The organism is Brevundimonas sp. UBA5866 (genome assembly GCF_002432125.1).
Lineage (GTDB): Bacteria > Pseudomonadota > Alphaproteobacteria > Caulobacterales > Caulobacteraceae > Brevundimonas.
In genome coordinates, this window is the sequence record NZ_DJFS01000070.1 from 111,943 (window position 1) to 165,663 (window position 53,721).

54 protein-coding genes (1 of these 54 only partly in view) are annotated in these 53,721 nt (G+C 62.0%); 33 read left to right on the forward strand and 21 right to left on the reverse strand.

The genetic code is table 11. The features are described from left to right. The 4 genes from B3H86_RS08290 to B3H86_RS08305 form a co-directional block, all read left to right on the forward strand. Positions 1-252, forward strand: partial view of a PhoH family protein gene (locus tag B3H86_RS08290; RefSeq protein ID WP_292052829.1) — the 3' portion only. Its footprint begins 741 nt before the window's first position; the window shows 252 of its 993 coding nt (coding positions 742-993); its start codon lies off the left edge, out of view; the stop codon is at positions 250-252. Next, entirely contained in the window at positions 252-701 is a 450-nt protein-coding gene (gene ybeY, locus B3H86_RS08295; protein ID WP_292052831.1) for an rRNA maturation RNase YbeY, read from the forward strand. The genes B3H86_RS08290 and ybeY overlap by 1 nt, the downstream gene beginning before the upstream one ends. An 11-nt stretch (positions 702-712) precedes the next feature. Further along, positions 713-2,308 (forward strand): apolipoprotein N-acyltransferase, encoded by a 1,596-nt coding sequence (gene lnt, locus B3H86_RS08300; RefSeq protein ID WP_292052833.1) that lies wholly within the window; start codon positions 713-715, stop codon positions 2,306-2,308. A 129-nt stretch (positions 2,309-2,437) separates the two neighbouring features. Further along, positions 2,438-2,872, forward strand: a complete 435-nt coding sequence (locus B3H86_RS08305; RefSeq protein ID WP_292052835.1) for a helix-turn-helix domain-containing protein — start codon at positions 2,438-2,440, stop codon at positions 2,870-2,872. Positions 2,873-2,943: 71 nt separating this feature from the next. Here B3H86_RS08305 and B3H86_RS08310 read toward each other — a convergent pair whose 3' ends face one another. Both B3H86_RS08310 and B3H86_RS08315 read right to left on the reverse strand, forming a co-directional pair. Further along, a complete protein-coding gene (locus tag B3H86_RS08310; protein ID WP_292052838.1) occupies positions 2,944-3,477 on the reverse strand; it encodes a carboxymuconolactone decarboxylase family protein in 534 nt (177 codons plus the stop codon). A gap of 185 nt (positions 3,478-3,662) precedes the next feature. Next, positions 3,663-4,217 carry a peroxiredoxin gene (locus B3H86_RS08315; protein WP_312820755.1) on the reverse strand — a complete coding sequence of 185 codons (555 nt, stop codon included), beginning with the start codon at positions 4,215-4,217 and terminating at the stop codon, positions 3,663-3,665. 313 nt (positions 4,218-4,530) lie between these two features. Between B3H86_RS08315 and katG the strand changes: the two genes are divergently transcribed. From katG to acnB, 3 genes are all read left to right on the forward strand, one after another. Further along, the gene (gene katG, locus B3H86_RS08320) at positions 4,531-6,729 is read left to right on the forward strand and encodes a catalase/peroxidase HPI (protein ID WP_292052843.1); all 2,199 of its coding nucleotides are present in this window, start codon (positions 4,531-4,533) and stop codon (positions 6,727-6,729) included. A 90-nt stretch (positions 6,730-6,819) separates the two neighbouring features. Next, the gene (locus B3H86_RS08325; protein WP_292052845.1) at positions 6,820-7,707 is read left to right on the forward strand and encodes a hydrogen peroxide-inducible genes activator; all 888 of its coding nucleotides are present in this window, start codon (positions 6,820-6,822) and stop codon (positions 7,705-7,707) included. A 165-nt stretch (positions 7,708-7,872) separates the two neighbouring features. Beyond that, positions 7,873-10,455, forward strand: coding sequence for a bifunctional aconitate hydratase 2/2-methylisocitrate dehydratase (gene acnB, locus B3H86_RS08330; RefSeq protein ID WP_292052848.1), 2,583 nt, complete (start codon positions 7,873-7,875; stop codon positions 10,453-10,455). Positions 10,456-10,533: 78 nt separating this feature from the next. Here acnB and B3H86_RS08335 read toward each other — a convergent pair whose 3' ends face one another. From B3H86_RS08335 to acnA, 3 genes are all read right to left on the reverse strand, one after another. Then, positions 10,534-11,256: a hypothetical protein gene (locus B3H86_RS08335; protein WP_292052850.1), complete on the reverse strand. Its 723-nt coding sequence runs from the start codon at positions 11,254-11,256 to the stop codon at positions 10,534-10,536. 5 nt (positions 11,257-11,261) lie between these two features. Continuing rightward, positions 11,262-11,813 (reverse strand): Panacea domain-containing protein, encoded by a 552-nt coding sequence (locus tag B3H86_RS08340; protein WP_292052852.1) that lies wholly within the window; start codon positions 11,811-11,813, stop codon positions 11,262-11,264. Positions 11,814-11,974: 161 nt separating this feature from the next. Further along, positions 11,975-14,674, reverse strand: a complete 2,700-nt coding sequence (gene acnA / locus B3H86_RS08345) for an aconitate hydratase AcnA (RefSeq protein ID WP_292052854.1) — start codon at positions 14,672-14,674, stop codon at positions 11,975-11,977. 184 nt (positions 14,675-14,858) lie between these two features. Here acnA and ccmA point away from each other — a divergent pair, with 184 nt between their 5' ends. Both ccmA and ccmB read left to right on the forward strand, forming a co-directional pair. Then, positions 14,859-15,479, forward strand: a complete 621-nt coding sequence (gene ccmA / locus B3H86_RS08350) for a heme ABC exporter ATP-binding protein CcmA (protein WP_292052855.1) — start codon at positions 14,859-14,861, stop codon at positions 15,477-15,479. Next, positions 15,476-16,141: a heme exporter protein CcmB gene (gene ccmB / locus B3H86_RS08355; protein ID WP_292052856.1), complete on the forward strand. Its 666-nt coding sequence runs from the start codon at positions 15,476-15,478 to the stop codon at positions 16,139-16,141. The genes ccmA and ccmB overlap by 4 nt, the downstream gene beginning before the upstream one ends. Position 16,142: 1 nt before the next feature. On the opposite strand, the gene B3H86_RS08360 is transcribed toward ccmB, so the two are convergent. The 3 genes from B3H86_RS08360 to B3H86_RS08370 are packed head-to-tail and all read right to left on the reverse strand — an operon-like array spanning position 16,143 to position 17,634. Beyond that, positions 16,143-16,775 (reverse strand): Smr/MutS family protein, encoded by a 633-nt coding sequence (locus tag B3H86_RS08360; protein WP_292052858.1) that lies wholly within the window; start codon positions 16,773-16,775, stop codon positions 16,143-16,145. Positions 16,776-16,780: 5 nt separating this feature from the next. After that, positions 16,781-17,011 carry a helix-turn-helix domain-containing protein gene (locus B3H86_RS08365; protein ID WP_292052859.1) on the reverse strand — a complete coding sequence of 77 codons (231 nt, stop codon included), beginning with the start codon at positions 17,009-17,011 and terminating at the stop codon, positions 16,781-16,783. A 26-nt stretch (positions 17,012-17,037) separates the two neighbouring features. Beyond that, positions 17,038-17,634, reverse strand: coding sequence for a DUF2975 domain-containing protein (locus tag B3H86_RS08370; protein WP_292052861.1), 597 nt, complete (start codon positions 17,632-17,634; stop codon positions 17,038-17,040). Between the two features lie 428 nt (positions 17,635-18,062). Here B3H86_RS08370 and rdgB point away from each other — a divergent pair, with 428 nt between their 5' ends. Together rdgB and hemW are read left to right on the forward strand one after the other, a co-directional pair. Beyond that, complete coding sequence (gene rdgB / locus B3H86_RS08375; RefSeq protein WP_292052863.1) at positions 18,063-18,665, forward strand: RdgB/HAM1 family non-canonical purine NTP pyrophosphatase; 603 nt, start codon at positions 18,063-18,065, stop codon at positions 18,663-18,665. Beyond that, entirely contained in the window at positions 18,658-19,821 is a 1,164-nt protein-coding gene (gene hemW, locus B3H86_RS08380; RefSeq protein ID WP_292052866.1) for a radical SAM family heme chaperone HemW, read from the forward strand. Before rdgB ends, hemW begins: the two co-directional genes overlap by 8 nt. A 1-nt stretch (position 19,822) precedes the next feature. Here the strand turns inward: hemW and B3H86_RS08385 are convergent, their stop codons facing one another. Together B3H86_RS08385 and B3H86_RS08390 are read right to left on the reverse strand one after the other, a co-directional pair. Then, positions 19,823-20,683 (reverse strand): metallophosphoesterase family protein, encoded by an 861-nt coding sequence (locus B3H86_RS08385; protein WP_292052867.1) that lies wholly within the window; start codon positions 20,681-20,683, stop codon positions 19,823-19,825. Continuing rightward, complete coding sequence (locus B3H86_RS08390; RefSeq protein WP_292052870.1) at positions 20,683-21,645, reverse strand: diacylglycerol/lipid kinase family protein; 963 nt, start codon at positions 21,643-21,645, stop codon at positions 20,683-20,685. The genes B3H86_RS08385 and B3H86_RS08390 overlap by 1 nt, the downstream gene beginning before the upstream one ends. Before the next feature lie 135 nt (positions 21,646-21,780). Here B3H86_RS08390 and B3H86_RS08395 point away from each other — a divergent pair, with 135 nt between their 5' ends. From B3H86_RS08395 to B3H86_RS08405, 3 genes are all read left to right on the forward strand, one after another. Beyond that, on the forward strand, positions 21,781-22,143 hold the full coding sequence (locus B3H86_RS08395; protein ID WP_292052872.1) for a glycine zipper domain-containing protein: 363 nt from the start codon (positions 21,781-21,783) through the stop codon (positions 22,141-22,143). A 115-nt stretch (positions 22,144-22,258) separates the two neighbouring features. Further along, on the forward strand, positions 22,259-22,732 hold the full coding sequence (locus B3H86_RS08400) for an OmpA family protein (protein ID WP_292052875.1): 474 nt from the start codon (positions 22,259-22,261) through the stop codon (positions 22,730-22,732). Between the two features lie 90 nt (positions 22,733-22,822). After that, the gene (locus tag B3H86_RS08405; RefSeq protein ID WP_292052878.1) at positions 22,823-24,964 is read left to right on the forward strand and encodes a protein-disulfide reductase DsbD family protein; all 2,142 of its coding nucleotides are present in this window, start codon (positions 22,823-22,825) and stop codon (positions 24,962-24,964) included. Here B3H86_RS08405 and B3H86_RS08410 read toward each other — a convergent pair. Beyond that, positions 24,961-25,428 carry a hypothetical protein gene (locus B3H86_RS08410; protein WP_292052880.1) on the reverse strand — a complete coding sequence of 156 codons (468 nt, stop codon included), beginning with the start codon at positions 25,426-25,428 and terminating at the stop codon, positions 24,961-24,963. The two genes, B3H86_RS08405 and B3H86_RS08410, sit on opposite strands and share 4 nt — an antisense overlap. A gap of 127 nt (positions 25,429-25,555) precedes the next feature. Between B3H86_RS08410 and pgi the strand changes: the two genes are divergently transcribed. Together pgi and B3H86_RS08420 are read left to right on the forward strand one after the other, a co-directional pair. After that, positions 25,556-27,160, forward strand: coding sequence for a glucose-6-phosphate isomerase (gene pgi / locus B3H86_RS08415; protein WP_292052951.1), 1,605 nt, complete (start codon positions 25,556-25,558; stop codon positions 27,158-27,160). After that, complete coding sequence (locus B3H86_RS08420) at positions 27,161-27,538, forward strand: DUF4260 domain-containing protein (protein ID WP_292052882.1); 378 nt, start codon at positions 27,161-27,163, stop codon at positions 27,536-27,538. It abuts the gene before it with no gap. A gap of 54 nt (positions 27,539-27,592) precedes the next feature. Here the strand turns inward: B3H86_RS08420 and B3H86_RS08425 are convergent, their stop codons facing one another. After that, on the reverse strand, positions 27,593-28,018 hold the full coding sequence (locus B3H86_RS08425) for a hypothetical protein (RefSeq protein ID WP_292052884.1): 426 nt from the start codon (positions 28,016-28,018) through the stop codon (positions 27,593-27,595). Between the two features lie 245 nt (positions 28,019-28,263). On the opposite strand from B3H86_RS08425, the gene groES reads away from it, so the two are divergent. Next, a complete protein-coding gene (groES, locus tag B3H86_RS08430) occupies positions 28,264-28,551 on the forward strand; it encodes a co-chaperone GroES (RefSeq protein WP_292052885.1) in 288 nt (95 codons plus the stop codon). A gap of 55 nt (positions 28,552-28,606) precedes the next feature. After that, positions 28,607-30,253: a chaperonin GroEL gene (groL, locus tag B3H86_RS08435; RefSeq protein ID WP_292052889.1), complete on the forward strand. Its 1,647-nt coding sequence runs from the start codon at positions 28,607-28,609 to the stop codon at positions 30,251-30,253. 62 nt (positions 30,254-30,315) lie between these two features. On the opposite strand, the gene B3H86_RS08440 is transcribed toward groL, so the two are convergent. Further along, complete coding sequence (locus tag B3H86_RS08440; protein WP_292052891.1) at positions 30,316-31,257, reverse strand: LysR substrate-binding domain-containing protein; 942 nt, start codon at positions 31,255-31,257, stop codon at positions 30,316-30,318. 290 nt (positions 31,258-31,547) lie between these two features. On the opposite strand from B3H86_RS08440, the gene B3H86_RS08445 reads away from it, so the two are divergent. Then, entirely contained in the window at positions 31,548-33,206 is a 1,659-nt protein-coding gene (locus tag B3H86_RS08445) for a leucyl aminopeptidase family protein (protein WP_292052894.1), read from the forward strand. A gap of 55 nt (positions 33,207-33,261) precedes the next feature. Here B3H86_RS08445 and greA read toward each other — a convergent pair whose 3' ends face one another. Next, positions 33,262-33,741: a transcription elongation factor GreA gene (gene greA / locus B3H86_RS08450; protein ID WP_292052897.1), complete on the reverse strand. Its 480-nt coding sequence runs from the start codon at positions 33,739-33,741 to the stop codon at positions 33,262-33,264. A gap of 46 nt (positions 33,742-33,787) precedes the next feature. Here greA and B3H86_RS08455 point away from each other — a divergent pair, with 46 nt between their 5' ends. From B3H86_RS08455 to B3H86_RS08465, 3 genes are all read left to right on the forward strand, one after another. Then, positions 33,788-35,014, forward strand: coding sequence for a TIGR03862 family flavoprotein (locus B3H86_RS08455; protein ID WP_292052900.1), 1,227 nt, complete (start codon positions 33,788-33,790; stop codon positions 35,012-35,014). A 64-nt stretch (positions 35,015-35,078) separates the two neighbouring features. After that, positions 35,079-36,713 carry a M20/M25/M40 family metallo-hydrolase gene (locus B3H86_RS08460; RefSeq protein ID WP_292052904.1) on the forward strand — a complete coding sequence of 545 codons (1,635 nt, stop codon included), beginning with the start codon at positions 35,079-35,081 and terminating at the stop codon, positions 36,711-36,713. 32 nt (positions 36,714-36,745) lie between these two features. Next, complete coding sequence (locus tag B3H86_RS08465) at positions 36,746-37,888, forward strand: serine hydrolase domain-containing protein (protein WP_292052907.1); 1,143 nt, start codon at positions 36,746-36,748, stop codon at positions 37,886-37,888. Positions 37,889-37,906: 18 nt separating this feature from the next. Here the strand turns inward: B3H86_RS08465 and B3H86_RS08470 are convergent, their stop codons facing one another. The 3 genes from B3H86_RS08470 to B3H86_RS08480 form a co-directional block, all read right to left on the reverse strand. Then, positions 37,907-38,452: a YybH family protein gene (locus B3H86_RS08470; protein WP_292052910.1), complete on the reverse strand. Its 546-nt coding sequence runs from the start codon at positions 38,450-38,452 to the stop codon at positions 37,907-37,909. Between the two features lie 31 nt (positions 38,453-38,483). After that, positions 38,484-39,449, reverse strand: coding sequence for an EamA family transporter RarD (gene rarD / locus B3H86_RS08475; RefSeq protein ID WP_292052913.1), 966 nt, complete (start codon positions 39,447-39,449; stop codon positions 38,484-38,486). Between the two features lie 81 nt (positions 39,450-39,530). Continuing rightward, a complete protein-coding gene (locus tag B3H86_RS08480; RefSeq protein ID WP_292052917.1) occupies positions 39,531-40,577 on the reverse strand; it encodes an aspartate-semialdehyde dehydrogenase in 1,047 nt (348 codons plus the stop codon). A gap of 151 nt (positions 40,578-40,728) precedes the next feature. On the opposite strand from B3H86_RS08480, the gene zapE reads away from it, so the two are divergent. Continuing rightward, positions 40,729-41,844 carry a cell division protein ZapE gene (gene zapE / locus B3H86_RS08485; protein WP_292052919.1) on the forward strand — a complete coding sequence of 372 codons (1,116 nt, stop codon included), beginning with the start codon at positions 40,729-40,731 and terminating at the stop codon, positions 41,842-41,844. A gap of 132 nt (positions 41,845-41,976) precedes the next feature. Here zapE and mdh read toward each other — a convergent pair whose 3' ends face one another. Further along, positions 41,977-42,939 (reverse strand): malate dehydrogenase, encoded by a 963-nt coding sequence (mdh, locus tag B3H86_RS08490; RefSeq protein ID WP_292052922.1) that lies wholly within the window; start codon positions 42,937-42,939, stop codon positions 41,977-41,979. Between the two features lie 141 nt (positions 42,940-43,080). On the opposite strand from mdh, the gene B3H86_RS08495 reads away from it, so the two are divergent. From B3H86_RS08495 to B3H86_RS08535, 9 genes are all read left to right on the forward strand, one after another. Then, positions 43,081-43,812 carry an EcsC family protein gene (locus B3H86_RS08495; protein ID WP_292052925.1) on the forward strand — a complete coding sequence of 244 codons (732 nt, stop codon included), beginning with the start codon at positions 43,081-43,083 and terminating at the stop codon, positions 43,810-43,812. A gap of 5 nt (positions 43,813-43,817) precedes the next feature. Further along, on the forward strand, positions 43,818-44,255 hold the full coding sequence (locus B3H86_RS08500; RefSeq protein ID WP_292052928.1) for an HIT domain-containing protein: 438 nt from the start codon (positions 43,818-43,820) through the stop codon (positions 44,253-44,255). A gap of 116 nt (positions 44,256-44,371) precedes the next feature. After that, complete coding sequence (gene sdhC, locus B3H86_RS08505; RefSeq protein WP_292052930.1) at positions 44,372-44,833, forward strand: succinate dehydrogenase, cytochrome b556 subunit; 462 nt, start codon at positions 44,372-44,374, stop codon at positions 44,831-44,833. Next, complete coding sequence (locus B3H86_RS08510) at positions 44,830-45,219, forward strand: succinate dehydrogenase (RefSeq protein WP_292052932.1); 390 nt, start codon at positions 44,830-44,832, stop codon at positions 45,217-45,219. The genes sdhC and B3H86_RS08510 overlap by 4 nt, the downstream gene beginning before the upstream one ends. A 6-nt stretch (positions 45,220-45,225) precedes the next feature. Then, a complete protein-coding gene (sdhA, locus tag B3H86_RS08515) occupies positions 45,226-47,010 on the forward strand; it encodes a succinate dehydrogenase flavoprotein subunit (RefSeq protein ID WP_292052933.1) in 1,785 nt (594 codons plus the stop codon). A 14-nt stretch (positions 47,011-47,024) separates the two neighbouring features. Next, positions 47,025-47,828 (forward strand): succinate dehydrogenase iron-sulfur subunit, encoded by an 804-nt coding sequence (locus B3H86_RS08520; protein WP_292052935.1) that lies wholly within the window; start codon positions 47,025-47,027, stop codon positions 47,826-47,828. Positions 47,829-47,847: 19 nt separating this feature from the next. Next, positions 47,848-48,168 (forward strand): 2Fe-2S iron-sulfur cluster-binding protein, encoded by a 321-nt coding sequence (locus B3H86_RS08525; RefSeq protein WP_292052937.1) that lies wholly within the window; start codon positions 47,848-47,850, stop codon positions 48,166-48,168. A 1-nt stretch (position 48,169) separates the two neighbouring features. Beyond that, on the forward strand, positions 48,170-48,973 hold the full coding sequence (locus B3H86_RS08530; protein WP_292052939.1) for a kinase: 804 nt from the start codon (positions 48,170-48,172) through the stop codon (positions 48,971-48,973). 135 nt (positions 48,974-49,108) lie between these two features. Then, on the forward strand, positions 49,109-49,351 hold the full coding sequence (locus tag B3H86_RS08535; RefSeq protein ID WP_292052941.1) for a PilZ domain-containing protein: 243 nt from the start codon (positions 49,109-49,111) through the stop codon (positions 49,349-49,351). On the opposite strand, the gene B3H86_RS08540 is transcribed toward B3H86_RS08535, so the two are convergent. Continuing rightward, positions 49,348-50,196: a haloacid dehalogenase-like hydrolase gene (locus B3H86_RS08540; protein ID WP_292052943.1), complete on the reverse strand. Its 849-nt coding sequence runs from the start codon at positions 50,194-50,196 to the stop codon at positions 49,348-49,350. The two genes, B3H86_RS08535 and B3H86_RS08540, sit on opposite strands and share 4 nt — an antisense overlap. Before the next feature lie 46 nt (positions 50,197-50,242). Further along, positions 50,243-52,594: a sensor histidine kinase gene (locus B3H86_RS08545; RefSeq protein ID WP_292052944.1), complete on the reverse strand. Its 2,352-nt coding sequence runs from the start codon at positions 52,592-52,594 to the stop codon at positions 50,243-50,245. Positions 52,595-52,708: 114 nt separating this feature from the next. Between B3H86_RS08545 and B3H86_RS08550 the strand changes: the two genes are divergently transcribed. Then, positions 52,709-53,119, forward strand: a complete 411-nt coding sequence (locus B3H86_RS08550; RefSeq protein ID WP_292052952.1) for a metallopeptidase family protein — start codon at positions 52,709-52,711, stop codon at positions 53,117-53,119. A 49-nt stretch (positions 53,120-53,168) separates the two neighbouring features. Here the strand turns inward: B3H86_RS08550 and B3H86_RS08555 are convergent. Then, positions 53,169-53,721 (reverse strand): RsmB/NOP family class I SAM-dependent RNA methyltransferase (locus B3H86_RS08555; RefSeq protein ID WP_292052946.1); only part of this gene is annotated, 553 nt, incomplete at its 5' end.

The window sequence follows — 53,721 nt, forward strand, 5'->3', positions numbered from 1 at the left end:
GTCCTGACCCGTCTGGGCGAAGGGGCCAAGATGGTGGTGACGGGCGACCCGACGCAGATCGACCTGATGAACCCGAGCGACAGCGGCCTTGCCCATGCGCTGCGTATCCTGAACGGCGTCGAGGGCGTGGGCATCCACCAGTTCAAATCCGATGACGTGGTGCGCCATGCCCTCGTCGAGCGCATCGTGCGCGCCTATGACAGTGACGCGGCCCGCAGCCGCCCGTTCAACGAGTTGGAAACCGAAGACTGATGATCGAAGTCGAGCTGGAAGCAGAGGCCTGGACCAAGGCCCTGCCCGACGTCGAGGCCATTGTGACCCGTGCCGCCACCGCGGCGCTGGGCAAGGCCGAGGGCGATGTGGTGATCCTGCTGGCCGACGATCCCACGGTTCAGGACCTGAACGCCCGTTTCCGCCAGAAGGACAAGCCCACCAATGTGCTGTCGTTTCCGGCGGCGGAGTCAGCCTTTCCGCATCTGGGCGATGTGATCCTCGGCTATGACTATTGCGCCGCCGAGGCGGTGGCCCAGAACAAGACCCTGGCCGATCACCTCAGCCATCTGGTCGTCCACGGGGTTCTGCACCTTCTCGGCTATGACCATATCGAGGACGACGAGGCCGAAGAAATGGAAGGCGAGGAACGGCTTATCCTCGCCGGAATGGGGATCGCCGATCCCTATGCCGCAGAACAACAGATCTAGGGGGCGAACAGATGGCACGGATTCCTGCTGGCCTATGGGATAGGGGCTGGGTCCGTATCCTTCTGGCCCTTTTGTTGGGGGTGGCGGCGGCGCTGGCTCATCCACCGTTCGGCATGGTTCCCGGCCTTCTGGCCTATCCGGCCCTGATGATCCTGAGTGAACGGTCGCGGCGGTTGCGCGGCGGGTTCGCGATGGGGTGGTGGTTCGGTTTCGGCTATTTCCTGCTGGGCTGCTGGTGGGTTGCCGAGGCCTTCTTCGTCAATCCTGAACAGGCGTGGATGGCACCGATTGCCGTCTCAGCCCTGCCTGCCGGTATCGGCCTGTTCACGGGCTTGGCTACACTCGCCTACCGCGCATTGAAACCGCGTGGACCGTGGCGTTTTCTGGCCTTTGTGCTAGCCTTCTCTGCGCTGGAGTGGGTGCGCGGCCATATCCTTACGGGCTTTCCCTGGAACCCTGTGGGGGCCAGCTGGCAGGCAGGCAGTGCCATGTCCCAGATGGCATCCGTGGTCGGCGTCTATGGTCTTGGCCTTTTGACCCTACTGGGTATCTCGGCGTTCGCGCCGATATTGACGCAGCCTAGAAATCGCACGGCGCAGTCTATAGCTCTGGGCGGCCTGGCCGTTCTTTTTGCCATGTTGGGTTTTGGTAACGGACGGCTGTCGAACGCCACGGTTGAGGACTCGCCCGTCTTGGCGCGGATCGTTCAGGCGGATGTTTCTCAGGAGAGCAAATGGTCTGCCGATGCCTATCAGCAGATCCTCAATCGGTATCTGATCCTGACGTCACAGCCTGCTGCGCGTACGCCCGATGTGGTTATCTGGCCCGAAAGTGCCCTGCCCGATCTGGCCAACAATATTCTCGCGGGATCGGATGCCGTACAGATTGCCGCTGCCCTGACCGAGGGCCAGACCCTTCTGACCGGGCTCAGCCGCGCTGAGCGGCAGCCGGATGGAAAGGTCACCTATTTCAACTCCCTGATCGAGTTGAACAGTCTGGGCGCGCGCGGCATGCAGGTCGGCCAGACTTACGATAAATATCGCCTCGTACCCTTTGGCGAATATCTGCCACTGGGAGATCTGATGGGAAGTCTGGGCATTCGTCGCATTGTGCAAATGCCCGAAGACCTGTCTGCGGGGCCAAAGCCGGAGCCGCTTGTTCTGGCAAGATTGCCCAAGGTGCAGCCGTTGATCTGCTACGAGAGCCTGTTTCCCGGCTTTACGGATGGCAGTGCTCGGGGACGTCCGGACTGGATTGTGAATGTTTCCAACGACGCATGGTTTGGCCGGACCTCTGGCCCGGTCCAACATTTGAATATGGCTTCATATCGCGCCATCGAGACAGGGTTGCCGATTGCCCGCGCCACTCCTACCGGTATCAGCGCCATGATCGATCCTCTGGGCCGGATTGTAGAGGGAAGCCGCATTGGACATGGCGAGGCAAAGGCCGTAGATGTCTTTGTTCCGAAACCTCTGTTACCCACGGTGTTCGGCCGCTTCGGGCACCTGCCTTATGGAGTCGGTCTTTTGTTTCTGGGTGTTATCGTTGCCATGCTGCAATGGCGTCCAAATATCCGCGGTTCGGAATTTGGGGCGCGAGCTGCGTAGTTCGTTCGCGTTTTGCTTGTACTGAGGCGGAAAAACGTCGCGCTAGGACAAAAAAAGTCAATTTTAGGGTGACTTTGGTCGCAAGGCACCTCATGGGTTCAGGCTTCACAGTATTGAGAGAGTTGCTGCATGGTCAGAGGCGCGGGGGAGAACGGGCCGCATCCGGTAGACCGCCATGTTGGGCGTAAGGTTTGCGAGAAGCGGATCGCTCTGGGATACAACCAAAGTGACTTGGGGCGGGCGCTGGGGCTCACGTTCCAGCAGATCCAGAAGTACGAGAAGGGCGCTAACCGTATTTCGGCGTCGAAGCTGTGGGATATCGCGCGCTTCTTCAGCGTGGACGTCAGCTATTTCTTCGAAGGTCTGGCTGCGCGTCCGGGTATGGCCGAGGGCGAGGGTGAGCCTTTTGTTCATGATTTCCCGATGACACGCCAGAGCATCGAGATCGGGCAACTGGCACCACGCCTGAATGCACGTCAGCAAAAGCTGGTTCTCGAAATGATGCGCGAAATGGTGGCATCCAGCGAGATGTCCGAAGCCTCCCAGCAGAATCTTCGCGGCTAACATCCGCAGAACCCTATAAAAAAGGGCGGTACCCGACGGTACCGCCCTTTTCGTATGGGTATAAGGCTGACTTATTCAGCGGCAGCCACTGCCGAGGCGATGACGCGGCTGGCCGCGTGAACTACTGCGCCGATACGCAGGGTTGCCTGAACCTGTACGTTCGAGACACCGTGCTTGCGCAGCTCGCCCTCGTGGGCGTCCAGGCAACCACCGCAGCCGTTGATGGCCGAAACAGCGGTGGCGTACATTTCGAAATCGATCTTATCGATGCCCGGATTGGCCAGACCGTTCATGCGCAGCTTGGCCGGCAGGGTGGTGTACTCATGGTTCTTCATGAGGTGCAGGGCGCGGTAGTAGATGTTGTTCATGCCCATGATGGCCGCGGCGGTCTTGGCCGCGTTCATGGCTTCCGGCGACAGGACGGTCGCGGCTTGGGCTTCGATCAGCTTGACCACCTGCGGCACGCCGATGGCATGGGCCGAGGCGAGGAAGCAGCCCCACTTTTGCTGGTCGTTCAGAATGGTTTCGTTCGCGAGCGAAGAAAGGTTCAGCGAGATGTCCTTGGCATAGGACGGGATCAGTTCGCGCAGGGCATCGATAGACATGGGATGAACTCCGAAAGGGAAAATGCTGTCGCGCGATCCGCGCGCCAAATCGGTTTCTGGCCCGAATACGGGCAGTGAAAAGGCGGCAACGGTCACCCGCCGCCGCCTTCTCGACTGTTCCGGACCATACGAACGCGTCCGGAACGCGCGGCCATACTCACGCGGCCGCAGTGTTCGGTACTGGCTTAGGCAGCCAGGGTCTCGCCGCCAACCGGGCGGTTGCAGGCGCACAGTTCGTCGGTCTGCAGGGCGTCAACAACGCGCAGGGTGTCTTCCGGCGAACGGCCGACGTTCAGGTTGGTGACGTAGACGTGTTGGACAACGTTGTGCGGGTCGACAACGAAGGTCGCGCGCAGGGCCACGCCGTTTTCTTCGTCCAGAACGCCCAGTTCACGGGCGAACTTGCCGCCGCAGTCAGCGAACTGCCACATCGGCAGCTTGTTCAGGTCGGCGTGGTCGCGGCGCCATGCCAGCTTGGTGAATTCGTTGTCGGTCGAACCGCCCAGAACCACGGTGTCGCGGTCTTCGAATTCTTTGTTCAGCTTGGCGAAAGCGGCGATTTCGGTCGGGCACACGAAGGTGAAGTCCTTCGGGTAGAAGAAGATGACCTTCCACTTACCTTCAAACGAGTCCTGGTTCAGGGCTTCGAAAGCCGAGACGCCGTTTTCTTCGTGGCTGTTGAAGCCCGGCTTCACGCCGGTGATTTTGAAATCAGGAAGTTTTTGACCGACGCCCAGCATGGGAATCTCCATGTAAAATTTGTGTGACCAGTGCGCGGAACGATCCTTGTTCGCGACACAGACAACGGTGTCGCCTTTCGCGCATGCGAAGTCAAATCGATGATTTTAGGGATTAGTATAAATATATATTATGGCTGGCCTTTTGCGCGCCTTAAGTGCGAAGGTGTACCGACTGCAACCCCCGGACGATGGGATGCTGTTCGCAATCGCGAAAATGATCATAAGTTTAGTTACTAGTGAGAACCAATTTTATCGATTTTTCTTTCGCGCCCGCATCACATAGCGTTCTCCCATCATTTTCGAGGAGGATCTTATGGACGGTAATCAAGGCGGTTGTCCGGTACACGGCGCAAACACCCCGCGCACCCTGACGGGTCGTACCAATCGCGACTGGTGGCCGAACCAGCTTTCGCTGGAAATTCTGGCCCAGCACAGCAGCAAGGTAGATCCCAACGAGGAGGGTTTCGACTATGCCGAAGCCTTCAAATCCCTCGACCTTGCCGCTGTTAAGGCCGATCTGAAGGCCTTGATGACCGACAGCCAGGACTGGTGGCCGGCTGACTATGGCCACTATGGTCCGTTCTTCATTCGTATGGCGTGGCACTCTGCGGGTTCTTACCGCACGGGCGACGGTCGCGGTGGTGCCAACACCGGACAGCAACGGTTTGCCCCGCTGAACTCGTGGCCGGACAACGCCAACCTCGACAAGGCCCGTCGCCTGCTGTGGCCGATCAAGCAGAAGTACGGCAAGAGCCTGTCGTGGGCCGACCTGATGATCCTCGCCGGCAATATGGCCATCGAGTCGATGGGTGGTCCGGTATTCGGTTTCGGCGGCGGTCGTGCGGATACCTGGGAACCGGCCCGTGACGTCTATTGGGGTGCCGAAGGCGAGTGGTTGGGCCAAACCCGTATCGACGCGGAGAAGGGTCTGGAACTGGAGCGCCCGCTGGCGGCCATCCAGATGGGCCTGATCTATGTGAACCCCGAAGGCCCGGGCGGTGTGCCCGATCCCCTGCTGTCGGCCCGCGACATCCGCGAGACCTTTGGCCGCATGGGTATGACGGACGAGGAAACCGTGGCCCTGACGGCGGGTGGTCACACCTTCGGTAAGTCGCACGGCAATGGCGATGCCGCTCTGGTGGGTGCCGATCCGGAAGGCGCGGACATCACCGCTCAAGGTCTGGGCTGGCTGTCCAAGCACGGCAGCGGCAAGGGCGATGACACTATCACCTCAGGTATCGAGGGCGCATGGACCCCGACCCCGCGCACGTGGGACGACAGCTTCTTCCACATGCTGCTGGACTATGACTACGAACTGGTCACCAGCCCGGCCGGTGCCAAGCAGTGGCAGCCGATCAATCCTGCACCGGAAGACATGGCCCCGCAGGCACACGATGCCAGCAAGCGCGTGCCGACCATGATGACCACTGCGGATATGGCCTTCAAGATGGACCCGGGTTTCCGCGCCATCTCGGAGAAGTTCCGCAATGACCAGGCCGCGTTCGAGGACGCCTTCGCCCGTGCGTGGTTCAAGCTGACCCACCGCGACATGGGGCCGAAGTCGCGCTACCTCGGCAGCGACGTTCCGGCTGAAGACCTGATCTGGCAGGACCCGATCCCGACGGCTGACTATCCGCAGATCGATGCGGCCGATGTGGCATCACTGAAGCAGCAGATCGCCGCTTCGGGGCTGACGGTTTCGGAACTGGTCTCGGTGGCGTGGGCTTCGGCTTCGACCTACCGTGGATCGGATTACCGGGGCGGTGCCAACGGCGGCCGTATCCGTCTGGAACCCCAGCGTAGCTGGGAAGTGAACGAACCCGCCAAGCTTGCCAAGGTTCTGGCGGTTTACGAAGGCATCAAGTCTGCCTTTGATGCCGCAGGGGCCAAGAAGGTTTCGATCGCCGATCTGGTTGTTCTGGGTGGTTCTGTCGGTATCGAGCAGGCTGCAAAGGCTGCGGGTCTGAGCATCGAAGTGCCGTTCACGCCGGGCCGCACCGATGCCTCCCAAGAGCAGACCGACGTCGATGGCTTTGAAGTGCTGGAACCCAAGGCCGACGGCTTCCGAAACTATCAGCCGACCCTGTACGACATTTCTCCGGAAGAGATGTTGATCGACCGTGCGCAGCTGCTGGGCCTTACAGCTCCGCAACTGACGGCACTGGTCGGGGGGCTGCGTGTTCTGAGTGCCAACTATGGCGCGTCCAAGGATGGCGTCTTCACCGACCGTGAAGGCCAACTGACGAACGACTTCTTCGTCAATATTCTGGACATGGGTGTGGTCTGGACCGCCGCAGAAGGTCAGCCGAACAAGTTTGTCGGTACGGCCCGCGACAGCGGAGAGACCCGCTGGACCGGCACACGCGTCGATCTGGTGTTCGGTTCGAACTCGGTGCTTCGCGCCCTGTGCGAGGTTTATGCCGAGGCCGGTGGCAACGAGAAGTTCGTCCGTGACTTCGTGGCTGCCTGGACCCAGGTCATGAACGCCGACCGCTTCGATCTGAAGCGGTAACGGCCAGAAGGGGTGCCTTGGACCAGTGGGCACCCCTTCTTTTTTACTGTGAACTTTGATCTCAAGCCGATGACCCCTTATGTCGGCTCTATGCTTCCCACCCTAAGACAGCTTCAGTACCTAAAGCTTCTGGCTGAGCACGGCTCTTTTAGCCGGGCTGCGGATGCGGCCCATGTGAGCCAGCCTGCCCTGTCCTCCGGTGTTCAGGAGCTGGAGCGTATTCTCGGAGCCCCCGTTGTCGAGCGTACCCGTGGCGCGGTCTTGCTGACGGCCGTGGGGGCAGAGGCCGTGCGTCGCGCCGAGGATGTACTGGCGCGTACAGAAGACCTTGTCGAGGCGGCCCGCAACGCAGGCAAGCCACTGTCCGGGCGTTTCCGTCTGGGCGTTATTCCGACGGTCGCGCCCTATCTGCTGCCGCAGAAACTGGGGCATCTGCGCGAGCAGTATCCGAACCTTCGCCTTTTCATCCGTGAGGATCTGACGCCGCGCCTGATTGCCGGGCTGAAGTCGGGTCAGCTGGACGCTGCGGTTATCGCCCTGCCCTATGACGCGCCGGGCATCGATCATGCGCACATCGCCGACGACGAGATTGTCGCCGCCGCGCCAGTCAACCACCCGCTGGCAGGCAAGGGACCTATCCCGCAGGGGGCCTTGAAATCGGAGGATCTGATCCTTCTGGAAGATGGCCACTGTCTGCGCGACCAGGCGCTGGCGGCGGTCAATATCGAGCCCCCCAAGGGCGAGGACGTCTTTGCCGCCACCACCTTGCCGACGCTGGTACAGATGGTGTCCTCGGGATTGGGTGTAAGCTTCCTGCCGCAGATGGCGGTCAATGCAGGACTGGCCGACAATCCGGGCGTCGTCGTACGCCCTCTTTCGGACGAAGGCCCCCACCGCGAGATCGTCGTCGCATGGCGTTCAGGTTCCAGCCGCGCCGCCGAGGCACGACTTCTTGCGGATGCACTGAAGATAGACTGACGGCTTCAGTCTCCGCATCTGGAGCCGTGCCCGTACGACGTACATCGAATACCGTTCCTGCGGCCTTCTATTGCGACCCTATTCTTTATATGGGAAAGGCCTCGCACGAATAATTTGGCGGCCTTTTGCGAGGCTGTCGGGGATACCACACACAGGTCAACGCTGATGCTGCAACACTATCGCGAACACGTTGCCGAACGTGCGGCTCTGGGCATTCCGCCCCTGCCGCTTTCGGCCCAGCAAACTGCTGAACTGATCGAACTGATCAAGGCTCCGACCGCCGAAGCGTCGTCGGAAGAACTGATCGAGCTGCTGGCTCACCGTGTACCGCCGGGCGTTGATGACGCCGCCAAGGTCAAGGCCTCCTTCCTGTCGGCTGTGGCCCACGGCGACTTCGAGGTTCCGAACCTGTCGCGCGAATATGCCACCCAACTGCTGGGCACCATGGTTGGTGGCTACAACGTCAAGCCGCTGATCGACCTGCTGTCGGACGAAGTGGTCGGCACCGTCGCTGCCGAGGGTCTGAAGAAGACCCTGCTGATGTTCGACTTCTTCCATGACGTGAACGAACTGGCCAAGGGCGGCAACGCCAACGCCAAGGCCGTGATCCAGTCGTGGGCAGACGCCGAATGGTTCACCTCGCGCGACAAGGTCGCCGAGAAGATCACCGTCACCGTCTTCAAGGTGACCGGCGAGACCAACACCGACGACCTGTCGCCGGCGCCGGATGCATGGTCGCGTCCGGACATCCCGCTGCACTATCTGGCCATGCTGAAGAACGCACGCCCGGGCATCACGCCTGAGCAGGACGGCGTCCGTGGCCCGATCCAGTTCATCGAAGACCTGAAGGCTAAGGGCCACCTCGTCGCCTACGTCGGTGACGTTGTCGGCACCGGCTCGTCGCGTAAGTCGGCCACCAACTCGGTGATCTGGGCCACCGGCCAGGACATCCCGTTCGTGCCGAACAAGCGCTTCGGCGGCGTGACCCTGGGCGGCAAGATCGCTCCTATCTTCTTCAACACCCAGGAAGACTCCGGCGCCCTGCCGATCGAAGTCGACGTGACCAGCCTGAACATGGGCGATGTCATCGACATCTACCCGTACGAAGGCAAGATCGTGAAGGACGGCGAGACCGTCGCCACCTTCGAGCTGAAGTCGCAGGTCTTGCTGGACGAAGTCCAAGCCGGTGGCCGTATCAACCTGATCATCGGCCGCTCGCTGACCGCCCGCGCCCGTGAGGCTCTGGGTCTGGCTCCGTCGACCGAGTTCCGTCTGCCGGTCGTTCCGGGTGACACGGGCAAGGGCTACACCCTCGCCCAGAAGATGGTCGGTCGTGCCTGCGGCCTGCCGGAAGGCCAAGGCATCCGTCCGGGTACCTATTGCGAACCGCGCATGACCACGGTCGGCTCGCAGGACACCACTGGCCCGATGACCCGCGACGAGCTGAAAGACCTCGCCTGCCTCGGCTTCTCGGCCGACATGGTGATGCAGTCGTTCTGCCACACCGCCGCCTATCCGAAGCCGGTCGACGTCAAGACCCACCGCGAACTGCCGCACTTCATCTCGGATCGTGGCGGCGTGGCCCTGCGTCCGGGCGACGGCGTGATCCACTCGTGGCTGAACCGCCTGCTGCTGCCGGACACCGTCGGCACCGGCGGTGACTCGCACACCCGCTTCCCGATCGGCATCTCCTTCCCGGCTGGCTCGGGTCTGGTCGCCTTCGGTGCGGCCACCGGCGTGATGCCGCTGGACATGCCGGAGTCGGTTCTGGTGCGCTTCAAGGGCGAAATGCAGCCGGGTATCACCCTGCGCGACCTCGTCCACGCCATCCCGTACTACGCCATCAAGCAAGGTCTGCTGACCGTCGCCAAGGCTGGCAAGATCAACGCCTTCTCGGGCCGCATCCTCGAAATCGAGGGCCTGCCGAACCTGAAGGTCGAGCAAGCCTTCGAGCTGACCGACGCCTCGGCTGAACGTTCGGCTGCGGGCTGCACCGTCAAGCTGAACAAAGAGCCGATCATCGAGTACATGACCTCGAACATCGTGCTCATGAAGAACATGATCGCCGACGGCTATCAGGATGCCCGCACCCTGCAGCGCCGTATCGACGCCATGGAAGCTTGGCTGGCCAACCCGAACCTGCTCGAAGCCGATGCCGACGCCGAATACGCGCACGTCATCGAAATCGACCTGAACGAGATCAAGGAGCCGATCCTGTGCGCTCCGAACGATCCGGACGATGCCCGCCTGCTGTCGGAAGTACAGAACACCCAGATCGATGAAGTCTTCATCGGTTCGTGCATGACCAACATCGGCCACTTCCGCGCCGCCTCGCTGCTGCTGAAGGGCAAGAAGGACATCCCGACCCGCCTGTGGGTCGCCCCGCCGACCAAGATGGACGCCTCGGAACTCACCAAGGAAGGTCACTACTCGACCCTCGGCGGTGCCGGTGCCCGTATGGAAATGCCGGGCTGCTCGCTGTGCATGGGTAACCAGGCTCAGGTGAAGGAAGGCGCGACCGTGGTTTCGACCTCGACCCGCAACTTCCCGAACCGTCTGGGCAAGGGCTCGAACGTCTTCCTGTCGTCGGCCGAACTGGCTGCCGTGGCCTCCAAGCTGGGCCGCCTGCCGACCGTGGAAGAGTACATGGCCGAAATGGGCGTCATCAACGAGAACGCCGCCGACGTGTACCGCTACATGAACTTCGACCAGATCGAAGAATACGCGGACCGCGTCGCTGCTGAGTAAGCCTCGGCCCAACGCCTAGCGATGAAATCAAGAAGCCCCCTCGGAGTGATCCGAGGGGGCTTTTTAGTATGATATTATCTACTTAGGCTCTGGAAAATCGAACAGATCGGGGCCGCGATCCTTGGGCTTACGCTCGCCCTTGTCGGCTGCCTTTCGTGCCGCTTTACGTTGAGCATGAATTTCGAACGCCTCGAGCAAGATGCCCAACGCTTCATTAAGTTCAGCGTGCGTCACTGTGCCCAGACTCGCGCTGTCCAGTATTTCCACTTCGCGGCCTGCGCGAGGATGCTTCTCGGATAGATCGACCCATTCCAATCCAGCATCCTTAAAGTCCCCGACAAAGAATGTTTGTTGCAGGATCGTGTTGAAGATCGCCTTTTGAAGCGGATCTAGGGTTCGGCCCTTCCAGCTCTGGGCCCAAAGTACTTGTAGGCGACCATCTTCTACCCAAAACCCCGAGGGTCTGACGGGAATCATTACGCCACTACCAATGGGGTACATAAAAGGCTCGGGTTCACGAAACCACGACACTTTTTTTGAGGAAGCGTAGTGAAAGAAGGCTGTCGTCAGATCTTTATTGGGAGCGATATTCTTGAGATGTTTCTCTGCCTCAATCTGACGCAATGCCCAGTCTAGGGTGCACCCTTCCATAAGCGGCTTGAAGAGCTTGCGACTTGGGTTGAGTGAAAAGGGGATCTTCGCGGCGTCTAATTTCTCCATCTCGAGGAGCGTTGCCTCGACAGTTGGGCGGATCAACGCCACAGCATGTTGAACAGATGGAGTTTTGCGAAGATCAGCCATATTAGTTACACGCGCCTTTTTAAGATATCACGGTAATATGATTCGGTGATGGAGTCTGGAATAACCATACCGGGCATTGGCTTCTGTTCAGCTGCTGTCCAAATCTGGTCCCAAGGGGCGCCAGGTTCGTGAGTTTTTTCAACTAGCCAGTAAGCAGACTTTGTTCCGTAAAACTTAGTCATCTGCTCGATGTGGTTGTACTCTTGAACGCTTAAATTCGACTGTACAGGAACGTCTTCGCCTGTATCGAAGTCAATTCGAGTCAGGCGCTTTCGTACAGGTTTGTCGCCGTAACTACGAAGTTGACGATATACTTGAGGGTGAACTGGGCCGTGCTGCCAAGCTTCAAACGCGGAATCTACTAGGGGTTCGCCATACTGGGCGAGATACCAAGCATGAGCGAAATATATGATTTTGTTCAAAGGGAGGTTGGATAAGGTCAGGCCGTTTGCGTCCGCCACGTCAAGGATAGCATTTGCAACTTCCCTAACATCCCTAGCCAAATTTTTAGCCCCATGACTCAAGGTCAGAACAAGATCATTAATACGTTTATACAATTGTTCGCGTTACGTTCCAATAGCTAGCTCGCACGTAATCGCAATCCTCTGTGGGAAGCTACAGAACTGGAATTCGGTGACGGCTAAGGATCGGCGATGAGGCCATAAAAAAAGCGGCCCGAGTGGGCCGCCTTTCCCAGACTAAGTTCTAGAACCTGATCTTATTTTGCGCTGGCCAAGTTCCGCAGAACGTACGGCATAACCCCACCGGCCTTGAAGTAGTCCAGCTCGGTTTGGTTATCGATGCGGCAGCGGACCGGGAAGCGGGCCATCTTGCCGTCGGCCGGACGGAACAGCTCGACCCACAGGTCTTGGCGCGGCTTCAGCTTGCCGATGTTGGCGTCGGTCAGGCCACGGATGGTGACGATCTCTTCGCCAGTCAGGTTCAGCTTCTGCCAGCCCTCTTCCTTGAACTGCAGCGGAACGACGCCCATGCCGACCAGGTTCGAGCGGTGGATACGCTCGAAGCTTTCGGCGATGACGGCGCGAACGCCCAGCAGACGGGTGCCCTTGGCCGCCCAGTCACGCGAGGAGCCGGTGCCGTATTCCTTGCCCGCGAACACGACCAGCGGACGGCCTTCGCCCTGATAGCGCATGGCCGCGTCATAGATCGACATCACTTCCTTGGACGGGAAGTGCTTGGTCACACCGCCTTCGATTTCCGGCGTGATGCGGTTCTTGATGCGGATGTTGGCGAAGGTGCCGCGCATCATGACTTCGTGGTTGCCGCGACGGGCACCGTAGGAGTTGAAGTCCAGCGTATCGACGCCGTGACCGGTCAGATAGGCACCCGCAGGCGAGGCCTTCTTGATCGCGCCGGCGGGCGAGATGTGGTCGGTCGTGATGGAGTCACCGAAGATGCCGAGGATGCGGGCTTCGACGATGTCCTCGACCGGAGCCGGTTCCATCGACAGGCCTTCGAAATACGGCGGGTTCTGCACATAGGTCGAGTTGTCGTCCCACGCGTAGGTCTGGCCACCGGTGACCTCGATAGCCTGCCAGTGCTCGTCGCCCTTGAAGACGTCGGCATAGCGGTTGGCGAACATCTTGGGCGTGACGGCCTTGCGCTGGATGGCAGCGATTTCCTCGGTCGTCGGCCAGATGTCCTTCAGGAAGACGTCCTTGCCGTCCTTGTCCTGACCGATCGGTTCCTTGGTGATGTCGATGCGCATCGAACCGGCGATCGAATAGGCCACCACCAGCGGCGGCGAGGCCAGATAGTTGGCCTGAACGTCGGGGTTCACGCGGCCTTCGAAGTTGCGGTTGCCCGACAGCACCGAGACAGCGACCAAAGCGTTGTCGTTGATCGTCTTCGAGATCGCCGGATCCAGCGGGCCCGAGTTGCCGATGCAGGTGGTGCAGCCATAGCCGACGAGGTTGAAGCCCATGGCGTCGAGGTCGGCCTGAAGGCCCGAGGCCGTCAGATAGTCGGTCACGACCTGCGAGCCCGGTGCCAGCGAGGTCTTGACCCACGGCTTGGGCGACAGGCCCAGCGCCTTGGCCTTGCGGGCCACGAGGCCAGCGGCGATCAGCACGCTCGGGTTCGAGGTGTTGGTGCACGAGGTGATGGCGGCGATGACGACATCGCCGTCACCGACGGTGAAGTCCTTGCCCTCGACCGGAGCGCGGGCAGCATCAGCGTCGCGGGCGAAGGTGCCGGTCAGGTGGCCTTCGAACTCCGATGCGGCAGTGGTCAGCTCAACGCGGTCCTGCGGACGCTTCGGACCGGCCAGCGACGGCACGACCGTCGAGATGTCCAGCTCCAGAACGTCGGTGAAGACCGGATCTTCCGAATTCTCGTCGATCCACAGGCCCTGGGCCTTGGCATAGGCCTCGACCAGAGCGACGCGGGCCTTTTCGCGGCCCGTGGCCAGCAGGTAGTCGAGAGTGGCTTGGCTAACCGGGAAGAAGCCGCACGTGGCACCGTATTCCGGAGCCATGTTGGCGATGGTGGCCTGATCCTCGATGGTCATGCCGGTCAGGGCGTCACCGAAGAACTCGACGAACTTGCCGACCACGCCCTTCTTGCGCAGCATCTGGGTGACGGTCAGCACCAGATCGGTCGCGGTCGCGCCTTCCGGCAGCTTGCCGGTCAGTTTGAAGCCGATGACTTCCGGGATCAGCATCGGGATCGGCTGGCCCAGCATGGCGGCCTCGGCCTCGATACCACCGACGCCCCAGCCCAGAACCGACAGGCCGTTGATCATGGTGGTGTGGCTGTCGGTGCCGACCACGGTGTCCGGATAGGCGACGGTCTTCTTGCCTTCGTCACCGGTCCAGACGGTCTGGGCGAGGTGTTCGAGGTTTACCTGGTGGCAGATGCCGGTGCCCGGAGGAACGACGCGGAAATTGTTGAAGGCCGACGAGCCCCAGCGCAGGAAGTTATAGCGCTCGATGTTGCGCTCATACTCGCGCTTGACGTTCTGGTCGAAGGCTTGCGGGCTGCCGAAGTGGTCCACCATGACCGAGTGGTCGATGACCAGATCGACGGGGTTCAGCGGATTGATCTTGGCCGGATCGGCACCAAGCTTGGCCATGGCATCGCGCATGGCGGCAAGGTCAACCACGGCCGGAACGCCGGTGAAGTCCTGCATCAGGACGCGGGCCGGGCGGAAGGCGATCTCGTGCTCGACGGTGCCCTTGTTTTCCAGCCATGCGGCGACGGCCTTGAGGTCGTCTTCGGTGACGGACACGCCGTCTTCGTTGCGGAGCAGGTTCTCCAGCAGCACCTTCATCGAGCGCGGCAGGCGCGAGATACCGGCCAGACCGGCTTCCTCTGCGGCCGGAAGGCTGTAATAGGCGTATTTCTTGCGTCCGACCGTAAGGTCCTGACGGGTCTTGAGGCTGTCAATCGACGGCATGTGAGGGTCCTCTGACAAATGCCGCCCGGAAATTCGGTTGCACCTTCGCGCGTCGGACGAAAGGGCACACAGGTCCCTTGCGCGCGCGGCGAAAGCCTGCTGCGGCGTATTGGCATATAAGCATGCCCGTGGGGCACGTCCATGTATCCACACACATGACGGGGATATTGAGAGAGGTTCGCAAGTGCTGGACGGTCTGAGGATTGCCGATCTCGCCCTCATGCGTGGCGACAGACTATTGTTTGGCCAGCTTTTTCTGGAGCTTAGCCGCGGAGAGGCTGTCAGTCTGACGGGCGGTAACGGGGCCGGTAAGTCCAGCCTGTTACGGGCTGTTGCAGGATTTATCCGCCCGGATGCGGGCCAGATCGCCTTTGTCGGAAACGGGGGCGAGGTCGAAGCCGCAGAGGCCCGTCACAGGGGGCTGCATCTGACAGGTCATCTGGAAGGCCTGAAACCCACACGCACGGCACGTCAGGAAATGGATTTCCAGAACCGTTTTCTGGGAGGATCTCCCGAGGGGATGGCGCGGGCCATAGAGCAGCTCCAGCTGGAGCCTCTGCTTGATCTGGAAACACGGCGTCTGTCAGCGGGGCAGAAGCGGCGGGTTTCGATGGCGCGTCTGATATCGGCACCGCGTCCGCTGTGGCTGCTGGATGAACCGCTGGCACCGTTGGACAGTGTCTGGCGCCAGCGGATGGGCACCTTGATGCAGGCGCATCTGGCCGGTGGCGGTATGATTATCGCGGCGGTGCATGACCCCCTGCCCTTCGATACTGTGCCTCTCGATCTGGGAGGGCGGTCATGAGCGCGCTGTTCAGCCTGTTCCGGCGCGAGCTGTCGCTGGCTTGGGGAGGTGGCGGCGGGCCGCTTCTGGCCTGCGGTTTTATGATCTGTTTTGCCGCCATGCTGCCGTTGGCCATCGGTGGCGATCAGGCCGGTCTGGCCCCGATTGCGTCGGGCGCGGCGTGGGTCGCGCTGGCGGTCGCGTCGCTGCTGTCGCTAGAGCGTCTGTTCGAGCGCGATCTGGAAGATGGCTCGCTGGATATCCTGTCGCTCGGCCATATGCCGCTGGAAGCTGTTGTGGTGGTAAAGGCTGTGTCCCAGTGGCTGGCCAATGGCGTACCGCTGGCGGTGATGGCACCGGTGGTGGCGCTGGCCCTGGGGCAGGATGCCGGATTGGTGGGTCTGACAGGCCTGACGGCGCTGATCGGCGGGCTGGGCTTTGCCTTTACGGGGGCGCTGGCCGCAGCCTTGGCGCTAGGAGCTAAGCGTGGGGGCGTGCTGATAGCGGTGATTGTCTTGCCGCTGTTTATTCCGCCGGTCGTGTTTGGCGCAGGGGCGCTGGCGCGTGCGGCTAACGGGCAGCCAGTCGGGCCGGCGATGGCACTGCTCGGGGCCTATGTGCTGTTCGCGTTGGTGATTACGCCCTTTGCAGGCGCGGCGGCGGTGCGTAACGCCCAGTCGTGATTTAGCGCTGGCGCAGCGTGACGTAGAAGGCGCCGTTGCCGCCGTGCCTCTGGTGGGCGATGGAATAGCCGGACACGATCAGACGCAGATACGGGCTGGCCATCCATTCCTCGAACGAAGAGCGGATGACGCCGCCGCCCTGACGGCCCTGTCCGGTGATCACCAGAACCGAGCGCATACCCCGCGCCTGACAGCTCATCAGGAAGGCGCGCAGTTCGTCCTCGGCCTCGAACCGGCCGAAACCGTGCAGGTCGATGCGGGCCTCGATCGGGTCGCGCTCTCGGGACAGGCGCTTCTTCCGGTTCGGCTCGATGATTTCCGGGGCGGGCCGCTGGACGGTCGCGCTGGGCAGCGGTCGCGCCTTCACCGGCATCACCGCCATGATGCTCTCGCCCGCAGAGGCCGAGGTGACGGCGGCGGTCTTGGCAGGTTTCCTGCGAGCCGCCCGCGATTTTACCGGCTTTGCCGGGGCATCGGGCTCACCGAGGATGGCGGCCATTTCGGCCAGAGCCGCTTCGACGGCATCTGGCGCTATGTAATCGGACTTGGTCGGGGATTTGGGCGTGACTGTGTGCGTCACCCGTTTCCACAGGCGGCGGTCGTCTTCGCTGGGTTTTGGCGGACGGCGGGCCAACCGCCTCAGTCTTCGACGTCTTGGGCGGCAGGACCGGGGATGAAGGCGAGCAGATCGCCGGGCTGGCAATCCAGTTCACGGCAAAGGGCACTCAGCGTCGAGAAGCGAACAGCGCGGGCCTTGCCGGTCTTGAGAATGGACAGATTGGCTACGGTCACACCGACGCGGTCCGCAAGCTCGGTCAGAGACATGCGGCGTTCTGCCAAAAGACGGTCGAGTTGGACGCTGATAGCCATGATTCAATGCTTCTAACGGTTATTGGTCAGATCGTCAGTTCTGTTTCGTGACGCAGACGGGCACCCTCGCGGAAAAGTTCGGCGAGCGTAAAGGTGATGACGATAGCGAGCGCGGGGGTGATCAGCTCACCGTAACCCGGAGCCTCCACGGCACCCAGGGCCAGCTTGTTGGCGACCAGCATGCGTGAGCCCCAGCCGCAGAGCGTGACAAAGGCCAGGACCGAACCCAGCAGTCGCAGTCTCACGATATTGGCGGGCTGGAAGGGATCTCCGATGAGAACCGTCCGGAAAATCTGTCTCAGGGCACGAAGGATGACGACCAAACCGGAAAGATAGATCGGCACCATGCCCATCACGAACAGCACAAGGCTGCGGGTCAGAGGCATCTGCCTCGTCGCGCCACCGTCACCGACGGAAATGCTGAACTTGTCGAGGGGAATGAAAATCGCAATCACGAAGACGATCACGAAAACCAGCGTCAAAGCGACCGAGATCGCAAAGGCGATATCAATCAGCAGCTTCAATGCTCGGGCCGGCAGTGTCCAGCCGGTTTGCCCGTCCAGCGAACGGGCAGGTGTACGTTTGCGGGAGAAGAAGCTTCGGAAGGAAGTTTGCAGTCCCATAAGGCGTTGATCCGCTGTGATCGGAGAAAGGAGCTGCGCCCCGGGTAATCACTCGAAGGACGCAGCTATTCTTTTCGCGATCTTTGGCACGTCCGTCAAAGCTCTGCTGCTATTACAGAGCTTGGATGATGCTGGACAGGGCTGCGACCGGCAGGGCAGCAATCAGGATCGTGTTGACGAAGATGTGGCCGATTTTGTCCATCATCAGGGAAGCTTTCATCGTTTGCATAACAGTCTCTCCAAAAGGCACAGGATTGTGCGTATGTTCTGTCGCGGGGTTTAAGCATGCCGTCTTGGCCTTGCTTGAGAACGTTGCGACCCGTCGTCCTTGAAAATGAACATAGTGAGACCGGCTTTCGAAAGCACGTTACATATCGTTTAACGATATTAAACTTTCGCAAGGTTCCAAATCGGCCTAGGATGGCATCATGAAACTTCGTCTTATCAAGGGGATGCGGCTGGTCGCTGCGACCCACAATCCTGGCAAGGCTCGCGAGATCGCAGCCCTGCTCGACGGAAATTACGAGATTGTCACAGCAGGCGAGCTGAATTTGCCCGAACCAGATGAGACGGAGAGCACATTTGTCGGCAATGCCATGCTGAAGGCACGACATGCTGCTGCCCTATCCGGTGAGGTCTGTCTGGCCGATGACTCGGGGTTGTCCATTGCGGCTCTCGACGGCGCGCCGGGCATTTTTTCCGCACGATGGGCCGGACCGACGAAGGATTTTGGCCTGGCCATGCAGAAGGTCGAGGAGCGGCTGGACGAGACTGGGTCCAAGGACCGCTCGGCGTGGTTCACCTCTGCCCTGGCTGTGGCGTGGCCGGACGGGACCTGTGTGGTGGTCGAGGGGCGCGTTGACGGTGAGGTCGTATGGCCACCGCGCGGAGACCGTGGCTTTGGCTACGACCCCATTTTCCAACCCGCCGGACATGAGCTGACATTCGGGGAAATGGAACCTGCGGCCAAGGACGCCATGAGCCACCGCGCCCTGGCCTTTGATCGTCTCAAGGCTGTTCTGATTGATTGAACCGGTTCCGGATACGGATGGGCAGGTCGCCCTCTATGTCCACTGGCCCTACTGCGCGCGGATATGCCCGTACTGCGATTTCAACGTGGTGCGCGACCGTGGCCGCGTGGAGGAGCAGGACGCCCTGGTTGAGGCCATCATCGCCGACCTGAGGGCGCAGTCAGTCCTGTTGGGGCCGCGCCGACTGGCTTCGGTCTTCTTCGGTGGCGGAACGCCCTCCCTGATGAAGCCATCGGCTGTCGCGCGGGTGCTGGAGGAGGCGCAGGCCCTTTTTCCCGTGAACGATCCGATCGAAGTCTCTCTGGAGGCCAATCCGACGGATGCTGAAGCCGACCGCTATCGGGCACTGGCCGATGCGGGTGTGACGCGGCTGTCGATGGGGATACAGTCTTTCGACGATACCGCGTTGAGGTTTCTGGGCCGCGACCATAGCGCCCGCTCGGCCCGTCGGGCGGCAGAGATCGCGGTGCGGACCATTCCGCGCCTGTCGATAGATTTGATCTACGCCCGTCCCGATCAAACCGTGTCGGACTGGCGTCACGAGCTACAGACGGCTTTTGATTTGGGGTTTGAACATATCTCGCCCTATCAACTGACGATCGAACCGACCACCGCCTTTGGCCGGGCCTTTGCCCGCGGGCAACTGGTCCCTCCGGACGACGAGCATGCGGCGGCTCTCTATGAGGAGACGCAGAGCCTGCTCGAAAAGGCCGGGTTCGAGGCCTATGAGGTTTCCAACCACGCCAATGCAGTGTCGGCCCGTTCCAGCCACAACCTGCACGTCTGGCGCGGAGGGGACTATATCGGCGTCGGACCGGGGGCACACGGACGTCTGACCACATCCACAGGCCGCACGGCCACCGTTGCCCATAGGCGGATCGCGGACTACCTTGCCGGTGTGGCGCGGCATGACCCCTGGCAGGAGATGGAAGTGCTGTCGCCTGCGGATGCCGATGAGGAGCGTGTGCTTCTGGGCCTACGGACGGTTGAGGGCGTGCCCATGACCGTACTGGCGCGTCTGGGGCTGGACGGCAGCGGCGGACCGGTGGCCGACCTGATCGGGGACGGCTTTCTGGAGAACGTTTCGGGCCGGATACGGGCCACCCCGCGTGGACGTCCGGTTTTGGACAGTGTGCTGAAGCACCTGCTGACCTAGGCTACATGCCCAGTGTATCCGCCTCGAGGGCGCCGGGGGCGTCGGGATCCGGCGCGGTCTCGTTGTGGCGTGTGTCTTGACGGCGTTTCAGCGTCCATCGCTCGCCATCGACAAAACCCAGTCCGTCCCATGTCACCACGGTGATGGTGATGCTGTGGGCATCCCATTCGATGCGGTTGAAGCTGGGGGGATAGCTGTCGCGTTCTCTCAGAGACAGGGTGCCACAGCCCACGGCGTAACAGGGCTTGCCCGACATATCGATGGGCAGGGCAAAGGGCACATGGACGTGGCCCGTGGTGATCAGATCCACACCGGCCTCGGCAAAGATGCGGGCGGCGCGGTCGCCTCTTTTGACCTCTCCGGTCATCGGGGCGTCGATCATCTCGATAAGAGGATGGTGACAGGACAGGATACGCAGGGTGTCGGGCGGGGTCTGCCGCAAGGCTTCGGCTGCCCTGCGGGTCTGATCCAGATCGATCACCCCCTTCGACCAGTTCAGCCGTGCCTGCCAGCCACGTGCCGTTGTCACCCCGCGCACCATCAAGCCCGGCGCGGTAAACTCGTGATCATGGGCCGGATGTCCGGTTGCGGTCTCGAAGGCTTTCCACGGCCAGAACAATCGCGCGAACACATCCCAATAGGGAACATCGTGATTGCCGACGCTGACGAAGACAGGCTCGGGCAGGGCCTTGATCCATTCGGCAGCGGCCTCGAACTCCGAGCGTTTGCCTGACTGGGTGATGTCACCGGTGATGAGGTTCAGATCGGCCTGATAGGCATGGGCATAGGCCATAGCCTCATCGACTGCCGCCTTGTGCTCGACGCCGAAATGGATGTCCGAGAATTGCAGTATGACGCCCATCAACCGGCATCTTCCACGGCTTGGGGTGACAGAGCCAGGGCTGTGAAAGCATGGGGCACGAAGCGGACTTCGGCTTCCTTGCCGACCGGCACGGTCTCACCGTCAATGACGGCAGGAATGCGTGAACGCCCCCACAGTTTGACCTTGCGGGTGCGGCGGGTATCCACGGCCTCGTCATCGCGCCAGTCATTGAACAGGGCGTTGGCAGCCAGTCGCAAGGCCTGGCCTGTGTCGGCGGTTTTCATCGCCGCGGCTTCCAGTCCGGGATCGGACTCATTGAAGGCCTTGGAGATCAAAGGGGTGATCAGAACCAGGGCTTCGGCCTTTTCTTCTGTCTTGCCATCCAGGCTGAAACGGATGCGGCCCGAGAAGGCCCGGCGGAAGGCCAGCCTGGCCTTGGACCACGCTTCGCCCAGCTTGCCGGAACGAATGGCTTCGCGTGCAGGCGCCCACAGTGCAGGAGCGCCCATGATGGCTGCACAGTAGAAATATTCCTCGCCGATGGCACCGCCTGCGACCTTGCGCGGCTCGCCTTGCTCCAGTGTACGCCGGAGGGCTTTTTTCCAGTCGCCCGTGCCGTAAAGGGCCTTGGGCAACATATTCATGGTGCCGCCCGGAAGGGTTGCGACCAGAACATCCTTCTGACCGGCCAGGGTGGCGACCGAGCGGGCAGTGCCATCACCGGCCAGTACAAAAAGCGCATCGGGTCGCTCGGAGATTGCCTCATCGATGGTGTCGGCAAATCCATCACCCTCAAGAATGCGGACGTCGGCGTCCACATCGTACTCGGACAGGATGGCTTTTGCCTCGTCCCCGGCGCGATTGCCCACACCGCCCGACATCGGGTTGATCAGCATGATGATCTTGCCAAGGGTGACCGCCGGGGTCAGCGTCGTTGTGAATCCGCTCCCGGAACCGGATGTCTGGTCTTTGGGGAGCTCTGGGTGTTCAACATTGGGCATCCGCAGCGAACGTTCAGCATCTGTCTAGGTTCCGGATGATAGCGGGGCTGTAATGCAGCATCGGCCGGAACCGGGAGCCGCCCGGATCGTTGGTGTCTAATCGGGGCTGCAACAAGACTGCGAGAGGATTTTACCATGAACAAGGCAATCATCGCTTTGGCCGGTGCCGGCCTTCTGGTCACCGCCTGCGCCAGCGACCCCTATTACGGTGGTGGCGGCGGTATCAACACCAACAGCCAGGCTGTCCGTCAGGGTGCCACCGGTGCTGCTCTGGGTGCCGTGGCAGGTGCGATCATCGGCAATAATGTCGGCGATGGCAACGCCGGTCGCGGTGCCGCGTTGGGTGCCGTTCTGGGTGGCGCTGCGGGCGCAGTACGCGGTTCGGCTCAGGACCGTAACAACCAGCAGCGTTACCGCGACAGCCAAGGCCGTTACTACTACTGCTACGATGGCCGTGAGCAGGAGTGCTATTGGGAGAACGGCCAGCGCCGTTACTGATGCACCGCTGAAGCATTGGACCCTTTGACGGGGTCTGCTGGAAAAAGCGGTCTCGGCTTGAGGCCGCTTTTTTCATGCTCGCTAAATATCAACTGGGTTCGAAGGAGGTTGGGGCATGACCTGTTCGCGTGAGATGAAACTAGTAGCGGTTCTGGCGACGGTTGTTGCCGGTGGTGCGGTGCTGTCGGCCTGCTCGACCGGAAGCAGCGGCTATGCCACGCGCGATGCGCTTGTCGCGCCGGTGAATTGCACGGACCGTTCGTTCGAGATCTATTTCGACGAGGGACAGGCGCGTCTGGCACCGTCTGCCCTGACACTGCTGCAGATGACCGGACAGCAACTGTCCGGTTGCGACATCCGCAAGGTCTCGGTGGTGGGCCTGTCCGATGCTTCCGGCGGCAGCAATGTCAATCAATCCCTGTCCGAGCGCCGCGCGCAGGCCGTGCGTGATGCGCTGGCTGCACAGGGATGGCCGGCCCCCGTGTTCGAAGTCTCGGCCGTGGGCGCTCAAGGTGCCCGTGAAGGCCAGATCAACGAGCCGCTTCGCCGTCGCACCGAGGTGCGGGCCGAGGCCGCGCCGCGCCGATAGGCCAAAGCCACGCGATAGGACACCGTGTCGACTGTTCTCGTCGAATTAGGGTCGCTAAGGCGATCCTGATCGGCGTAAACGGGATCGACCATGACCTCGCCTCTGAGACTTTTACTGATCGTCTGGATTGCGGCCCTGAGCTTTTATGCGCAGGCGACGGCGGCTGCTCCGGCCAAGGGCGTGCAACGTCATCCGCATATCGAAGCGGAACTGGTGCCGATGAGCCGGTGGATCACGCCCGGCTCTACGGCCATTGTGGCGATCCGACAGAAAATCGCGCCCGGTTGGCACACCTATTGGCGTAACCCCGGAGATTCCGGCGGGCCGACCGAGGCGGTCTGGTCCCTTCCGGACGGTTTCAAGGCCGACGGCTTTGTCTGGCCCCGACCCGAGCGCAAGGCCCTGATGGGGCTGATGAGCTATGTCTATAGCGGTCAGGTCTATCTTCCCGTGGCCATAGAAGTGCCCGCCGGTCTGAAAGCGGGATCCATCCAACCTATTTCTGCCGAAGTGCTTTTCCTCGTCTGTAGCGACGAGATGTGCATTCCGGTGGAGATGACGCTGGCGGCGGATCTTGAGGTTGGAGCGGGGGCGGCCCCTCTTGATCCTGTTCACGGCGCATCCATCGAAGCGGTGGTGACAGGAGCGCCCCGTGCCGCAGCGATCGAGGCCCGTGCCGCGCTGGTCGATGGCCGGGTGGTCATCAGCGCGGCGGGCGGTCCGCTGTCGAACCTTTCGCCGCGACAGGCCTATTTCTTTCCCTATGATCAAAGCGTCCTGGATCATGCGGCGGCCCAGAAAGCCGAGCTGGGGCCGCAAGGACTGACGTTCAGCGTTGTGCCGGGACGGGCGACCAAGGCCGGTTTGTCCGAACGGGTCAGTGGAATAATCGCGACCGATGTGGGGGCGTGGGAAGTTACCGCGACGGCGGGACAACCGATTGCCGGCACGACCGGCAAGGGTTTGCTGTCGACAGAGGTTTCTGTAAGCGACGTATCCGGGACGGGCTTTCTAAAGGCTGCCCTGTTCGCCTTTCTTGGCGGATTGATCCTCAACCTTATGCCCTGCGTCTTTCCGGTGCTGGCCATGAAGGCGGCGGCCCTCACGCGTTCCGCCCACGATCCGGAAGGGTTGCGCAAGGACGGTATGGCCTTCGCGGCGGGTGTGCTGCTGACTTTTGCGGTTCTGGCTGGAATCCTGATCGGCCTGCGCGCCCTTGGTCAGGGCATCGGCTGGGGGTTCCAGTTGCAATCGCCTGCGGTTGTTGCGGCGCTGGCCCTTTTGATGCTTGCGGTGGCGATGAACCTCTCGGGCGTCTTCCATTTTGGAGGAAGACTGCAGCAGCTGGGCCAGATGGGCGGTCAACCTTCGGGCGTGGCAGGAGCCTTTTTGACGGGGGTTCTGGCGGTCGTGGTGGCGGCACCGTGTACGGCACCCTTTATGGCGGTGGCGATCGGTGCGGCGCTCCTGCTGGATTGGCCGATGGCCTTGGGCATTTTCCTGATGCTGGGTGCGGGGCTGGCGCTACCCTATGTCTTGATCAGCTTCAGTCCGCGACTGCTGCGCGGCTTGCCCAGGCCCGGCCGGTGGATGGAGCGTCTTCGGAATCTGCTGGCACTACCCATGTATGGCACGGCACTATGGCTGGGCTGGGTTTTCGCGCGTCAAACCGGAAATGCCCTGCTCTGGCTGGGCGTGTCTGCGGCTCTTCTGGCGTTGGGTCTCTGGCTGTATGGCCGCGTGCAGGGCGGTGATGCGCGGCGTGGTTCGAGGCCTGGTTTTGGGCTTGGTTTGGGGCTTGTGGCCGTGGCCTTTGCGGGGGCGGCCATGATCGCGATGCGGACGCCAGTGCTGGCGCAAGGATCAGGGACACACTCGGCCCTGCCCTCACAGCCCTGGTCCCCTCAGGCCGTTTCGCAAGCCTTGGCTGAAGGGCGGCCGGTGGTGGTGAACTTCACCGCCGACTGGTGCGTGACCTGCAAGATCAACGAGCGGACAGCCCTGTCTTCGGACACGACGACCAGGGCCTTTGAAGAGGCGGGTGTGGTCTATCTGGTCGGGGACTGGACGCGGTCCGACCCGGCCATCACGGCGGAGCTGCAACGGCATGGCCGCTCCGGTGTGCCGCTTTATCTGGTTTACAGAGCGGGTCGTTCCGAACCGGAAATCCTGCCCCAGATTCTGACGGAGGGCGTGGTCATAAAGGCCGTCAAACAGGCCTCGCGCCCCTAATCGGTATGGGGAGGCGCCAGTATCACCTCCACATTGTCATTCAGTAGATAGGCGATCTCGTCGGCGGCTTGTCGCCTCTCGTCACCGTTGCGGGCCGCTTCGATCAGATCGAGTTTTTTGGGAATGTCTTCGGATATACCGCGCAGGATGCAGGTCAGGTCGCCGTCTGTACCACGCGCCTTCATCGTATGGTGGGCGTCCATATTGGCCTGCGCCAACCGTAACGCCCGTGTCTTGAAGACCAGGTAAGGTTGGGTCTGAACAAACAGATCCGCGGTGATCTCACTGGATGACAGCCATGAGCGTGCCATATCGCGCAAGGCTCCGGCTTCGAGGATTATGTCCCTGAAACCGGCTTCGTCGGATAATGGCGTTGATGAAACCGTCGCGGGTGCGGCTACGTTTGCTGCGGCGTCCTGTGGTGCAAATAGCAGCGCTGCTGCAAGTACAATGTTGCAACTCATGGTATTTTCCACTCCAACCCGTTTATGGACGGGTTAGAGTCCCCCTTTGCGACCGTTTCCCTGAAAGTCGCATTCTTAAAGTAACGCCGGTAAACGAGGGCTGAAACTGTTGGCTGAACCCGAGACGATCCTCACTGCGGACGACGCTTGGTCCAGGCTTGTCTCTGTGGCTATGCATGATCGCGAGGCCTCGATTGTTGACCAGTTCGACAAGGATCCGGAGCGCTTGGAGCGCCTGACCGTCTCGGCGGCGGGTCTGTACATCGACCTGTCAAAGCAGAGCTGGACCCGTGCGGGCCTGTTGGCCTCGCTCAACCTGGCGCGCGCCAGACGTGTCGAGGAATGCCGTGATGCCCTGTTCGGCGGCGAAGCCGTCAATACGACCGAGGGCCGTGCCGTTCTGCACCCTGCCCTGCGCGCCTCCGAGGACAAGGATTTCAGCGCTCTGGGTGTGTCCATCACCGAAGAGGTCCAGACCCAGCGCAGGGCCCTGAAAGATTTCGCGACCGGGGTGCGCAACGGCACTATCTGCGGCGCGACCGGCAAACCGATCCAGGCTGTCGTCCATATCGGTATTGGCGGGTCCGATCTGGGGCCGCGCGTGGTGTGGGAGGGCCTGCGGACCCGTTTCCCGACATTCCAGGTCCGGTTTGTCGCCAATATTGATCCGGCAGACCGGCAGGAGGCGCTGGCAGGACTGGATCCTGAAACGACCTTGGTGATCGTCGTCTCCAAGACCTTCACCACGCTGGAAACCATTGCCAATGCCAAGGCGGTCAGGACGTGGCTGGAAGCCGGCCTGCCCGAAGGGGCAGATATCGCCCGCCAGATCGTCGGCGTGACGGCAACGCCCGAAAAAGCCGAAGAGTTTGGATGTGGCCAGACCTTCACCTTTTCGGACTGGGTCGGCGGTCGCTTCTCCTTGTGGTCGCCGGTCAGTCTTTCGGTCGCAATCGCTCTGGGATGGGATGTGTTCGAACAGCTTTTGCAGGGCGCGGAAGCGATGGATGAACATTTCATCACGGCCCCCTTGGACCGGAACGGACCTGTGCTGATGGCGCTGGCGCAGATTTACAATGTTGACGGTCTGGGGCGTACGGCACGCTCTGTCGCGCCCTATGCCTATGTGCTGCGACGTTTTCCGGCCTATCTCCAGCAGCTGGAAATGGAATCCAATGGCAAGCGCGTGACCCGTGACGGCCATCCTATCGAGCATGCCACCTGCCCCGTCATTTTCGGTGAGGTGGGATCCAACGGACAGCACGCCTTCTTCCAGCAGCTTCATCAGGGCCCCCAGGTCGTGCCGACCGAGTTTATCGTCGTACGCCAGACCCATGATGACGGGCCCGAGCAGAAGCTATGGGCCAATGCGCTGGCCCAGTCCCGCGCGTTGATGGTGGGGCAATCGACCGAGGCCGCCTATGCGGAGATGCTGGCAGCGGGCCATTCCGAGGCCGAGGCGGCGCGACTGGCACCGCACAAGACCTTCCCCGGAAACCGGCCTTCCACCACGATTGTGATGGACCGGGTCAATCCCTTCACCCTTGGGGCGCTGATCGCCCTTTACGAGCACAAAACCTTTGTCGAAGGCGTGATCTGGGACGTGAACAGCTTTGACCAATGGGGGGTCGAACTGGGTAAGGCTATGGCCAGCTCGGTGATGAGCGTGGCGGCGGGCGGGGCCGATGAACTGGACCCCTCGACATTGGAATTGCTGAAAAGGTTGACCTGAATGTTTGTCGCGGGGGGATGGCAGCGGACCGAGGGTGGGGTCCTGTTGGTGGCTGCGACTTTGGCCTTCTTCAGACTGGACGGAAGCTGGCTTCTCTATCTCGGACTGTTTCTGGTGCCGGATCTGTCAATGGCGGCCTATGCCGTAGGTCCACGCACAGGAGCCGTGGTCTATAATCTGGCCCACAGCCTGATACTGCCGCTGGTCCTGATGGGGGCAGGCTTTGCGTTTGCGGCTCAATGGGCGGTGCTGGCGGGACTGGTCTGGTTGGCCCACATCGGTTTTGACCGCATGCTGGGCTATGGCCTCAAGTCTGCGCAGGCGTTCGGGATCACCCATCTGGGTATGATCGGCAAGGCCCGTCACCAGACACTGTAGCAATAAAAAAGGCCCGCTTTTTCAAGCGGGCCCTTTCAGGTGAGACGCTACGGATTACCAGCGACGGTCGTAGCGGTAGCCACGGTCATAATGACGGTTGTCGCGATAGCCACGGTCGTAAGAATAGCGGCGATCATAGTTGTAGCGGTCGCGGCTGTTGATGCCGTGCTCGCGCTCCCAGTGGCCTTGGTTACGGTAGCAGCGGCCACCGCGGTAATAGTTGCAGTCGCTGCGGTTATTGGAAGAGGTGGCACCGACGGCTGCACCGGCCAGCGCACCACCGGCGACATAACGGCCATCGCCATTGCCGATGATTGCACCGGCCAGACCGCCCACGACAGCACCGATCACGGCATCCTTGGCGGTGTCATTGCCGCGATCGCGGTCGTGATAACGCTGGGCCGAGGCGGGCGAGGCCATCAGGGTCAGGGCCAGAGCCGGGGCGATTGCCGCGACGCCGATTTTCGACAGGGTCTTCATGGGCGGGCTCCTTTCAAAGCCGGTGTTGAACTTGAGGACAGGTATAGCGGGGGCAATCTGAACGACCCCAAGGGCGTCCGTTCATTTTCCAGTCATGTTCAAAATTTCGGCGATTTTTTATTCGAAGCGCCCCTTGACCCCTTTTGTGCCGGTGCCTAACTCCCCGCCGTTAGCACTCGAGGGGGCGGACTGCTAAATCCCTCCCTCCCGCTGCTAAGGCAGATATTTAAACTGGAGATCATCAGATGGCGTTTCGTCCTCTCGGCGACCGCGTGCTGGTCAAGCGCGTTGAAGAAGAGTCCAAGACCAAGGGCGGGATCATCATCCCGGACACGGCCAAGGAAAAGCCGCAAGAAGGCGAAGTGATCGCGGTTGGCCCGGGTGCCCGTGACGAAGACGGCAAGCACATTGCCATGGACGTCAAGGTCGGCGACCGCATCCTGTTCGGCAAATGGTCGGGCACCGAAGTGAAGATCGAAGGCGAAGACCTGATCATCATGAAGGAATCGGACATCCTGGGCGTGCTCGCATAAGCACCCGGTTGTCTCGAAATTCCTTAGATAAACCAGTTATATAGGAGCAGAACTCATGGCTGCTAAAGTCGTACAGTTCAACACCGATGCCCGCGACAAGATGCTCAAGGGCGTCAACATCCTGGCCAACGCCGTCAAGGTGACCCTCGGCCCGAAGGGCCGCAACGTCGTGATCCAGAAGTCCTTCGGCGCTCCGCGCTCGACCAAGGACGGCGTGTCGGTCGCTAAAGAGATCGAGCTGGAAGACGCCTTCGAGAACATGGGCGCCCAGATGATCCGCGAAGTCGCTTCGAAGGCGAACGACAAGGCGGGTGACGGCACCACCACCGCAACCGTTCTGGCTCAAGCCCTCGTGCAAGAAGGCCTGAAGGCCGTTGCCGCCGGCATGAACCCGATGGACCTGAAGCGCGGTATCGACAAGGCTGTCGAAGCCGTTCTGGAAGAAGTGAAGTCGATCTCGAAGCCGGTTTCGAACAACTCGGAAATCGCTCAGGTTGGCACCATCTCGGCCAACGGCGACACCGAAATCGGTGGCCTGATCGCTCAAGCCATGGACAAGGTCGGCAACGAAGGCGTCATCACCGTCGAAGAAGCCAAGACCGCTGAAACCTCGGTCGACATCGTCGAAGGTATGCAGTTCGACCGCGGCTACCTGTCGCCGTACTTCATCACCAACGCCGACAAGATGGAAGCCGTTCTCGAAGAGCCGCTCATCCTGCTCCACGAGAAGAAGCTGACCTCGCTGCAGCCGATGCTCCCGATCCTGGAAGCTGTCGTGCAATCGGGCCGTCCGCTGCTGATCATCGCTGAGGACATCGAGGGCGAGGCTCTGGCCACCCTGGTCGTCAACAAGCTGCGCGGTGGTCTGCGCGTTGCTGCCGTCAAGGCTCCGGGCTTCGGCGACCGCCGCAAGGCCATGCTGGAAGACATCGCCATCCTGACCGGCGGCGAAGTCATCTCGGAAGACCTCGGCATCAAGCTGGAAACCGTTACCCTCGACATGCTGGGTAAGGCCAAGAAGGTCGTCATCACCAAGGAAGACACCACCATCGTTGAGGGTGTCGGCTCCAAGGACTCGATCGAAGCCCGCGTCGGCCAGATCAAGCGCCAGATCGAAGACACCTCGTCGGACTACGACCGCGAGAAGCTGCAAGAGCGTCTGGCCAAGCTGGCCGGTGGCGTTGCCGTCCTGCGCGTCGGCGGCGAGACCGAAGTCGAAGTGAAGGAAAAGAAGGACCGCGTCGACGACGCCCTGAACGCAACCCGCGCCGCTGCTGACGAAGGCATCGTCCCGGGCGGTGGTGTGGCCCTGCTGAAGGCCTCGAAGGTTCTGGCCAACATCGAAGTGGCCAACGCTGACCAAAAGGCTGGCGTGAACATCGTCCGCCGCGCCCTGCAGGCTCCGATCCGTCAGATCTCGGAAAACTCGGGCGTCGAAGGCTCGATCGTGGTCGGCAAGGTTCTGGAATCGACCGAAGCCACCTTCGGCTTCAACGCCCAGACCGAAGAGTACGGCGACCTCGTCCAAATGGGCGTGATCGATCCGGCCAAGGTCGTGCGTTCGGCTCTGAAGTCGGCTGCCTCGGTTGCCGGCATCCTGATCACCACCGAAGCCGCTATCGCTGATGCTCCGAAGAAGGCCGCTGCTGCCGGCGCTCCGGACATGGGCGGCATGGGTGGCATGGGCGGCATGGACTTCTAAAGAAGTCCATCAGCTCAAGCTGATCTATCGGAAGGGCGGGATCGAAAGGTCCCGCCCTTTCTTTATGGCCGTTGGCCGATTTCAATGCCGTGCTCGCGGCACAGCCTGGCCACGCGGGGGTCTTCGCGGGTTGTGGCCAAAGCCCAGTCGCGAAACCGGGCGATCTTGGGAATGGCGCGCCGGTTTTCGGGGTAACAGAGCCAATATCCGGCCCCCAGTTGCACTGTATGGTCGAACGGTTGGACCAACAGTCCCATTGCGATTTCGCGGGCGTAGAGGATCGGAGATCCCAGCGCCACATTCGCCCCGCTGATAGCGGTCGAGACTTCGACACCCTGATTTTCGATGAACAGTTGCTGTGGTGCGGGCGGTGATTGTCTCTTTACGCCTGCGACCTTGAACCATTCATCCCATTCGATGGCCTGGCCGATCAGGGGCGCGCGAAGAAGGTCTTCGGGGGATGACAGGTTCAGGGCCTTGGCCATGTCCGGACTGCAAAGCGGCGTGAAAACTGCAGGCATCAGCAGTCGGCTTTCGATACCGGGATAGCGACCCTCTCCGTACCTGAGCCCTATATCCATGCCGTCACCCGACAGGTTGGACAGGGTATTACCCGTCATAACCTTTACCGCCAGATCAGGATTGGCCAGCTGGAATTGGCCCAGCCGGGTCGCCAGCCATTGGGTGGCGATGGTCTGGAGCGTGGTAACGCTGAGAACTTTATTGTCCAGCTCCATCACATCCCTGACGGCGCGGCGGAGCAGGTTCATGGCTTCGCCCGCCGCGTGGTTGAGGCGCTCGCCATGTTCCGTCAGTTCGATAGCGCGAGGGCGGCGGACAAACAGGGCATGCCCCAGCCGCTCTTCCAGATCGCGAATGCGCCAGCTGACCGCTGCCTGCGTCATGCCCAACTGATCTGCTGCCCGAGTGAAGCTGTTCAAACGGGCGGCGGTTTCAAACACCCGCAAGGCGTCGACCGGAATGTTTGAAAGCACGTCTCTCATAAGCCTGCCTTATGTATCCATCCAAAGGCTCGTTTGCCCGAGTAACGCCGTGCTGCCAATGAGCAAGGCGAAAATGGAGCCAAGAAAATGGAAGAACCCCACAAAACACATAAGGAGCCCGCATGGGGATGGGTCGGTGCCTTTATCCAGTCCGTGCAGGCCGCCAAGCGCGGTCACGCTGGCGATAATAAAGTGACAGCCGTGACACGGCGTCGCGCCGACCACATCAAATCGCCAAGTTTGGTTGCCCGCAGAGGTCGGCGCACCGCATAAGACTTCAAACGTCGTCAATGAGGGGACTGACTTTGATGCGCCACTACCAGAAATCCGCCTTTGCGCTGGCTGCCTTGCTGGCAGCATCCGGCCTGGGCATAGCCCAACCCGCAGAGGCGCAATCGCGCCGTGCGCCAGCCGCCAACGAGCGCGCCCCGGCGGCACCCGCCGGTGCTGCGGCACGCTATGCCGAGATGCGGGCTGTCAGCTTTGCTTCCAGCGTTCCGGCGGCGTCCGGCACTCTGGTCATCGTGGCAACGTCCGAGGATGATCTGGCTGCGCGCGGTCTGGACGATGCGACGCGTACGGCGATTGTCGATGGCCTGAAGGCTGCCCGCTTCACCTTTGGCGCACGCAAGTCGATCAGCCTTTACAATGTCGCGGGCTGGAACCGCGTCTATGTTCAGGCTCTGGGCCAAGAGGCTACGGCTTCGGATGTACAGACGGCAGGCAATCTGGCGGGCCGCGCCCTCATGTCGGATCCGGCACCCCTGACCGTCGCGGCCAGCGGTCTGGCTGGCGAGGCCGTTTCGGCCTTTGTGACCGGCATGGGTATTGGCCACTACCGCGGTGATTTCTACAACACCTCTGCCCGCCGCGAGACGCCGGCACCGATGGTGGTCGTGTCCGATCAGGCTGACGCCGAGGCTTATTACAACGGTCGTGGCCGTCATCTGGTGGATGCGGTCTACTGGACCCGCAACATCTCCAACGAACCGGCCAATATCGTCTATCCCGAAGTTTTCGCGGCCCGTACCCGCGAAGCCTTCGCGGGTCTGCCGGGTGTTACGGTTGAAGTTCTGGACGTTGCCGCGATGGAGCGTCTGGGTATGGGGGCCATTCTGGGCGTCGGCCGTGGCTCCCAGCGTCCGCCCGCCATTGTTGCCGTGCGCTATCGCGGTGCCGGGGCCAACGACAATGGTCCGGTCGCGCTGGTGGGCAAGGGTATTACCTTTGACTCGGGCGGTATTTCCATCAAGCCCGGTGCCAATATGGGCAATATGAAGATGGACATGTCCGGTGCCGCCGGTGTCATGGGGGCCGTTCTGGCGCTGGCCCGGTCGGGCGCTCCGGTCGATGTGGTGGCCGTTGCGGCTGTGGCGGAAAACATGCCTGATGGCGGCGCGATCCGTCCCGGCGACGTTTTGACGGCCATGAATGGCAAGACCATCGAGATTGTCTCGACCGACGCCGAGGGCCGTCTGGTACTGGCCGATGCCGTGCACTGGGCCGATACCCGTTACAACCCGTCTGCCATCATCGATATCGCCACCCTGACGGGGGCCGTCGGCGGCGCGCTGGGCCCGGACTATGCGGGCCTGTTTTCCCGCCACGACGCACTGGCCGAGCAGATCGTGAACGCCGGTAAGGCTTCGGGCGAACAGGTGTGGCAACTGCCACTGAACCCGGCCTATCAGGGTCGCCTGTCCTCGCCGATCGCCGACCTTCGCAACGGTGGCGAAGGCGGTCCGGGTGCCGGTACGGGTGCCGAGTTCATCCGCCACTTTGTTCGCGCAGAGACGCCGTGGGCCCATATCGACATGGCCAATGTCGCTTATGGCGGTGCCAATGACATGCGCCCTGCGGGCTCTGCCGGCTGGTCGGTGCGCCTGCTGGAACAGCTGGTCCGCAGCTACAGCTCTGTACCGCATGAAAAGGGCAAGGGCGGCTATTGATCAGCCCTGACCTAGCGTCATTCAGGCCTCCGACCGATGGTCGGGGGCCTTTTTCCTAGGCGTCTACGGCAACGATGGCGATAGTCTGGCCCGCGACTTCGGCCTCTTCGTCTACGCGTTTGCCCATGAGCGCACGGGCCAGTGGCGACACATGGCTGACAGAGCCCGTTTTGGGGTCGGCTTCGTCTTCACCGACAATACGGAAGGTTTGTGTGCGGCCATCATCGCGTTCGATGGTGACACTGCCACCAAAACGAACGCGCCCGTCGGCGGGAACCTCGACCAACTGGGCCGATGCGCGGCGCGCCGACCAATAGCGCAGATCGCGTGTAGCGCGCGCCATTGCGGTACGGTCGGCCTCGATCGACCCAGAAACCTGGGCTGCGGCATAATCTGCGCGAGCCTGTGCCAATGCGGCCTCAATCCGGGTCAGCCCCTCGGCAGTGACCCAGTTGGGATGGGGCGAGATCGGGCGATCCACCAGATCGGCGGCGGTCGCTTCCAGATCTTCTTCGCGGGTAAAGGCAACACTCATACAGACGACTATGCCGTTTTCGGCCAATCCGGTCTAGGAAGGCGACATGAACGCCCCCAGCCCTGCCTCTTTCAGTGTCCTTGTCGTCGGTGCCGGTCCTGCGGGACTTATGGCCGCAGAGCGTCTGGCCGATCAGGGGCACCGTGTCGTGGTCCATGACCGGATGCCGTCTGTGGCGCGTAAATTCCTGATGGCCGGTCGCGGTGGACTGAACCTGACCCACAGTGAGCCGCGTCCCGGTTTCGACAGCCGTTACGGGGTGGCCAAAGACCATGTCGGCGAATGGCTGGACGGTTTTGACGCCGCCGCTCTGCGCGCATGGGCGGATGGACTGGGCGCGGACACCTTTGTCGGATCGTCGGGTCGTGTATTTCCCAGGGCCATGAAGGCCTCGCCCCTGCTGAGGGCGTGGCTGGCGCGGTTGGAAAGCAAGGGTGTAGTGATCCGTACACGCTCGCGCTGGACAGGCTGGAAGGGCGATGGCCTGTCATTTGAAGGACCTGAAGGCCCATCCATCGAACATGCGGATGCCGTGGTTCTGGCATTGGGCGGGGCCTCATGGGCAAGACTGGGGTCCGATGCGCGATGGGTGCCCTGGCTAACGGACAAGGGAGTTTCCATCAGTCCGTTCCAGCCCGCCAATGTCGGTTTCGATGTGGGCTGGTCTGCGGTCATGGCCGAACGTTTCGCGGGCCATCCGTTGAAGAATATTGCCGTGAGCCACCAGGGGCGCACCGTGCGTGGCGAGGCAATGATCTCGGCTTACGGTCTAGAGGGCGGCGCGGTCTATGCCCTTTCCGCAAGTCTGCGCGAAGCCATCGCGGCGGGGGGAGAGACGACCGTCCATATCGATCTGCGTCCCGATCAGGATGTTACCGCCCTGGTGGCAAAGCTTTCAAAGCCGCGCGGGAAAAACAGCTTGTCGAACCATCTACGCAAGACCGTTCATCTGGATGCGGCGGCGCTCGGGCTCATGCGCGAAGCAGGCGAACTGCCTCATGATATCGGGGCGCTGGCGGGTTTGATGAAGTCCGTGCCTGTGGTGCTGCGCGCTCCTCGCGGGCTGGAGCGGGCCATATCGTCTGCGGGGGGCATTGCCCGTGACCAATACAATGAGGGCATGATGCTGAAAGCCCTGCCCGGCGTCTTCGTCTGCGGTGAGATGCTGGACTGGGAGGCACCGACCGGAGGCTATCTGCTTCAGGCCTGTTTCGCCTCTGCGGTCAGGGCCGCCGGGGGCGTTGGCCGCTATCTTGTGAACATCAATCACTGATCCACGCTCGACAGGCCGGGGCGGCTGGGGCAGCGTAGCGGCTTGTCGTTCCGGAGACCGATTGATGTTTCGTCCTGCCGCCCTGGCTCTGACCGCCTTCTTGCTCAGCTCGACCGCCGTGATGGCTCAGGAGCGGATCGATCCGGAGCGGTTGAACAGCCTCACCCGTGAACTGGCGTCCGACCGCTTTGAAGGCCGCGCCCCCGGCACCCCCGCAGAGATGCTGACGGTCGAGTGGATCGCTGAACAGTTCCAGAAACTGGGGCTGGAACCCGGCGGGCCTGACGGATCGTGGTTCCAGGTCGCCGAGGTGTCCCGCACCTCCCAGGACGGGCCTGCCACCCTGTCGGCCAGGGTCGGTGACCATAGCGTGACGTTCGAGCGGGCCAAGGACATCATCGTCGGCTCGGACCGTCCGATCAGCCGGATTTCGTTGAAAGACACGCCGGTCGTCTTTGCGGGCTATGGCGTCAGCGCGCCCGAGCGCGGCTGGGATGATTTCAAGGGCGTGGATGTGCGCGGAAAGATCATCCTCGTCATCGTCAACGATCCCGATTTCGGTGCCCCCGAAGGCCATCCGGTCGCCAATACCTTCGACGGTCAGGCCATGACCTTCTACGGGCGCTGGCCTTACAAATTCCAGGAGGCCGCAGCGCAAGGGGCAGCGGGCGTTCTGGTGATCCACGACACGGCAGGGGCCGGTTATCCGTGGTCCACTCTGGAAGGCTCATCGACCGCGCCGGACCTCGATATCGTCCGCGCCGATCCCGAGAAAGAGCGCGTTGCGGCCCAAGGCTGGATCACCAGCGAGGCTACGCAAAAGCTGCTGCAACTGGCGGGACTTGATCTGGATGAAATGCGTGTCGCGGCCCGCAACCGTGACTTCCGCGCCGTTGAGCTGGAGGGCGTGACGATGGATATCGATTTCGGCCAGAAGGCTGACCGTATCCAGACCCGCAACGTCATTGCCCGCATTCCGGGAACGGAGTTTCCCGACGAGACAGTGATGTTCGGCGCGCATTGGGATGGGTATGGCCGGGGTACGCCCAAGAATGGCGACGACATCTACAATGCAGCCGTCGATAATGCGACGGGCGTAGCGGGCGTTCTTGAGATCGCACGCCTGTTCGCCGAAGGGCCAAAACCCAGGCGTACGGTTGCCTTTATCTCGTGGGCGGCCGAGGAGACGGGTCTTCTCGGCGCGGAATACTATGCGGCCAATCCGGTCTTTCCGCTGGAAAAGACGGTCGCCAATATCAACATGGACAGCCTGTTGCCGGGTGATGATATCGACCCGAACATTGTCGTCATCGGAGCGGGTAAATCCGATCTGGACATGCGCCTGGCCCCTTATGCCGCGCGTGAGGGCAGACGCCTGATCCCCGATCCTGCACCGCAGGCCGGTGCCTTCTATCGCTCGGACCATTTCCCGTTGGCACGGGTGGGGGTGCCAGCCCTTTTCGCCGCGGCCGGATTTACCGGACACAATGAAGCCAGCCGTGATTATGTCGCCAACCGCTATCACACGCCCCAGGATGAATGGACGCCGCAGTGGACGATGAAGGCAGCCGCCGCCGATGTGCAGTTGATCTATGAAGTCGGTCGCGATCTGGCCAACAGCCGGGACTGGCCGCAATGGACCGCGGGCAGCGAGTTCGAGACTGTCCGCAAACAGAGCGACGCCCAGCGTCAACAGTGACCTGCGCGTCCGTCCGGAGTAAAGCCTAGTTCATGACCACACTTCAGATCCACGGCTCCTGCCCCGAGCAGTTCTCAGCCGTCAAAGACGCCTTTGCGGCCAATTTCACCGATGCGCCCGAAGGCTTGAACGAGGTCGGTGCACGTTTCTCGATCACCGTCGAGGGCGAGACGGTTATCGATCTGTGGGGCGGCTCGGCAGATACGGCGGGCGAAAAGCCATTCACCCAGACCACCCTTGTGCCCATCTTCTCCAGCGGCAAGGCCGTGATGGCATTGATGATCGCGCGACTGGTGGACCAGGGCAGGCTTTCCTATGCCGATAAGGTTGCCGATCACTGGCCGGAGTTCGGGCAGAACGGCAAGGACCAGCTGACCATTGGCCAACTGATGAGCCATCAGGCGGGCCTGCCCGGCTTTGACGAGCCCGTCGAGCCGTCGATCTGGTATGATCCGGCAGCGGTGGTCGCGCGTCTGGCGGCACAAAAACCCATGTGGGAGCCGGGAACGGCTTCGGGCTACCACCCGATCTCTATCGGTTTGATGGCGGGTGAGATCTTCCGGCGTCTGGACGGGCGCACAATGGGCACGGCCCTTCGTGAAGACTTCTGTGAGCCATACGGCCTTCACCTCTGGATCGGCACACCGCCCAGCGAACATGACCGCGCCGCGGAAATGAAGCGACCCAGCAGCCTGCCCAATCTGGGCAAGCTGGACGAGTTGAAGATGGCGGCCTTTGTGAACAAGGGCGCTGCGCCGGGGGGGCGTGGCTCGGCTGAATGGCGCCAGGCTGAAATCCCTTCGGCCAATATGCATGCCTCGGGGGCCGATATGGCCCGCATCCTGTCCATTCTGGCCAATGGCGGGCGATGGAACGGCCAGACCTTCCTGTCCGAACAAACCCTGGCGGAACTGGCGGAAGAACGGATTCAGGGTCCGGACAAGATCCTGCCCTTTACCCTCAGCTGGGCCGCAGGCCTGATGCGGAACGAGGGGATCGACATCTTCGGTCCCAATGCCGATGCGCTGGGGCATTGCGGTTGGGGCGGTTCGCTGGTCTGGGCCGATGCCGCAGCCAGGGTATCGGGCGCCTATGTGATGAACCGCCAGTCCCCGCACCTCTTGGGTGACCCGCGCGCAGTACGGCTGGTCAATGCGGTGTATGCGGCGCTCTGAGGCACCGGTCAGTTAACCTTAGAGGCTGGCAGGCAGTGCGATCTGATCGTGCAGGATCTGCCAGCCGTCGGTCGAGCGGCGCAGCAGTCGCGTGAACAGGGCGCGGTGGTGCTGGCCGTTCACGGTGATGATCATGCGTCCCGAGGTCACGGCCGTATAGTCGTCCAGTTGCAGGGTCTCGAACCATTCATAGTTCATGGTGCCAAGACCGCCGGGGCGGGCTTGCTGCGCCTCCAGCCAGGCCCGAAGCGGCTCAGGACCTTTCAGGGGTTCGTCGCCGTAAAGGACCAGCAAGGGCTGATCCACGGAATAGTGCTGCATCACCGCATCGATATCGCCCGATGACCATGCGGCGGCGGCGGCATCCAGCGTGTCGCTGATCTGGTCGAACAGCTGGGCGGTGCTGACCGTGGGCTTCAGACTGTGCTGTTCGCGGGCTTCCAGCGCAGGTTGTTCGGTACGGGCCGTACGGATCACCTCGTCCTGAGCGGTTGCACAGGCGGGTGCGCCGACCAGCAGGATCGAAGACAGCGCGATAACGGGCAGGAAACGGTTGAACATCATGACCTGTCTTAGTCTGTTATCGGTGCCGAACTCAACGGCGGCTGATATTATCGATATCTTCGACGAGGCCAGGCTCGCACTCGGCAGCGATCGGAGCATCATGGCGCCGGCGGGCCGAGGTGAGAGCACCATAGATAAACACGCCCACGGCCGCCCAGATGAACACGAAGGACGCGATCCGCAGTCCGCTGAGGGGTTCCCCCTGGGACAAACCGATGAAAAAGACGATGGTCGGCGCGAGGAACTGCAAAAAGCCCATGCTCGACAACGGGATACGTCGTGCGGCCCACGAGAATAGCATCAGGGGTATGACCGTGACCGGACCCGCCAGAAACAGCCACAGGGTCGACATTGGCGAGGCGAAGAAATGCCCCTGCCCCGAGGTCTCAAGCCAGACCATATAGACCAGACCCGGTAACGTCAGGATCAGGCACTCGATGAATAGGCCGGTCTGTGCGTCGGCCTGAACCCGTTTGCGGATGATGCCATAGGCGGCAAAGGTGACAGCGAGCCCGATCGATATCCACGGCGCATGGCCAAGGGCAACGGTCTGGATGGCAACACCCACGGCCGCCAGACCCATGGCGATCTTGCCTGCGCCGCTGATGCGCTCGCGGAAGATCAAGGCGCCCGCGGCCATATTCAGCAGCGGATTGAGGTAGTAGCCGAGTGACGCGTCCAAGGTGCGCCCGCTGTTCACCGCTAGGATATAGGTGATCCAGTTTGCCGCGATGATAGCGGCAGACAGGGCGAGTGAAGCCATCACCCTTGGCTGGCGCAGGACGTTGAGAATCTGCCTCCCCTGCTTGGCCAGTAGAACCAGCAGCAGCGCCCAGACGACACCCCACACCGCACGGTGGGCCATGATCTCCCATGAAGTGGCACCGGCATGGGCCATCTGCTGGAAGGCCAGCGGAATGAAGCCCCAGAAAAGGTAGCAAAGTACACCGGCGGCAAAGGCCGTACGCGTCTCGTTAGCGGCTGGGGAGGGGGTCACGTTTCACCTACGGCACAGAGGCCACAAGAGAGGGGGAAGGAAAAAACGCCCCGCAGTGGTCTGCGGGGCGCTGTGGGTGGATCAGACGATCAGGGTTCGAACGCCGGACTTCGGCGTGATGGTTCCGGTTTCATCCAACAGCTGGGCGATCTGTACGGCGTTGAGCGCCGCGCCCTTGCGAAGGTTGTCCGACACGACCCAGAAGGTCAGGCCGTTCTCGACGGTCGGGTCCTTGCGGATACGCGAGACGAAGACGGCATGCTCACCGGCGGCATCGACCGGGGTGATGTAGCCGTCGTGCTCCAGCTTATCGACGACCAGAACGCCCGGTGCCTCACGCAGGATGTCGCGGGCCTCTTCCGGCTCGATCGGGCGATCGAACTCGACGGTCACAGCCTCGGAGTGACCCACGAAGACCGGCACGCGTACGCAGGTGACGGTCAGCTTGATGTCCGGATCAAGCATCTTGTGGGTCTCGTCCCACATCTTGGCTTCTTCGTCGGTATAGCCGTCGTCACGGAACGAGCCGATGTAGGGCAGGACGTTGAAGGCGATCTGTTTCGGGAACTTCTTCGGGGTGGTGTCGCCCAGGCCGTAGACAGCCTTGGTCTGGTTCCACAGCTCGTCCATGCCCTCTTTACCAGCGCCCGAAACCGACTGATAGGTCGAGACGACGCAGCGCTTGATCTTGGCGGCGTCGTGCAGCGGCTTGAGCGCCACGACCAGCTGCGCGGTCGAGCAGTTCGGGTTGGCGATGATGTTCTTCTTCTTGGCGTCCTTGACGGCGTCCGGGTTCACTTCCGGCACGATCAGCGGCACGTCGGGGTCCTTGCGGAAGGCCGAGGAGTTGTCGATCACGATCGGGCCGAGCTTGCCGATCTTTTCCGACCATGCGCGCGACACGTCACCGCCCGCCGACATCAGAACGATATCGACCTGCGAGAAGTCAAAGGCCTCGATGTCTTCGCACTTGATGGTCTTGTCGCCCCAGGCGACTTCCATCCCTTTCGATTTTCGTGAAGCAATCGCGTGCATTTTCTCGACGGGGAAGTTCAGCTCCTCGAGAATGGCCAGCATTTCCCGACCGACATTGCCGGTGGCGCCTACGATGGCGACGCGATAGCCCATGATGAAATCAGCCTTCTGTATGAGGTTTGGATGGGTAGAGATTTCTGCATGTGGTGCTTTCGCACCTGCGAAGCAACTCAAATTATCTACGCAAACCGATTATCGGCCAGAATACTTCCCTGATGGCCTTTGGAGGACTATCCCGTTTGGCATGACCTCCCGCATCCGTAATGCCTATGACATCCGCGTTGAAGAAGGTGTCATTGCCCCCGATCCGGCCCAGCTTCGTCTGATTGCCGAACTGGAACGACTGGAATCCGATCTTTCCCAAAAGGGTCTGTTCGGCAAGGTGCCCGCCGTGCGCGGCATCTATATCTGGGGCCCGCCCGGTCGCGGCAAATCCATGCTGATGGACCTGTTCTATTCGGCCATACCGGAGCAACGGAAGGTCCGCGCCCACTTCCACGCCTTTATGGCGCGTGTCCATGATCTGGTGCGCCAGTGGCGCGAAGGCGACAGGGCCCAGCGAAAGGCCGTGTTCGGTGTGCACAAGGGCGACGATCCCATTCCGCCGGTCGCCAATCTGATCGCATCGGAAGCCCGTCTGCTGTGCTTCGACGAGTTGCAGGTGACGGATATCGCCGACGCCATGATCCTGGGCCGGTTATTCGATGTCCTGTTCGAGAAGAGGGTGGTTTTGGCCATCACCTCCAACCGCGCACCGGAGGACCTGTACAAAAACGGCCTGAACCGTCAGCTCTTTTTGCCCTTCATCGATATCCTGCGCGAGAAGACCGTGGTGGTCGAAACGGCGGGCGCGAAGGATTTCCGCCTTGATCGCCTGTCTGGTGACAAGGTCTGGTTCGCCACCGATGGCGAGGGCAATGCCGCGGCGTTTGAACGCCTGTGGTCTGACCTCAAGGGAGGCGAGCCGGAAGAGCCCACCGTGTTGCCGGTCCTGGGACGCGAAGTCGTCGTGGAGCGCACGGTTGGCGGCATGGCGCGGGCGACCTTCGCCGAGCTGTGCGGTCGCCCGCTTGGACCTCAGGATTATCTGGCCATCGCCAAACGTTTCCATACGGTGTTTCTGGAACAGGTGCCGCGCCTTGGCCCGAATAACCGTCAGGAAGCCCGCCGCCTCGTGACCCTGATCGACGCCCTGTACGAGGCCAAGACCCGACTGGTGGTGCTGGCCGATGCGGAACCGGAAGTCCTCTACCCCGAAGGCGACGGCGCCTTCGAGTTCGAACGTACCGTCTCGCGCCTCAACGAAATGCGAAGCCAAAGCTGGCTCGAACACGAGCCTGAAGCTCTGAAATCCCACTGAGCGAAATAGAAAAAGGGCCGCCCCGAATTCGAGGCGGCCCTTAATCTTATCCAGCGCGGGATCGCTCAAGCAGTGAGCGACCGCGTCGCGAGCGGTAGCGATCTCTCGCTCCGCCCGCGCAGCGGGCCAGTATTAAGCCAGCGACGGATCGGCAGCCTTACAGGCTTCGATCAGGCCTTGGACCGATGCGACCGACTTGGCCAGCATCTCTTTTTCTTCGTCGTTGGTGGTGAACTCGACGATCTTCTCGACGCCAGCCGCGCCGATCAGGGCCGGAACACCGACGTACAGGTCGTTCAGGCCGTATTCGCCCGAGACGTAAACAGCCGACGGCAGGACGCGCTTTTGGTCCAGCAGGTAGGACTTGGCCATGGCGATGGCCGATTCAGCCGGAGCGTAGAAGGCCGAGCCGGTCTTCAGCAGGGCAACGATTTCGCCGCCGCCCTTGCGGGTGCGCTCGACGATAGCGTCCAGATCAGCTTGCGACAGGAAGCCGGCAGCCACGGCGTCCGGCAGCGGCAGACCGCCAACGGTCGAGTGACGGACCATCGGGACCATGTCGTCGCCGTGACCGCCCAGGGTCCAGGCGTGGATGTCTTGAACCGACACGCCGGTCTTTTCAGCCAGGAAGTAGGCGAAACGGGCCGAGTCCAGAACGCCAGCCATGCCGACGACCTTTTCCTTCGGCAGGCCCGAGAACTTCTGCAGAGCCCAGACCATGGCGTCCAGCGGGTTGGTGATGCAGATCACGAAGGCGTTCGGAGCGTATTGCTTGATGCCTTCACCCACGGCCTTCATGACCTTGAGGTTGATGCCGATCAGGTCGTCGCGGCTCATGCCCGGCTTGCGCGGCACGCCAGCGGTAACGATGCAGACGTCTGCGCCGGCGATGTCGGCGTAGTCGTTGGCGCCCTTCAGGGCCACGTCTTGACCGAAGACAGCCGAAGCTTCGGCGATGTCCAGACCTTTACCCTGCGGGGTGCCTTCAGCGATGTCGAACAGAACGACGTCGCCCAGAGCTTCGCGGGCTGCGATGTGGGCCAGGGTGCCGCCGATCATACCGGCGCCGATAAGGGCAATCTTTGCGCGAGCCATTTAAGGTCTCTCCAGTCGATGTTGCGTGTGCAAACACTATTCGATGGCGGGCGGTCTAGACCCGCGAGGGAGCGGGAGCAAGTCTCCCGCGTTTGGGCTTTGGTCTTCAACACAGTGTCCCACCACAAGGTAGCTTGGCTTATGAACTCCCAGTCCGACCCGACCACATATGAAAACAAGGCTTTAACCCAGGCCTTGGCGTGGAGAACGCGTCAGCACAGAAAGCCGGGTCTGTGGGATCGTTCTACGCGTGCCACGCAGGACAAGATCAACAATATCATTCCCGAAGCTGTCCATAAGACGGTCACTGCGGTGATGAAGCAGATGACCAAGGCCATCATGACGGGCTCGGGCTGGACAGCCGCAGAGCCGCGCACGGAAGGCACGCTGGAAGAGCGCGAACTGGCGATCTACGAATTGATGAAAACCTATCGTACGACGGCCAGTGTTGAGGGCGCTGTAGCGGGGGCTGGAGGCTTCCTCTTGGCGGCTGCAGACCTTCCGGCTTTTATGGCCATCAAGATCAAACTGCTGTTCGAGATCTGCGCCGTCTATGGCTTTGACAGCCGCAATCCCGAAGAGCGCCTATTTATCCTGCGCATCTTCCATCTGGCCTTTTCCAGCGCCCGTCAGAGGCCAGCGGCACTGGCTGCGCTGGAAGCCAGCTCTCCCGATCTGGAAGGCGAGCCGGTCCAGATCGACTGGCGCCAGTTCCAGCTCGAGTACAGGGACTATATCGATCTGGCCAAGCTGCTGCAGCTCATGCCTGTGATCGGCGCGCCGGTGGGGGCGGTGGTCAACTGGCGCTTGACCTCCCATCTGGCCAAGACGGCGGTTCAGGCCTATCGACTGCGGTGGTTTAACGAGGTCTAGTCCACATGGTCCCAGCAGACACCTTTCAGGCCGCAGCTGCATTCGAAGCGGCCTCTCTTCATGTCGCGGACTGGCCCCTGTGTCAGGTGCGGCTACAGAATGACGGGCGTTTCTGCTGGCTGATCCTGCTGCCCCGCGTGGAGGGCGCGGTGGAGCTGTCGGACCTGACGGCCGATCAGCGCGCGACGCTGATGGAGGAAGCCGTCGAGGCGGGCCGTCTGGTTGCGGCGATGGCACAGACCGAATGCGCGGCGGTCGACAAGATCAACACCGCCGCCATCGGCAATGTGACCTCGCAACTGCATGTCCATGTGGTGGGGCGGCGTCGCGATGATCCCCTGTGGCCCGATCCTGTCTGGGGGCGTCCCGGGGCAATTTTTTGTGAACCGGCGGTCCTTGAAAGCCGTATCCAAACCGTCAAATCGTATCAACTGGCCGTCTAGCGAACTTAATGACCCGACTAAGGGCGTGGGTTCGTTGACATCGCCTGCTGCACGGCACAAAAGCCTTTGCAACAGTCTGACCCTGAATTTCCACAGGTTTTTTGAGAATCATTCGCATGTCGAACCATCAGGCAGCGGGTGGGGCTAACGGCGACCGCACCGGCCGTTACGTCCGCCACCCCAACGGGCACGTCACGCCGATGTCGCCCTTCACTTCGATCTGGCGCTGGCACATCACCATGGTGGCCTCGATCCTGTTCCGTGTGACCATTGGCGCGGCCACGGTCGGCGCGGTTTTGGTTCTGGGCTGGCTGGCGACCGCCGCCAATGGCGCAGAGGCCCTGACCAAGCTGCAGGCCTGCCTCGCCTCGCCGCTGGGCCTGATCGTCGGCTTCGGCCTGACCGTCGTTCTGTTCTCCTTCTTCCTGAACGGCGCCCGCCACCTGATCAACGACTTCGGCCACGGCCTGACCGTGAAGTCGGCCAACTTGCTGTCGCGCATCGCTGTGTGGGGCCCGCTGGTTCTGGCCGTGCTGTTCTGGGTCGCCCTGTTCGCAACCGGAAAGGTTTCGCTGTGAGCGCTGCACCTAAGTTCAAAAACAATGTGAAGATCTCCGAGCGCCACGGTGCCGGTGAGTGGAAGCTGGAAAAAGCGCTTCTGCTGCTTTTGATGCCGCTGAGCCTGTGGGTTGCCTCGACCGGCTTCACCCTCGCCGGTGCCGATGCTGCCACGGTCGCCGCATGGTTCGCCAACAAGCTGAACATCGGTCTTGCCATCGTCACGGCTCTGGCCTTCTTCGGCTTTGCCTATCTCGCCTGGAAGGTGATCATCGAGGACTACGTACCTGCGCCGTCGTCGCGCAAGTCGCTGAGCGTCGTCGCCCTGATCGTCTTTGTTGCGCTGGCTGCTGCCAGCATCTTCTTCATCGTGCGCGCCGCCGCTGCGCTGGCCGCAGGAGCTTAATCGACCATGGCTGCTTACGAGCTTATCGATCACGAATACGACGTCGTTGTCGTCGGTGCGGGTGGCTCTGGCCTCCGTGCCGCTCTCGGCGCCGCCCAGCAGGGCCTGAAGGTCGCCTGCGTTACCAAGGTCTTCCCGACCCGCTCGCATACCGTGGCCGCCCAGGGCGGTATCTCGGCTTCGCTGGGCAACATGGGCGAGGACAGCTGGCAATGGCACATGTACGACACCGTCAAGGGTTCGGACTGGCTGGGTGACCAGGACGCTATCGAATATCTGGTCCGTAACGCGCCGCAGGCCGTTTACGAGCTGGAACACTGGGGTGTGCCGTTCTCGCGTACCGAGGAAGGCAAGATCTACCAGCGCGCCTTCGGCGGTATGACCCGCAACTTCGGTGAAGGTCCGGTGCAGCGCACCTGCGCCGCCGCCGACCGTACCGGCCACGCCATCCTGCACACCCTGTACGGCCAGTCGGTCCGTCGCGAGGTCGAGTTCTTCGTCGAATACTTCGCCCTCGACCTGATCATGCAAGACGGTGCCTGCACCGGCGTGACGGCCCTGCAGCTCGACAACGGCCAGATGCACCAGTTCCGCGCCAAGATGGTCGTTCTGGCCACCGGCGGTTACGGCCGTGCCTACTTCTCGGCCACCTCGGCCCACACCTGCACCGGCGACGGTAACGCCATGGTGCTGCGCGCCGGTCTGCCGCTGCAGGACATGGAGTTCGTGCAGTTCCACCCGACCGGCATCTACGGCGCAGGCTGCCTGATCACCGAGGGTGCCCGCGGTGAAGGCGGTTACCTGACCAACTCCGAAGGCGAGCGTTTCATGGAACGCTATGCCCCGACGGTTAAGGATTTGGCCCCGCGTGACATGGTCTCGCGCTCGATGACCATCGAAATCCGCGAAGGCCGCGGTGTTGGCCCGAACAAGGACCACATCTACCTGCACCTGGACCACCTGGATCCGGCCATCCTGCACGCCCGCCTGCCGGGTATCTCGGAAAGCGCCAAGATCTTTGCTGGCGTGGACGTGACCAAGGAGCCGATCCCGGTTCTGCCGACCGTCCACTACAACATGGGCGGTATCCCGACCAACTATCACGGCGAAGTGCTGACCCTGCGCGACGGCAACCCCGACAGCGTGGTTCCGGGCCTGATGGCCGTGGGCGAAGCCGCCTGCGTCTCGGTGCACGGTGCCAACCGTCTGGGCTCCAACTCGCTGACCGACCTTGTGGTGTTCGGCCGCGCCGTCGGCCTGCGCTGCGGTGAAGTCGTCGACAAGAACGCCAAGGTGCAAGACGCGCCGAAGTCGCAGATCGACGCCCACATGGCCCGCTTCGACCGCTTCCGTTACGCTTCGGGCTCGACCCCGACCGCAGAGCTGCGTCTGTCGATGCAGCGCGCCATGCAGTCGGACGCCGCCGTGTTCCGTACCGGCAAGACGCTGGAAGAAGGCGTTCAGAAGCTGCGCGCCATCGACGCGGCCGGTTCCGACATCAAGACCACGGACCGTGGCCTGATCTGGAACACCGACCTGATGGAAACCCTCGAGTACGACAACCTGATCTCGCAGGCTCTGGTCACCATCGAGGGCGCTGCCAACCGTACCGAGTCCCGTGGCGCACACGCCCGCGAGGACTTCCCGGATCGCGACGACACCAACTGGATGAAGCACACCCTGGCGTGGAAGCGTCCGGGCGAGAACGTCCAAATCGATTACCGTCCGGTTCACAACTACACCATGTCGGACGAGGTCTCGTACATCGAGCCCAAGGCCCGCGTGTACTAAGGAGGATTTGAAACATGGTTCAACTCAACCTCCCGCGCGGTTCCAAGCCGACCACCGGCAAGGTCCACAAGGCTCCGGCCGGCGCCAAGAACGTCAAGACCTACAAGGTCTATCGTTACGACCCGGAAGTGGACGCCGATCCGCGCTGGGACGTCTATGAGGTGTCTTCGGACGACCACGGCCCGATGCTGCTGGACGCCCTGATCCACATCAAGAACACGATCGACCCGTCGCTGTCGTTCCGCCGTTCGTGCCGTGAAGGCATCTGCGGTTCGTGCTCGATGAACATCGACGGCAACAACACCCTCGCCTGCACCAAGGGCTGGGACGAGTGCAAGTCGCACAACATCACCATCGCCCCGCTGCCGCACCAGCCGGTGGTCAAGGACCTGGTGACCGACCTGTCGCTGTTCTACGCCCAGTACGACTCCATCCAGCCGTACCTGCAGTCCGACCTGCCGGATCCGGAAAAGGAACGCCTGCAGTCGCCGGAAGACCGCGAAAAGCTCGACGGTCTGTACGAGTGCATCCTGTGCGCCTGCTGCTCGACCTCGTGCCCGAGCTACTGGTGGAACCAGGAAGAGTACCTCGGCCCGGCAGCGCTGCTGGGCGCCTACCGCTGGATCTCGGACAGCCGCGACGACGCCACCCAGAAGCGCCTCGACGATCTGGAAGACCCGTTCAAGCTGTACCGCTGCCACACCATCATGAACTGCGCGCAGGTCTGCCCGAAGGGTCTGAACCCGGCCAAGGCGATCGCCGAAACCAAGAAGCTGATGGTTTCGCCGTCGCGCAAGAAGGAAAAGGCGTCCGCGTAAGCGGGCGCTTTGCCTCCCCTTGGCGAAGATCAAATACATCGAGTTCGACGGCCGCGAGCATGAGATCGAGGTCAAGAACGGCCTTTCGGTCATGGAAGGCGCGGTGCGCAACAACATCCCGGGCATCGACGCCGACTGTGGCGGGGCCTGCGCCTGTGCAACCTGCCACTGCTACGTCGATGAGGCGTTTCTGGATGTGACGGGCCGTCCGTCGGCGATGGAAGAGTCCATGCTCGACTTCGCCGAGAATGTGCAGCCCAACAGCCGCCTGTCCTGCCAGATCAGGGTCTCCGATGACCTTGATGGCCTGGTTGTCCGGCTGCCGGAAAACCAGCACTGAGATGATAGACCCCCGACTGCCCGAGGCCGTCGGGGGTTTTCTTTTGTCCAAGCTGCGCCGTGACCGGCCCGTCCTTATCGGTATTGCGGGCAGTCAGGGATCGGGCAAATCCACTCTCGCCGCCCATCTGGCCAAGACCTATGGCGGGGTCAGCCTGTCACTGGATGATGTCTATCTGAAGCGCGAGGAACGGGTGCAGATGGCGCGGCGCGTGCACCCCCTGTTTCACACGCGCGGTGTGCCAGGCACCCATGACCTGAATCTGCTGGAACAGGTATTGGACGCCCTTGAGATGGCGGGCGAGCATGGCGAAACCGCCCTGCCCGCTTTCGACAAACTGGCGGACGAACGACTGCCTGTATCGCAATGGCCTGTTCATGCTGGCCGTCCCCGCTTCATAATCCTTGAAGGATGGTGCCTGGGCGCGTTGCCCGAGCCACCGGAACGTCTGGCGTTTCCAGTTAACAATCTGGAGCAGGAGGCGGACCTTGAGCGTCACTGGCGTGAGGCCGTGAACACCGCACTGTCAGGTCCGTATCGCGCACTTCATGCACGCCTGGATGGTCTGGTTTATCTGCGCGCGCCAGAGTTTGAAACTGTACTGGATTGGCGGTGCGAGCAGGAGGCAGGCCTGCTGGGGGTGTCGCGTATACCGGTCGGAAGGCGAGCGGCACTTCAGAGATTTGTCGATCACTTCCAAAGACTTACTGTTTGGATGATGCAAGGCGGCATCAATGCGGACCTGACCGTCGATCTTGATCGTGATCGGCGCGTACTTGCCATCGCGGCAAAGCCTCCCACCTGATAAGAGCGAGGTCAGTAGATGCCCGCGTAACAGGGCAGGTTCAGGTCCGATAAAGTGTTTGGTTTGTTCAAACGCGGCGATGGCAAATCGCCCCTAAAATCACTCTCCGGTCGCGGGACGATATTGTCGGGACAAATGGAGTGGCCCTGTCGCCTGAAGGCGGGGTCGGATCAAAGGCTGGATGTGGTGCTGGAGCGCGGCGTCGGCCTGTCAGGGGCCCTGGTTGTGGTTGATCACAGCCGCGGTATGGCCTTGGACGTAAGGGTTGCCCAGTCGAAGGGCACCGACATCACCTTTGATATCGTCCGCAGCCATGACCTGCGTGGACTTGTCCCGGCGCGGCTGGGGCGCGCACGGGACATTTATAACCGTCGTTAGATGCCGGCGGGCATGGTGCCCGCATTGATGGCGATACGGCCGATCAGACCCTTGACGATCAGGTCCAGCGCCGAGCCTTCGGTATAGTCGGCGGCCGCCACGAAGTTCACGCGGTCCTCCGAGATCAGCGAATAGACCTTCTTCTGGTCCTTCTCGTTCGAGCGCGGGTCATAGACGGCGATCGAGAAGCCGCCCTTGGTGTGCATCATCTTCATGGTCGGCACGTCGGTGTCACCGTCGCCGAGGAAGATCATGCGGTCGAACGGGATCGGGCGGTCCTCATCGGGGATGAAGTGGTTCACCCGCTCGTGTTCCCAGTGGTTCTTCACGCCCTTGTTGATGCGGAACAGGTACTGGGTCTTGGTGGTGTAGTTCACGCCCACGGCGGGCCATGCGGCCTCGCCCTTGTCATCATAGACATAGTGGCTGGCGAACACGTGGTTCAGCGCCGGACGGATCGGCGTACCGTCGATCATCTCTTCCAGACCGGCGGAGATGATGTAGTGCTCGATCTCGAGGTTGTATTTGGCGCCAAAGGCGTTGATGCGGTCGAACCACGACAGGTCGCGCAGGCCCTCGAACAGCGCCACATCATGACCGTGCTCGGCCAGCATTTCCTTGGTGATGGAGATGCCCTTGGCGCGGGCGTGCTGCAGCATCAGCTGCATATACATCAGGATGCCGTCGGCATCTGCCCCCTTGGTCAGAGCTTCGGCCTCGGCCCAGAAGGCACCGATGTCCATGCCAATGGATGGAATGAAGCTGACCTCCTGCATGTTTCCACGGGCAAGTGTGCCGTCGAAATCATAGATGAGGGCGGTCTTCAGCGGAGCTTTATCGGCCATTGGGGCAGCGGTTCCTAATCTCTTGGACCGGCCCCTTAACACGAAGTCAGCCCAAAATCAGTTCCGGTATGGCTGCAGGGCTTTGAACCTTGGTCGGAAGCTTCAGGATAAAGGTCGCGCCCTTGCCGGGAGCGGACTCCACCTCTGCCGAGCCGCCATGCAGTTCGATCAGCGCCTTGACCAGCGCCAATGCCACTCCCGGGCCCCCGCGCTCGCGCCGTACGAAACGGTCGAACACATGGGCCTGAAGGTGGAAGGGGATGCCGCGCCCGGTATCGCTGACACGGATCTGGATTTCATCGTCCGTACTGACGACGGCCAGTTCGACCACGCCACCGTCGGACACGGCCCGGCAGGCGTTTTCCAGAAGGTGATCGACCGCCTGTGCCACGCGATGCTCATCGGCGCGCAGAACCGGCACATCCGACGGCACCGACAGCTCCAGCCGTGCGCCGCGGCCTTCGACCTTGGGCCGGATGTTCTGGCACAGCTGATCCAGAAGTTCCGGCAGACGAACATCCCCCAGAACCAGTTCCATCTCGCCCGCATCGATCTGTGCCATGTCCAGAACATCATCAATGGAGCGGGCCAGATGGCTGGCGGCGACGCGGATGGCGCCGGCATGTTGGCGGCTGCGCTCGGGTAGATCGCCCATCGCTTCCAGCAGCTCGGAATAGCCGACAATCGTCGTCAGCGGTGTCCGCAGCTCATAGGATACGCTGCCGACGAACTCGCGCTTGAGCGCCTGGCTTTCGGCCAGCGCCGCTTCCTTTTCGGCCAGTGCCTGTTCCAGCGCACGTCGGGCTGTCTCGTCGGAAAAGGCGACCAGTGTCGCGCCGTCAGGCAGCGGCCGGGTCTTCCACACGACATAGCGGCCATCCTGTGTGCGGGCCTCGCCGTGTACCGGAATGCGGCTTTCCGGATCAGGATCGGCCACACGCGCTTTCAGCCCCATCCAGACACCGGTATCGGGCAACAGCGGGCGACACAGCTGGGCCACGCCGTCCAGATCCTGTGCGGCGTCCAGCTTTTCTTTCGACAGGTTCCAGAACGCCTCGAAAGCATCGTTGCGCAGCCGCAGGCGGCTGTCGGAGCCGAACACGGCCACGGCGTCGGACAGCTTGTCCAGCGTCGCCATCTGTACCTGGATTTGCGCATTGTAGCGGCTGCGCAGGTTCAGTTCGTCGGTGATGTCCGAGAAGATCAGCAGAATGCCGCCCAGCGGGTGCGGCTGGCGCACGACACGCAGGGTACGACCGTCAGGCAGGCGCCACGTATCATCCGGAGAGGCCTGTGAGGCGCCATAAAATTCCAGCTCTGCGGCCTTCCACTGGGCATAGTCGACCACTTCGGGCAGCAGGCGACGCTGGCGCAGGCGGTCCAGAAGCTCGCCGTGGGTGGGGCGTTCATCCAGCCATGCGGCATCGATGTTGAACAGCTGCTGGAAGGCGGTGTTGTGGAAGGCCAGCCGCTTGGCGGGGCCGAAAATGGCCACGGCGTCGGCCAGGTGGTTCAGCGTTTCGTCATGGGCCTCGACGTGGCGGCGCAGGGTGTCGCGGGTTTCCTCGGCCTCGGTCATGTCTAGGGCGAAGGCGATGACGGCCCCCCGCCCCCCGATCAGAGGCTCGGCGATGATCTTCCACGCCTTTCGACGCCCGTCCGAGGAAATCCAGCGGAAGCCTTCCTGCCGGCTGTTCAGGCGGACAGCTTCGGAAACGAGGGCGTCGGCGCCACGATCGAAGCTGATGCCATTGTCGCGGGCATCCTGCAGGCTCTCGCAGCGGGTTTCGTTCAGCCATGCGCTGTTGGCCCAGACCAGCTTGCCCGATCCATCGACCACCCAGGTCGGGGACGGCGACTGTTCGGCTAGAACACCCGGTCCGGCCTCCATGCCGATGGCGTGGGTGACCTTGGACAGGCGCACCCATGCGCCGCCGCCCAGTGCCCTGCCCTCAACCGCCCATGCGCCGTCGCCGGACTCGATGACGGTCTCAAAGCCCTCGCCTTCCTGAAGCAGAGCGATCATCCGGTTGGGATGAAGGCGTTTGAGGCGGGCGGTCAGTTGATCGGCCGCAGCGCGTACAGCTTCTTCCGATGGCTGCTGCACGCCTTGAAGGGGTTGGTCGATCAGATGGAACAGCGGTTCGCGCGGGCCATAGATGGCGCGGACATTCCCTTCGGGTGACAGGGCCAGACGCAGGTCGTCAAAGGCATTCAGCGCCCCGCTACAGGCAGCGGACTGGATCAGGGCGTGGGTCGCATGCTCTTCGACCTGCTGCTCACGGCGCTTGATGCCGCGATGCAGACGGGCCGCCCATGCGCTGACTGCCAGCGCCAGTCCGGCAGCGCCTGCTGTCGCTACATAGGCAATGTCTGCGGCGATATCGGCCTGGGCCATACGCACTCCGGCGCGCGAAAGGTTGATTCGCGTTTACCATAACCTGATTGGGGCCTTTTCGGCGACGCTTGATGATGGATTGCGGTCAGGGGGCGGGCGGGCGATATCCCTATGATGCAACAGAACTGGGATAATCAGACCGCCCCGTCGCTGGACGACTTTGACAGGATGGCCCGTCAGGCCTTTGACGCCCTGCCCGATCTGTTCAAACAGATCGCTGCCGACGTGGTGATCCGCATCGATGATTTCCCCGACGAAGAGACCCTGCGGGAGCTGGAAATCGAGGACGGTTTCGAACTGACGGGGCTTTATGTCGGGGCCCATGTGGGCGAGCGCGACGGACTGGGACCGGCACCGGAGCCGTCGCGGGTTTTCCTGTACCGCCGCCCTATCCTTGATGAATGGTGCGAGCGTGCGGATGTGGGACTTTATGATCTGGTGGCGCATGTGCTGATCCACGAACTGGGCCACCACATGGGTCTGGACGACGACCAGATCGACGCCATCGAAGACGCGGCCGACTGAGCTGCCATAGAAAAAGGGGGCCGACCCTGTGGCCGCCCCCCCTTGATCCTTAGTCGCGCTGTAGCAGGGCGATGAAGAAGCCGTCGAGGCTCCCCTTGTCCGCCCATTGGCCGGGCAGGACACGCAGCCAGCCTTCCTTGGTCAGGGCCTCGTCAGGGGCGCCGACCTCGGTGGGCTTGATGGCCACGGTCTTGAAGGCGGTGTTGCGGCGCAGGAAGGCCAGCATCTGGGTCTCGCCCTCCTCGCGTTCCAGCGAGCAGACGCAGTAGACCAGACGGCCACCCGATTTCACCTTGGCGGCGGCCACGTCCAGCAGGCGGTGCTGCACATCGGCCAGTTTGGCGATGTCGGTCGGGCGCACGGCGCGCAGGGCTTCGGGGTTGCGGCGATAGGTGCCCGTCGCCGAGCACGGCGCGTCCAGCAGTACGGCGTCGAACTGGCGCTCGTCTTCCCAGTCCTCGCCCGGAATGGCGACGACCTCGGCTTCCAGCTTCATACGCTCGAAATTCTGGCGCAGGCGCTTCAGGCGGCTTTCCGAACGGTCCAGAGCCACGACCCTGGCACCGGCAGCGGCCAGTTGCAGCGTCTTGCCGCCCGGCGCG

What these genes read in the sequence shown, in the direction of transcription:
- rdgB (WP_292052863.1), top strand. Translation starts at nt 18,063, where the DNA reads ATGAAACTTCGTCTTATCAAGGGGATGCGGCTGGTCGCTGCGACCCAC.
- groES (WP_292052885.1), top strand. Translation starts at nt 28,264, where the DNA reads ATGGCGTTTCGTCCTCTCGGCGACCGCGTGCTGGTCAAGCGCGTTGAA.
- greA (WP_292052897.1), bottom strand. Translation starts at nt 33,741, where the DNA reads ATGAGTGTTGCCTTTACCCGCGAAGAAGATCTGGAAGCGACCGCCGCC.
- B3H86_RS08545 (WP_292052944.1), bottom strand. Translation starts at nt 52,594, where the DNA reads ATGGCCCAGGCCGATATCGCCGCAGACATTGCCTATGTAGCGACAGCA.
- B3H86_RS08400 (WP_292052875.1), top strand. Translation starts at nt 22,259, where the DNA reads ATGACCTGTTCGCGTGAGATGAAACTAGTAGCGGTTCTGGCGACGGTT.
- B3H86_RS08425 (WP_292052884.1), bottom strand. Translation starts at nt 28,018, where the DNA reads ATGAAGACCCTGTCGAAAATCGGCGTCGCGGCAATCGCCCCGGCTCTG.
- B3H86_RS08470 (WP_292052910.1), bottom strand. Translation starts at nt 38,452, where the DNA reads ATGATGTTCAACCGTTTCCTGCCCGTTATCGCGCTGTCTTCGATCCTG.
- B3H86_RS08455 (WP_292052900.1), top strand. Translation starts at nt 33,788, where the DNA reads ATGAACGCCCCCAGCCCTGCCTCTTTCAGTGTCCTTGTCGTCGGTGCC.
- groL (WP_292052889.1), top strand. Translation starts at nt 28,607, where the DNA reads ATGGCTGCTAAAGTCGTACAGTTCAACACCGATGCCCGCGACAAGATG.
- B3H86_RS08445 (WP_292052894.1), top strand. Translation starts at nt 31,548, where the DNA reads ATGAGGGGACTGACTTTGATGCGCCACTACCAGAAATCCGCCTTTGCG.
- katG (WP_292052843.1), top strand. Translation starts at nt 4,531, where the DNA reads ATGGACGGTAATCAAGGCGGTTGTCCGGTACACGGCGCAAACACCCCG.
- B3H86_RS08385 (WP_292052867.1), bottom strand. Translation starts at nt 20,683, where the DNA reads ATGGGCGTCATACTGCAATTCTCGGACATCCATTTCGGCGTCGAGCAC.
- B3H86_RS08390 (WP_292052870.1), bottom strand. Translation starts at nt 21,645, where the DNA reads ATGCCCAATGTTGAACACCCAGAGCTCCCCAAAGACCAGACATCCGGT.
- B3H86_RS08550 (WP_292052952.1), top strand. Translation starts at nt 52,709, where the DNA reads ATGCAACAGAACTGGGATAATCAGACCGCCCCGTCGCTGGACGACTTT.
- zapE (WP_292052919.1), top strand. Translation starts at nt 40,729, where the DNA reads ATGACCTCCCGCATCCGTAATGCCTATGACATCCGCGTTGAAGAAGGT.
- B3H86_RS08305 (WP_292052835.1), top strand. Translation starts at nt 2,438, where the DNA reads ATGGTCAGAGGCGCGGGGGAGAACGGGCCGCATCCGGTAGACCGCCAT.
- B3H86_RS08495 (WP_292052925.1), top strand. Translation starts at nt 43,081, where the DNA reads ATGAACTCCCAGTCCGACCCGACCACATATGAAAACAAGGCTTTAACC.
- B3H86_RS08365 (WP_292052859.1), bottom strand. Translation starts at nt 17,011, where the DNA reads ATGGCTATCAGCGTCCAACTCGACCGTCTTTTGGCAGAACGCCGCATG.
- acnB (WP_292052848.1), top strand. Translation starts at nt 7,873, where the DNA reads ATGCTGCAACACTATCGCGAACACGTTGCCGAACGTGCGGCTCTGGGC.
- sdhA (WP_292052933.1), top strand. Translation starts at nt 45,226, where the DNA reads ATGGCTGCTTACGAGCTTATCGATCACGAATACGACGTCGTTGTCGTC.
- B3H86_RS08440 (WP_292052891.1), bottom strand. Translation starts at nt 31,257, where the DNA reads ATGAGAGACGTGCTTTCAAACATTCCGGTCGACGCCTTGCGGGTGTTT.
- sdhC (WP_292052930.1), top strand. Translation starts at nt 44,372, where the DNA reads ATGTCGAACCATCAGGCAGCGGGTGGGGCTAACGGCGACCGCACCGGC.
- B3H86_RS08405 (WP_292052878.1), top strand. Translation starts at nt 22,823, where the DNA reads ATGACCTCGCCTCTGAGACTTTTACTGATCGTCTGGATTGCGGCCCTG.
- B3H86_RS08500 (WP_292052928.1), top strand. Translation starts at nt 43,818, where the DNA reads ATGGTCCCAGCAGACACCTTTCAGGCCGCAGCTGCATTCGAAGCGGCC.
- B3H86_RS08520 (WP_292052935.1), top strand. Translation starts at nt 47,025, where the DNA reads ATGGTTCAACTCAACCTCCCGCGCGGTTCCAAGCCGACCACCGGCAAG.
- B3H86_RS08310 (WP_292052838.1), bottom strand. Translation starts at nt 3,477, where the DNA reads ATGTCTATCGATGCCCTGCGCGAACTGATCCCGTCCTATGCCAAGGAC.
- B3H86_RS08465 (WP_292052907.1), top strand. Translation starts at nt 36,746, where the DNA reads ATGACCACACTTCAGATCCACGGCTCCTGCCCCGAGCAGTTCTCAGCC.
- B3H86_RS08395 (WP_292052872.1), top strand. Translation starts at nt 21,781, where the DNA reads ATGAACAAGGCAATCATCGCTTTGGCCGGTGCCGGCCTTCTGGTCACC.
- B3H86_RS08460 (WP_292052904.1), top strand. Translation starts at nt 35,079, where the DNA reads ATGTTTCGTCCTGCCGCCCTGGCTCTGACCGCCTTCTTGCTCAGCTCG.
- B3H86_RS08480 (WP_292052917.1), bottom strand. Translation starts at nt 40,577, where the DNA reads ATGGGCTATCGCGTCGCCATCGTAGGCGCCACCGGCAATGTCGGTCGG.
- ccmB (WP_292052856.1), top strand. Translation starts at nt 15,476, where the DNA reads ATGAGCGCGCTGTTCAGCCTGTTCCGGCGCGAGCTGTCGCTGGCTTGG.
- B3H86_RS08540 (WP_292052943.1), bottom strand. Translation starts at nt 50,196, where the DNA reads ATGGCCGATAAAGCTCCGCTGAAGACCGCCCTCATCTATGATTTCGAC.
- B3H86_RS08370 (WP_292052861.1), bottom strand. Translation starts at nt 17,634, where the DNA reads ATGGGACTGCAAACTTCCTTCCGAAGCTTCTTCTCCCGCAAACGTACA.
- B3H86_RS08535 (WP_292052941.1), top strand. Translation starts at nt 49,109, where the DNA reads ATGGAGTGGCCCTGTCGCCTGAAGGCGGGGTCGGATCAAAGGCTGGAT.
- ybeY (WP_292052831.1), top strand. Translation starts at nt 252, where the DNA reads ATGATCGAAGTCGAGCTGGAAGCAGAGGCCTGGACCAAGGCCCTGCCC.
- B3H86_RS08530 (WP_292052939.1), top strand. Translation starts at nt 48,170, where the DNA reads ATGATAGACCCCCGACTGCCCGAGGCCGTCGGGGGTTTTCTTTTGTCC.
- mdh (WP_292052922.1), bottom strand. Translation starts at nt 42,939, where the DNA reads ATGGCTCGCGCAAAGATTGCCCTTATCGGCGCCGGTATGATCGGCGGC.
- B3H86_RS08325 (WP_292052845.1), top strand. Translation starts at nt 6,820, where the DNA reads ATGCTTCCCACCCTAAGACAGCTTCAGTACCTAAAGCTTCTGGCTGAG.
- B3H86_RS08420 (WP_292052882.1), top strand. Translation starts at nt 27,161, where the DNA reads ATGTTTGTCGCGGGGGGATGGCAGCGGACCGAGGGTGGGGTCCTGTTG.
- B3H86_RS08410 (WP_292052880.1), bottom strand. Translation starts at nt 25,428, where the DNA reads ATGAGTTGCAACATTGTACTTGCAGCAGCGCTGCTATTTGCACCACAG.
- B3H86_RS08315 (WP_312820755.1), bottom strand. Translation starts at nt 4,217, where the DNA reads ATGCTGGGCGTCGGTCAAAAACTTCCTGATTTCAAAATCACCGGCGTG.
- lnt (WP_292052833.1), top strand. Translation starts at nt 713, where the DNA reads ATGGCACGGATTCCTGCTGGCCTATGGGATAGGGGCTGGGTCCGTATC.
- acnA (WP_292052854.1), bottom strand. Translation starts at nt 14,674, where the DNA reads ATGCCGTCGATTGACAGCCTCAAGACCCGTCAGGACCTTACGGTCGGA.
- B3H86_RS08335 (WP_292052850.1), bottom strand. Translation starts at nt 11,256, where the DNA reads ATGGCTGATCTTCGCAAAACTCCATCTGTTCAACATGCTGTGGCGTTG.